Genomic DNA, 56,691 nt, shown 5'->3' on the forward strand with positions numbered 1-56,691 from the left:
CTCAGGAATTTCGCGGAACCGAGCCGCCATGCGTGCAGCGGGCGGTTCAGTGCCACGCCGATCGCATGGATCGCGTGATCGAGCAGCACGACGCCCGGCACGACCGGATGGCCGGGGAAATGGCCGGGCAGCGCCGGATGGTCGGCGGGAATCGTGAACGCGAGCGCGGGCGTGCCGGCCGTGTCGCGTGCGGGCGTCGGCGCGGTCGCGGCACGCGCGTGTCGTGCAACGAGCGCGGCGAGCACGTCGCGCGGCAGCTTGCCCGTTTCGTTGCGCGGCAGCGCATCGACGAACACGAGCGGGCGCGGCATGAACGCAGGATCGATCCGCTCGCGCAGCGCGCGCTGCAGATCGGCGGCCGCGAGCGTCGGCGCGACGACGAGCGCGACGAGGCGCGTGACCGGTTCGAGGCTCGCGTCGTCGTGCGCCGGCGCGGCTTCGTCGGGCATGAAGAACACGCCGTCGATTACATCCGGAATCGCGTTGAGCTGATGGTTCAGATACGCGAGCGACGTGCGCTTGCCGGCGATGTTGACGAGGTCGGCCTTGCGGCCGTGCAGCAGGAAGCGGCCGTCGCCGAGCAGTTCGAGTGCATCGCCCATCGGCACGGGCGCCTCGACGTGCCCGCCCGACACCCAGACGGTCGGCCCGCTGTCGTCGCCCGCGCCGTCGCTTGCCGGTTCGTCGCGCGCGTCGAGCCGGATGCCCGGGAACAGCACCCACGTCGCGCCCTGCGACGTGCGGCGGGTTGCGATCTGGCCGGTCTCGGTGCTGCCGTAGATCTCGACGAGCGGCGCGTCGAGCGCGGCCTCGGCTTCGCATGCGAGCTTTTCCGACAGCGGCGCGGTGGCCGACAGCACGAGCGCCGCGCACGGCAGCGCATGGCCGGCCGACAGCAGCGCGCGCAGGTGGATCGGCGACGTGACGAGCACGCGCGGCTGCGGGATCGCTTCGAGTTCGTCGCGAATGTCGACCGGGTAGAACGGCTGGCGGTTGCTGAACGCGAGGCCGCCGATCAGTGCGAGCAGCACCGTCGACTCGAAGCCGTACATGTGCTGCGCGGGCACCGTGCCGATCAGCGTGGCCGCGCGACCGTCGAGCAGCCCGAGGCGGTCGGCCGCCGCGCGCACGCAGCCGACCAGGAAGCCCCAGGTCTTGCGGTGCGGCACCGGCGCGCCGGTCGAGCCGGACGTGAACACATATGCCATGATCCGCGCCGCATCGATCTGCGGCACCGCGAACGGCGCATCGTCGGCGAGGTCGCCGGGGGCGGCGTCGGGATACGCGAAGCGCGGCAGGTCGATCGCGCAGTCGGGTGCGTCGTGCAGGCAGAACGCGTCCGGCGCGAACGACGCGAGCTGGCGGACCATTTCCGGCGTGTGCGTCGACGGCAACAGGCTGACCTTGCCGGCGACGAGCGCCGCGCACAGGCTGACCGCGAAACGGTAGCGGTCGCGGCACACGTTGAACACGTGGCCGCCGGCGGGCAGTGCGGCGGCGACGCGCGTGACGTCGGTGACGAACGCGCGCACGGTGACGGGCGCACCGTCGCGCCAGGCGATCGTCTGGTCCGGCGAAGAATGGAATACCAGCGGGTGAGTCGGCATAAATCGGTAAAAACGGGAGCGAAGGCCGGCGCGGCCGCGTTGCGGCGCCGCGCCGGCCGTGAATTCATCGTGACGCCTGCGACGCGTGGGTTGTCGCGCGATACGCGCGCACCGCGTCGACCATCCGCGGCCGCGGCTCGTGCGGCAGTGCGAAGCGCCGGCACGCATGCTCGGCGGCGAACATCACGGCAACGAGCGGCAGCGACAGGTAGTTCGCGAATGTCGACCACGTGACGATCGGCGCGGTCGCGAACAGCAGCGTCGACGCGGCGGCGATCGCGACGAAGAACAAAGTCCACGCGAGCGTGACCTGCCGCGTATAGCGCGTGACGGCCGGCGTGACCGTGCCGTGGATCATTGCCGCGAAACGCGTGCACAGCGGCACCTCGCCGGCCGCGAGCGTGCGGCCGAACAGCAGCGCCATCGCGACGTTGAAGCTCGCGTGTTCCAGATACAGGCCCCATTCGAAGTGCTGCGCGAGCGGCGCGCGCGCGGCCCACAGCGCGGCGGCGGCCAGCAGCCATGCCGGCACGAACCATGCGCGATGCGGCGAGCGCAGCGCCACGCCGAGCGCGAGCAGCAGCGGCGGCACGAGCGCCATCGCGAGGCCGAAGCCGTGCGCACCGGGCGTCGCGGCCGCGTAGTGCGCGCCGGCCTGGTAGGCCGCCACGGCGCCGACTGCAGCGATACCGCGCGCGACGGGCAGCAGCCGGCTCATCGGCGGCCTCCGCGCGCACGGCGCGGGCATCCGCGTCCGACTGACGCTGCGGTGCAGCGGCTGACGGGCGGACGAACCGGAACGGAGCGGAAGGACGGACGCGGCATGACTGGAGGCATCGGGCTGATCGTGGCCGGACGCGGTGGTCGGGCCGTCAAACATCATATGAATGGCGGCCGGGACGCGGGTCCGGGCCGGTGGTCGGGCACGCTCATTTTAGGGCCCCGGCACCGCGTGTTCGGGGCGGGCGCGGAGGGGTTTTGTAACCGATTGTATGGCACCGGACGAACGGTTTCGCGGGGTCGGTCCATTTCCATCCAAAGCGGCTCAAGCGTCTCGTGCATCCGGATCCCGAAACGGGCCGCGGCGCCGGCCCGCCAGTCTGTAACCATTCCCGGTATACGGCCCGATACCCTTCGTCTAGAATCCGCGTAACTTTTACCAACGATCCCCAAATAACGCAGGCGGGGAAGCCGGCAGACGCCGGAGGGACGGAGACTTGCACGCGCCGGGCGTGCACGACAGTTGCCGTTTCCGGGCATCTCCCGCTGCCATGGGCCGCCTGCTCGCACGCATGATGAACGCACTGGAACAAGAGCTCGCCACGCTGATCATCGGCGAACTGAATCTCGAAGACGTCCCGCTCGAAACAGTGACGGCCGAGACCGCGCTGTATGGCGAAGGTTTCGGGCTCGACTCCATCGACATCCTGGAAATCGCGCTGCTGATCTCGAAGAAATACGGCTTCGAACTGCGCTCGGACAATCCGGATAACCAGAAGATCTTTGCGACGCTCGGCGCGCTGGCCGCGTACGTCGCCGCGCATCGCACGAAGTGACGGCGGCGCGCAGTTGATGACGGTACGCAGCGGCGATCAAGGTGGAACGCGATGAACGGAGCAATTCGATGCGGGCGCTCGTGACGGGCGGCAGCGGCGCACTCGGGCAGGCGATCTGCCTGGCGCTCGCGCAGGCCGGCCATGAAGTGTGGGTCCATGCGAACCGCCAGCTCGCGCAGGCGGAGGCGGTCGCGCAGCAGATCGTCGCGGCCGGCGGCACCGCGCGCGCGATCGCATTCGACGTGACCGACGCCGACGCGACGCTTGCCGCGCTGGCGCCGCTCGCCGACGAGTCGCCGGTGCAGATCCTCGTCAACAACGCGGGCATTCACGACGACGCGCCGATGGCCGGCATGTCGCGCCAGCAGTGGCACAGCGTGATCGACGTGACGCTCAACGGCTTTTTCAACGTCACGCAGCCGCTGCTGCTGCCGATGATCCGCACGCGGCGCGGGCGGATCATCAACATCGCGTCGGTGGCCGGCGTGACCGGCAATCGCGGGCAGGTCAATTACGCGGCCGCGAAGGCGGGGCTGATCGGCGCGACGAAGTCGCTGTCGCTGGAGCTCGCGTCGCGCGGCATTACCGTGAACGCGGTCGCGCCCGGCATCATCGAATCGCCGATGGCCGAACAGGCGTTTCCCGCCGAACGGATCAAGCAGCTCGTGCCCGCGCAGCGCGCGGGCCGGCCCGACGAAGTCGCGGCGATGGTCGCGTATCTGGTGTCCGACGCCGCGGCCTACGTGACGGGGCAGGTGATGTCCGTCAACGGCGGGCTCGCATGACGAAACGCGCGGCGTCGGCCTGACGTCGCGCAACGCGATGCTGGCTGCGATGTCGCGCGGCCTGCGCCGCATAGTGAGGAAATCGAAGTGTCCGTGCATCCAGTCGACGCCGAACGGCGCCCGTGTTCCCTGTCGTCAGCCACCGCGCCGGTCGCGCGCGGGCAGGCGGCCAGCGGGCCGGACGCATCGCGATCGGGCGCGCCGCTCGCGCACGGCGGCGACCGCGCGCTGCGGCTCGTCCAGATGAGTCATGCGCGGCTCGCCGCGTCGCTGCACGATGCGCGCATCCGCGGCGACGGATTCGACCGCGCGTTTCCGGGCGCGTTGGGCGCGGTGTGCATCGGCGCGGCCGGGTTGCAGCGCGAATCGTATGCAGAATCACAGGCCGAATCGCACGCCGATGCGGCGGCGCGGATGCTGGCCGATGCCGCGCCCGATCTGCCGGTTGCGCCGGTGCAGATGGCGCTGCTCGGCGCCGGCGTCGCACCGGACGATGCCGTCTGCGAAATCTGGCAATGTAATGCGCGCGACCTGCGCAGCGAACGGCGCGGCGCGCTGCACTATCGCTACAGCGAAGCGGCGGGGCTCGTGTTCGGCAACATCATCGTGCAGGAAACGCCCGGCGCGGCGCGCGACGGCGGCACGCCGCTCGAACGCGCGACGCACGATGCGTACCGCGCGCTGTTCGACGTGCTCGATACACTCGGCATGCCGCATCCGCTGCGCATCTGGAATACCGTGCCGGCGATCAACGCCGTGCAGGTCGGAATCGAGCGCTATCGTCAGTTCAATATCGGTCGTCAGCACGCGTTCGACGCGTGCCGTCGCGCATTGACGGGCGGCGTGCCGGCCGCGTGCGCGCTCGGTTCGGTCGTACCGGTCGCGGGCGACGCATTGCCGGCCGCGCCGCTGGCGATTCATTTCCTCGCGAGCCGCACGCCGGCCGATCCGGTCGAGAACCCGCGCCAGGTCAGCGCGTATCACTATCCGGCGCAGTACGGCCCGCGCGCGCCGACGTTCGCGCGCGCAGCCGCCTGGTCCGATGGCGACGCCGCGCCGGTGCTGTTCGTATCGGGCACCGCGAGCATCGTCGGGCACCGCACCGTGCATCACGGCGACGTCGTCGCGCAGACGCGCGAGACAGTCGCGAACCTCGCGGCCGTGCTCGAGCAGGCCGCGCGGCAGGGGCATGGCCCGTTCTCGCTCGCCGACCTGAGCTATCGCGTCTACGTACGCGACGCCGGCGATGCCGCGGCGCTTGCCGAGATCGGGCGCGTGCTGCGCGATGCGGCCGGCCCCGGCGTGCGGCCGCTCTTCGTCCATGCGGACGTGTGCCGCGACGACCTGCTGGTCGAGATCGAAGCCAGCGCGGGGCACGCAGTGGAGTGGCTGTCATGAAGCGGGTAAACCTCACGATCCGGCAACCGGCGCCCGGCGTCGACGAAGCCTGCCGTCCGTCGCCGGCAAGTCATAAACTTTTGTCAGGATCCCTGTCTTCGCATTCGGCCGTCCCCATGTCCAAGCTGCACGCCTCATCCACCCATCTCGTGCTGATTCCGAGCTACAACCCGGGCGTCAAGGTCGACACGACCGTGCGCAATGCCCGCGCGCAGTGGAATCCGGTGTGGGTCGTCGTCGACGGCAGTACCGACGGCAGCGCCGAGCGGCTGCAGGCGATGGCCGAGCGCGATCCCGGGTTGCGCGTGATCGTGCTGCCGGAGAACCGCGGCAAGGGCGCCGCGGTGCTCGCGGGGCTCGACGCGGCTGCCGCGAGCGGCTTCACGCACGTGCTGACGATGGATTCCGACGGCCAGCATCCGGCCGACCTGATTCCCGCTTTCATGGCCGCGTCGCAGGCCGAGCCCGATGCGATGGTGCTCGGCGTGCCGAAGTTCGACGCGAGCGCGCCGCAGTTGCGCGTGCAGGGGCGCCGGCTGTCGAACGCATGGGCCGACCTCGAGACGCTGTGGGCCGGGATCGGCGATTCGCTGTACGGCTTTCGCGTGTATCCGGTCGCGCCGCTCGCCGCGATCATGCGGCGCCAGCCGTGGATGCGCGGCTTCGACTTCGATCCCGAGGCGGCCGTGCGGCTGTGCTGGGCCGGCGTGCGTCCGATCCGCATCGACGCGCCGGTGCGCTACTTCGGCCGGCACGAGGGCGGTGTCTCGCACTTCCACTACGGCCGCGACAACGCACTGCTCGCGTGGATGCACCTGCGGCTTTTCATCGGCTTCGCGGTGCGGCTGCCGATGCTGGTCGCGCGGCGGCTGACGAGGCGCCGCGATCAGGCCGCCTGAGCGGCGCACCCGTTTTCCGTCCCGATCGTCGCCCGCTCGCGGCGATTGAGCCGGTTTTTGTCGTCAATTCCGCTCAAAATCGCTGCTTGATTTCAATCCGCTGAGTAATTAAGGTGTCATCGGATGTAAACATCTGGTAATTTTCTGCCGGATTATGCAAAATCGCCGCTCCCAAATACAACTATCGAGGGATCCGGGATGCAACTCAAGAAAGCGGTGGCAGCGTGTGGCGTGGCGTTCCTGTTGAGCGCATGCGGCGGGGTACAGAGCCTTGACGCGAACAGCCTGACGTCGGCGGGGACGAACCTGTTCAAGGCAGCGACGCTGTCGGATGCGGACATCGCCGCGCTGTCGAACGACTCGTGCAAGTCCAGCGACGCCGAATCGAAGATCGCGCCGGCGAACAGCGCGTATTCGAAGCGCCTGACGAAGGTGATGAAGGGCTTCGGCGACATGACGCTGAACGGCCAGAAGATCAACTACAAGGTCTACATGACCAAGGACGTCAACGCGTGGGCGATGGGCAACGGCTGCGTGCGCGTGTACAGCGGCCTGATGGACATGATGAACGACGACGAACTGCGCGGCGTGATCGGCCATGAAATGGGCCACGTCGCACTGGGTCACTCGAAGAAGGCGATGCAGACGGCGTACGCGGTGAGCGCGGCGCGCAGCGCGGCCGGCGCGGCATCGCCGGGCGTGGCGGCACTGTCGAGTTCGCAGCTCGGCGACATCACCGAGAAGTTCATCAACGCGCAGTTCTCGCAGACGCAGGAAAGCGCGGCGGACGACTACTCGTTCGACCTGATGAAGCAGAAGGGCATGCCCCAGAAGGGCCTCGTCACCGCATTCCAGAAGCTCGCGAAGCTCGATGGCGGCCAGAGCTCGATGATGAGCTCGCACCCGTCGTCGTCGAGCCGTGCGCAGCATATCGAGGATCGCATCGCGAAGGGGAGCTGATTGCACGGCCGATCGCCGGCCGGCGTCGGCGATCGGCAGGCGGAAAGAAAAACCCCACGCTCTTCCGGGCGTGGGGTTTTTTTTCGGACCGTGCGCCGCTTACGGCACCATCCCCGGCAACACGTAAGCCTGCACGAGCGTGATCAACCCGACGATCACCGCGAACAGCAGGCTGTGCCGCACCGTGAAGCGGAACAGCTCCGATTCCTTGCCGACGAGGCCCGTCGCCGCGCACGCGACCGCGATCGACTGCGGCGAGATCATCTTCGCGGTCACGCCGCCTGTCGTGTTTGCGGCCACCGCGAGCGTTTCGGGCACGCCGAGCTGATGGGCCGTGGCCTGCTGCAGCGAACAGAAGAGGGCGTTCGACGACGTGTCCGAGCCGGTCAGGAACACGCCGAGCCAGCCGAGGAACGGCGAGAAGAACGGGAATGCGGCGCCGGTCGCGGCCAGCATCAGCGCGAGCGTCGACGACATCCCCGAGTAGTTCGCGACGAACGCGAACGCGAGCACGAGGCCGATCGACAGGATCGGGCGCGTCAGCTCCTTCAGCGTCTCGCCGAACGTGACGAGCGCGTCGCGCGGCTTCATCCGCAGCAGTGCCATCGAGATCAGCGCGGTCACGAGGATCGCGCTGCCCACCGCCGATACCAGATCGATCTTCAGCACGGCTTCGAGCGCCTTCGGCGTCGCTGCGATCGGCGCGGTCTTCACGACGAGCTGGTCGAGCCCGGCCACGTGGAACTTCAGTACGGTCGACGCGAGCGCGCCGTGCGCGGCGAACAGCGCCTTGAACGGCGCGATGCTCCACACGGTGACGACGGCCGTCAGGATCAGGAACGGCGACCACGCGCGCACGGTCTGCGCGAGCGTGTACGGCGACGCCTGCCGGCTCGTGCCCGTGCCGAAGCCGCCCACGCCGAACCCGGCCAGCGCCGCGCCGCCGCCGGACGCGACGATGCCGCCGGCCGGCAGCCGCGCGGTGCGCGGTTGCCAGACTTTCAGGAACGCCGCGAGCGCGACGAGGCTGACGAGCGACGACGTAATGTCCGGCAGTTCGGGCCCGATGTGGTTCGACGTGAAGTACTGCGTGACCGCAAAGCTGCCGCCCGCGACGAGCGCGGCGGGCCAGGTCTGCCGCACGCCGCGCAGCCCGTCCATCATGAACACGAGCCAGAATGGCACCGCGAGCGACAGCAGCGGCAACTGGCGGCCGGCCATCGCGCCGATATGGAACGGGTCGATGCCCGTCACCTGCCCGGCGACGATGATCGGGATGCCCATCGCGCCGAACGCGACCGGCGCCGTGTTCGCGATCAGGCACAGCCCGGCCGCGTGCAGCGGCTTGAAACCGAGGCCGACGAGCAGCGCGGCCGTGATCGCGACGGGCGCGCCGAAGCCGGCCGCGCCTTCCAGGAACGCGCCGAACGAGAAGCCGATCAGCAGCATCTGCAGGCGCTGGTCGTCGGTGATCGACAGCACGGACGCGCGGATGACGTCGAACTGGCCGGTCTTCACGACGATCTTGTACAGGAACACGGCCGCGACGATGATCCACGCGATCGGCCACAGGCCGTATGCGAAGCCGAAGCCGGCCGCCGCGAGCGCCTGCGGCACGGGCATCCCGTACGCGACGATCGCGACGCCGAGCGCCAGCAGCAGCGTGACCGCGGCTGCAACATGGCCCTTCATCCGCAGCGCGGCGAGCGCGACGAAAAAGAAGATGATCGGGATCGCGGCGACGAACGCCGACAGCCCGAGGCTGCCGAGCGGGGTGTAGATCTGATGCCAAACCTGCATGGGTGTCTCCTCCATCTGTGTCTGTATCTCTATGGGTACTGGCGGGTAAAGCGGGGTGCTATTCGGGCTGGCCTCGTGCGCGCAGCAGGTCGGACAGGCTGCGCGGCGCCGGTTCGAGCGGCGTGCGGTGCTGCGTCCAGCCCAACTGTTTCGGAGGCGTCAGCGCATGCAGGCGCGTCGCGGCCCAGCGGAACGCGCGGTACGCGCGCGGATGCGCGAATGCGCCGGACCAGAAGCGCCACACGAGGTCTTCCGCGCGGTTGTAGTTCGCGCCCTGGCCGCGCAGCGGATGCGCGACGGGTTCGTCGGGCTTGCGGTTCGCCTCGGTGCGCAGCCGCACGAGCAGTTGCGGGATCGGGATTCGGACCGGGCACACCTCGCCGCATGCGCCGCACAGCGTCGACGCGGTCGGCAGGTCGGCCGTCGCGTCGAGGCCGAGCAGGTGCGGCGAGATGATCTTGCCGATCGGTCCCGGGTAGGTGGTTCCGTATGCGTGGCCGCCGATGCGCGTATAGACGGGGCAGTGGTTCATGCACGCACCGCAGCGGATGCACTGCAGCGTCGCGCGCAACTGTTCGTCCGCGTAGGCCTGCGTGCGACCGTTGTCGAGCAGCACGAGATGCAGTTCGCGCGGGCCGTCGCGTTCGCCGTCGCGGCGCGGGCCCGTGATCAGGTTGAAGTAGGTCGTGATCGCCTGGCCGGTGGCCGAGCGTGTGAGCAGGCTCGACAGCGGCACGATGTGCTCGAGCTTCTCGACGACCTTCTCGATCCCCATGAGCGCGATGTGCGTGTCGGGCACCGTCGTCGACAGGCGGCCGTTGCCTTCGTTCTCGACGAGCCACAGCGTGCCAGTGTCGGCCGCCGCGAAGTTTACGCCCGACAGGCCGATGTCCGCGTCGGCGAATGCGCGGCGCAGCGCGCGCCGGCCGGTCTGGATCAGCTCGTCGACATCCTCCGTGTAGCGCGTGCCGGGGATGTGTTCCGCGAACAGTTCGGCGATGTCGCCGCGCGTCTTGTGGATTGCCGGCATCACGATGTGCGACGGTTTCTCGCCCGCGAGCTGCACGATGAACTCGCCCATGTCGGACTCGATGCAGTCGACGCCGTGATCCGCGAGGTAATGGTTCAGCTCGATTTCCTCGCTCGCCATCGATTTGCCCTTGATCACGCGGCGCGCCTTCTTCGCCTGCGCGATGCCGAGCACGATCGCGTTCGCGTCGGCGGCCGTCTCGGCCCAGTGCACGTGCACGCCGGCTTCGACGAGCTTCGCCTCCAGCCGTTCGAGCAGCGCGGGCAATTGCGCGAGCGCGTGCCGGCGCACGGCTTCGCCGAGATCGCGCAACTGCTGCAGCTCGGTGTCGTCGGGGAATTGCGTCGCGCGCTTGCCCTGCAGGAAATCCATCGCGCCGCGAAAGCTCTGGCGCAATGCGGGATCGTCGAGCGCGGCGCGCGCGCGGGCCCTGAAGTCGCCGGGGGCGACGAATTGCAGCGTGTGGTCGCTCATCGCGGCAACTCCTCGCAAGCGGTGGCGGCCGGCCGGGCGGCCGAGTCGATGACGATTACGACCCACAGGCGGCGCGGGCCGTGTGCGCCGTAGGCGAGCGTCTGCTGGATGTCGGACGTCTTCGACGGCCCCGACACCAGCACGAGGTTGGTCGGCATGCCGGCGTGCCAGCGCTCCGCGTGCACGGCCGCGTGCAGGTCCGCATGCAGCGTGTTGGCGTGGACGAGCGCGACATGCAGCGGCGGCACCAGCGACACCGTGCGCGGCGTGCCGGCATCGGGCGCGAGCACGACGGTGCCGGTTGCCGCGATGCCCGAACGTGCGACGGTGAAGCCCGCATCGATCGTGTCGAACAGTTCGGCCTTCCACGCGTCGATCGGCCGGTCGAACGGCACGGACGCGACCGCGTCGGGCAGCGCGCGGGCGAGCGCCGCGGATTCGGCGCGGGCCGGGTCGAGCAGCAGGCGGCGCACGCCGGCGTCGGCGAGACGCGCGGCAAGCCGAGCGGGCCATTCGTCGTCGGTTGCGCACCAGACCTCCGCGTGCGAGGCGGCGAGCGCGGCCTGCATCGCCGGTGCGAGCGCGTGCGGATCGCGCGCGGCCGACGCGCGGCGCGTGTCGTAATGCGTGTCGATGCGCGCATCGAGCGCGGGGGCGGCCGTCGCGGCGGCGCCCGGGGCGGCGGCGCGCAGGCGCGCGAGAATCGCGGCGCGCGCGCTCATTGCTTGTCTCCGCGCAGCGACGCGGCACCGGCCGTGCGCCGCCACAGGAAGCTCGCAAGATGTTCGACCGGCAGCGGCGCGCCAGACTTGTCGGCCGCGTGGCCGATGTTCAGCAGGCAGCCGCAGTCCGCGGACACGAGCCGGTCGCAGCCGGTCGCGCAGGCCGACGCGACCTTGTCGCGCACCATCGCGCCGGAGATGTCGGGATGCTTCAGCGAGAACGTGCCGCCGAAGCCGCAGCATTCGGATTCGCGTTCGTGTTCGATCCGTGTCACGCCCGGCAGCGCGTCGACGAGCGCGACGCCATGCACGCGCGTGCCCATTTCGCGGCGCGCCGCGCACGACGTGTGCAGGACGACGCGCTCGTCGGGCCCGGCGTTTGCCGCGATCGCGTCGAGTTGCACGTCGAGCACATGGACGAGGAATTCGGCGAGTTCGTAGGTCCGCTCCGCGATCGCGCGAGCCTTCGGGCCGTGGACGGGATCGTCGGCGAACAGCGCCGGCCAATGGTGACGGATCATGCCCGCGCACGAGCCGGACGGCACGATCACGGGCCACGGTTCGGCGAACAGGCCGAGCTGCGCGGCCGCGACGCGGCGCGCTTCGTCGGGATTGCCGCTGCTGTAGGCCGGCTGCCCGCAGCAGCTCTGGCCGCGCGGATAGTGGACGGTCAGGCCTTCGCGTTCCAGCAGGCGGACCGCGTCGAGCCCCGCTTCGGGGACGAACAGGTCGACCAGGCAGGTCGCGAACAGATAGACGTGCGCAGCGGCGGCGGGGTACTGCCTTTCGTTCATGTCTCGCTCCAGGGACGACGGCCCGGCATGCGGATGCGGGACGACGATTTCGCTGCATAATTCCCGCGACGGCGCCGCAGCTCAAATTGGTTGGGCCAATCGGCGCGATGGGCATTCCGGAGGGAGACGCGACGATGGCAGCGATGACGGCACGGGGCCGGACCGAAGTGGTGATGCGCAAGATCGAGACGGCGCTGCTCGACGGCACCTGGCCGGCCGGTGCGCGCCTGCCGGCCGAGCGCGTGCTCGCGCAGCAGTACGGCGTCGCGCGCAATACGGTGCGCGAGGCGACCCAGCGGCTCGTTGCGCGCGGGCTGCTGCAGAGCCGGCGCGGCGCGGGCGTCTACGTGACGGACCAGTTGCGCGCGGGTATCGCATCGCCGTGGGGCCAACTGGTGGCCGATCATCCGGCGCTGCGCGACGACATCCTCGAATTCCGCCGCGTGCTCGAAGGCGCGACCGCGTATTTCGCCGCGCTACGGGCCGACGCGAACGACCGGCGCCGGATCCGCGCGCTGCTGCGCGAACTCGAAACCGCGCATGCGAACGACGAAGCAGCCGTCGAAGCCGCGACCGACGCGAAGCTGCACGAGGCGATCGCGCTCGCGTCGCACAACACGATGTTCCTGCATCTGCATACGAGCGTGATCGGGATGCTGCGCGAGCACATCTCGATCAACGTCGCGGGCATGACGACGGAGGACGAGCAGGCGTCCGAGCTGCTGTTGCTGCAGCACCGCGTCGTGTGCGATGCGATTTGCGCGCGCCGGCCCGAAGAGGCGCGCACCGCGATGCAGACGCATATCGATTACGTGCGCAGCCATTTCGAGCGCAGCGGCGACGGGCAATGAGATTGGTCGGACCACTTCGGTGGGCGGTCCGTCCGGCGGGCGGGTTCGGGGCAGTCAGGCATCGGCGCCGGTCGTTCGTTCGCCGGCTACCCGCGCCGCGCGCCGCTGCAGCGTGGCGCCACCCGTGCCGCCCGTGCGATTGACCGGTTCATCGGGCGCCCACTAGAATCGGCCGGGACCGCCCGCCAGCCGCGCGCCGCGGCGAATGCGGACCCGTTGTTCCGCCAGCCAGTCGAGGAAGCTTCCGTGCTCACGTCTTTCATCCGGCGCGCGCCGGCCGCGCCGTCGTGGCGCGCCGCATGCCGACCGGCCCGCGCGCTGGCCGTCTGCGTGCTGCTGTCGCTCGTCGCCGCGTGCGCGACGCATCCGCCCGCCACCACGCTCGATCGCCCGGCCTCCCATGCATTGCCGCCCGATACCGCGACGCCGCTACGCGACGCGCTGGCCGCGCCCGAGGCCGTGCATCCGGGCCAGTCGGGCTTCCGGCTGCTGGCCGACGGGGCCCAGGCGCTGCAGATGCGCATCGCGCTCGCGCGCGCCGCGACGAAGACGCTCGACATGCAGTACTACATCGCGACCGAGGACACGACCGGCAAGCTGCTGCTCGCCGCGGCGCTGTACGCGGCCGATCGCGGCGTGCGCGTGCGGATGCTGGTCGACGACCTGAACTTCCGCGACATCGATCGCATCATGGCCGCGCTGAACACGCACCCGAACATCGAGATCCGCGTGTTCAACCCGTTCGGCGCGTCGCGGCAGCGCATGGTCGAGCGCACCACCGACTTCTTCACGCGCATCGACAGCTTTACGCGCCGGATGCACAACAAGGCGATGATCGCGGACAACCAGATGGCGATCGTCGGTGGCCGCAATCTCGGAGACGAATACTTCAGCGCGAGCCCGACGCTGCAGTTCCGCGACCTCGACGTGCTCGCCGCCGGCCCCGTGACGAACGACATCTCGGCGAGCTTCGACACTTACTGGGCGAGCGCGAGCAGCTATCCGCTGCGCGTGCTGAATCACCAGTCGTTCGATCCGAAGGATCTCGACGCGATGCGCGACGAACTGCGCAACCACTGGCGCCAGAACGCCGATCCGTACAACGCGAAGCCGCTGAACGCGACACCGCTCGCACAGCAGATCGCGCGCGACGAACTCGCGCTCGTGTGGGCGCCGGCCGAGTTCAAGGCCGACGCGCCCGACAAGGTCGCGCAGCCGACCGACGCGTACGTGAGCCCGCCGATGCAGCGCCTCGTCGAGCTGACACGCGGCGCGCAGCAGGAATTCCTCGCGTTCTCGCCGTATTTCGTGCCGCACGACGCGGGCGTGAAGATCCTCGGTGACACGACTGCGCGCGGCGTGCGCGTCGCGATCCTGACGAATTCGCTCGCCGCGACCGACGCGGTCGCCGTGCAGGCCGGCTACGGGCCGTGCCGCGTGCCGCTGCTGCAGCACGGCGTCGAGCTGTACGAGTTCAAGGCGCAGCCGGGCCGGCAGCGCGCACGCCTGTTCGGGTCGCGCTCGCGCGCGAGCCTGCACGCGAAGGCGTACGTGATCGACCGGAAGATCCTCGTGATCGGCTCGATGAACCTCGATCCGCGCTCCGCATACCTGAATACGGAACTGGCGCTCGTGATCCACAGCCCGGCGCTCGCGCAGCAGGCCGCGACGATCTTCGCGCGCGCGACGCAGCCGGACGAAAGCTATCGCGTGAGCCTCGCGACGCCGGCGGGCGGCGGTACGCCCGAACTCGAGTGGACGGGCACCGACGACGGCCGGCCGACCACCTATCACGTCGATCCGCACGCAGGGCTGCTGCGCAACCTGATGACCGGCATCTTCATGCTGCTGCCGGTCGACGACCAGCTTTAGGGCCAGCGCAAGCCCGCCATAAGCGGGAACAGGCCCCAAGAGGGCGGAAGCGCTCCGGCTAAACCCGCGTTACCGACGCGCGGGGAAAGATGATATGGTTGTGCGCGCAACTATCATGGCTGTGTGACGGTACCGCCGGACGGCTCCCGCCATGCGCACATCTGCAACCGGAGTTCCCCATGCAACGTGTACCGAACCAGCCGTTCACGCGTCCCGCCCGCTTCTCCGAAGCCGAATGGCAGGCGCGCGTGCAACTCGCGGCGGCCTACCGCATCTTCGATCATCTCGGCTGGACCGAGCTGATCTACAACCATATCTCGTTGCGCGTGCCGGGCGAGGACGGGCATTTCCTGATCAACCCGTTCGGGCTCCATTACCGCGAGGTGTGCGCGTCGAACCTTGTGAAGATCGACATCGACGGCAACGTGATCGGCCATTCCGACTGGCCGATCAATCCGGCCGGCTTCACGTTCCACAGTGCGATCCATGCGGCGCTGCCCGATGCGCACTGCGTGATGCACGTGCACACGACGCCCACGATGGCCGTGTGCTGTTCGCGCGACGGGCTGTCGTTCTCGAATTTCTATTCCGCGCAGTTGTACGGGAAGATCGCGTATCACGACTTCGAGGGCATCACCGTGCATCTGGAGGAGGGGCGGCGCATCGTCGAGAGCGCCGGCGGGCGGCCCGTGCTGCTGCTGCGCAACCACGGACCGGTGACGATCGGCGCGACGCTCGCGCAGACGTTCTCGCTGATGTGGCTGCTCAACCGCGCGTGCGAGGTGCAGGTCGCCACGCACGCGATCGGCAACGCACTGCCGATCGCGCCGCCCGTGCTCGAAGGGTGCGTGCGCGATTCGCTGAATTTCGATCCGAAGCATGGCGCGGGGCAGGACGCATTCGACGCGCTGCAGCGCATCGTCGATCGCATCGATCCCGGTTATCGCGCGTGACGCGAAGTGCCGTTGTGCCGCGAGCGGCGGCGCAATCGCTTCGTCATGCTTGTGACGACGCGAACCGGATTCGGCGGCGCAAAAAAAACGCGGCCGGGTGGCCGCGTGAATACTCGCAGACTCCTTCGGACGAAGGAAACAAGCAACTGTGAGACGAAGTGTAGCGAAAGGCCGCGCGCGGATTCAGCCGTCAGGCTGCAAAGGTCCGTTCCAGCCTGAAGCAGACTGACGCGATGAGCGCCGCCCGAGATGGCCGGCCTCGCACGGCGCGCCGACGGGCGGCGCGGCGATTCGCTGCATGGCCGTTCGGCGGGCTGCCGGATCGGCGGCGATCGACTACCATCACGAGTAGCGTCCCCGTTCGGGCGGCGTACAACGTCGTGCAAGGAGAGTCCATGTCCAAGCTGCGTTTGCTCCAGGTCGCGTTACTCGCGGGCGTGCTGGCCGCCGGCAGCGCCGCCGCCGAAACGGTGCGCCTGTCCGCCAATCTGCAGCCGTCGAGCGAAGTGCCGCCGACGGCGACCAAGGGCTCGGGCACCGTCGACGCCACCTACGACACGGCCTCGCACATGCTGCAGTGGGCGGTCACGTACGAACACCTCACGGGGCCGGCCACTGCCGCGCATTTCCATGGGCCCGCGCCGGTCGGCCAGAACGCCGGCGTGCAGGTGCCGATTCCGAAGGACGAGCTGGCGAGCCCGATCAAGGGCTCGAAGCAGCTCACCGACGCGCAGGTCACCGACCTGATGGGCGGCAAGTGGTACTTCAACGTCCATACGAAGGAGCACCCGTCCGGCGAGATCCGCGGCCAGGTGATGCCGGCGAACTGAGTGCCGGCGTTTGATGTAGAGGCACTTATCGAGCGGCGCGGGAACGATCGCACGTACCATCGTCACACTGCGATTACGGAGTGCGTCCGATGAGTTGGCAAAGCAAGTTCGCCTGCTGGCTGCTGCGCTGGCAGTTCCGTCCCGAGACCACGCGCGAGGTGCTCGATCCTGCCCGCGCGCGGCGCTTTACCGACCTGCGGATGGTCGTGCCGCGCCGCGCGCCGTCGGGCTATCGGCTGCGGCAGTGCTACGGCGCGGGCGACGCGCCGCTGCGCGGCGAATGGCTCGAACGCACCGACGCGGGCGCGGGTCGCGGGCCCGGCCGCACGCTGCTGTACTTCCACGGCGGCGGCTATTACTTCTGTTCGACGAGAACCCACCGGCCGCTCGTGTTCGGCCTGACGAAGCGCGCGGGCGCGCGCTCGTTCTCGCTCGACTACCGGCTCGCACCGGAAAACCGCTTCCCGGCCGCGCTCGACGATGCGCTGGCCGCGTACCGGCAACTGCTGGCGCTCGGCACGCCGCCCGAGTCGATCGTGCTCGGCGGCGATTCGGCGGGCGGCGGCCTCGCGCTCGCAACGCTCGTCGCGCTGCGCGACCGCGGCGAGCCGTTGCCGGCCGGCGCGATCCTGTTCTCGCCGTGGACCGATCTCGCGGCCACCGGCGATTCGTTGCGCACGAACGACGGTGCCGATCCGATGTTCGCCGGCGCGGCGCTGCCGAAGGCCGCGAAGCTGTACCTCGGCGACGCGCCGGCGACGGATCCGTACGCATCGCCGTTCTATGCGGATTTCGCGGGCCTGCCGCCGCTGTATATCCAGGTCGGCAGTACCGAGGTGCTGCTCGACGATTCGCGCCGCGTCGCCGAGAAGGCGAAGGCGGCCGGCGTGCCGGTGGAGATCGAGGTGTGGCCGGACGTGCCGCACGTGTGGCAGCTCTATGTGCCGATGGTGCCGGAAGCGCGCGATGCGCTCGACCGCGCGGCTGCGTTCCTGCGCCGCGTCGCGGTAGAACGCGCGGTTCAGCGCGTCGGCGAGGCGTCGATCGCCTGATAGGCGGCCTTGACGGCTACCGCGCCGTACTTGCGCTCGAGCCGGCGTACGGTGAAGTGGCCGTGCGCCATCTGCTGGAAGTGATCGATGAACAGCGTGTTGACGGTCGCGCCGAGCACGGCGCCGATCGCCGGGATCGACTTTGCGGCCATCTGCTCGGTCACCTGCACCGAGAAGCGCGATGCCACCGTCTGCACGAGCTTGAACACGGCCGCCGAGCTGTGCGCGGCGATGCCTTTCGTCGTGATGTCCGACGACGCCTTCGAGATCGCCTGTGCGAGCGCGCCGCGCAGCACGAAATAGCCGAGATCGGCGTCCTCTTCCTGCTTGTCCGGGTTGCCGCCCATGCCGAGCACGGCCAGGCATTGCAACTGCGTATCCACCGATGCCAGGTCCTCGCCCTCGCTGCGTGCGATGTCGCACACCGAGCGGAAGATCAGCGTGGTCGTGACCGGCAGCTCGACCGGCAGCGCGAGAAAGCCGAATGCGCCGCCCGCCGCGCCGGTCGTCGCGACCGCGAGCTTGTGCAGCAGGTTGCTGGGTTTCTCGGGTTCGGCGTCCGGCGCCTGCGGCTTGCCGAGCGTGCGCAGCGCGATGTTCAGGCACTTGCGCAGCGCGAGTTGCGTCGCATCGTTGATCTTGCCGGTCGCGAAATCGGGCAGCCGCGCGATCATCTTCTCGACCGGTGCGCCGAGCACGCCCGTCAGCTTCATCGTCAGCGACGGGCTTTCCAGCACCTGCTTCGCGCGCCGCAGCGCGTCCCGATCCTCCTGCGACAGCGTCGTCGCGGGGGTGATTGAAATCGGTTCCATCTTTCTCCTTGGTGGTCGGGAGCGGGTTGCCCGTCGGCAGCCTAGATTACTCCGGCATGCTAGAATTTTGAGATTGTTTGACTCGTCAAAAGTTGCATCAACAAAAAATGGCCGTCCATACTGCCGCCCACCATTCGAGCGGGCAAGTCTTGCCGTTCCGCGAATCGCTGCTCGCGATGATCGGGATCTCGTTCGTCACCATGCTCGTCGCGCTCGACCAGACCGTCGTCGGCACCGCGCTGCCGACCATCGTCGCCGAGCTCAGGGGTTTCGACCTGTACGCGTGGGTCGCGACCTCGTACCTGCTCAGTTCCGTGATCACGGTGCCGATCTTCGGCCGCCTCGGTGATTATTACGGCCGCAAGCCGTTCGTGATCGTGTCGATCGTCGTGTTTACCGGCGCGTCCGTGCTGTGCGGGATGGCCAACGACATGCTGAGCCTCGTGCTCGCGCGCGGGCTGCAGGGGATCGGCGGCGGGATGCTGGTCGGCACCGCGTTCGCGTGCATTCCCGACCTGTTCCCCGATTCCGTCGTGCGGCTGCGCTGGCAGGTGCTGATGAGCTCGGCCTTCGGCATCGCGAACGCGGTCGGTCCGTCGCTCGGCGGCGTGCTGACCCAGTCGTTCGGCTGGCGCTCGGTGTTCTACGTGAACCTGCCGGTCGGCCTGCTGTCGCTGCTGTTCGTGTGGCGCTACCTGCCGCACCTGCGCCACGTCGAGCACGATCGCAAGATGCGGCTCGACTGGCCGGGCGCGCTGCTGATCGCGCTGTCGCTCGGCGCGCTGCAATTGTTCGTCGAATGGCTGCCGAAGTACGGCGTCGCGAGCTGGGCGTCGCTGCTGCTCGTCGTCGCGGTCGGGGCCGGCGTCGGCCTGTGGCACTGGGAAAAGCGCTGCGCGCAGCCGATTCTGCCGTTCGACATGTTCGGCAACCGCGCGCTGTCGGCGCTGTTCGTGCTCGCGATCCTCGCCGGCTTCTCGATGTTCTCGCTGCTGTTCTACGCGCCGCTGCTGTTCCAGGGCGGCTTCGGGATGTCGCCGAAGGCGGCCGGGCTCGTGATCACGCCGCTCGTCGTGTTCATCACGATCGGCAGCATCATGAACGGCCGCGTCGTCACGCGCATCCGCAATCCGAACGCGATGCTGCACGTCGGCTTCGTGCTGTTCGCGATCGCGTGCGCGGGCATCGTCGTGTCGACGCACACGACGCCGACCTGGATGCTGATGGCGCTGATGGTTGCCGGCGGCATCGGTCTCGGCTTCGTGCTGCCGAACCTCACCGTGTTCGCGCAGCAGGCGGCCGGCCGCGAGCACCTCGGCATCGCGACGGCGCTGCTGCAGTCGCTGCGGATGGTCGGCGGGATGATCGGCACCGCGCTGACGGGCACGCTCGTCAACCAGATGTATTCGGGCGGCGTGCGCAATGCACTCGCGGCCGACCATGCGATGCAGTGGCATGCGCAGCTCGCCGATCCGCAGATCCTGATCGACCGCGCGGCGCAGGGCGGTCTCGTCGCGGAGCTGACGCGTGCCGGGCATAATGGCGCGCTGCTGCTGGAAGCGGCCCGCGAATCGCTCGTCAGCGCGATTCACCTGGGCGTCGCGATGGCGGCCGTCGTCGCCGTGGTGTCGGTGTGGCAGTGCCGCCGCGTGCCGCCGATTGCGCTGCGGCACAAGATCGAGCCGCACGTCGCGGCCGATTGAACGATTCAACGATTTACCGGAAACGAAATCAGCGCATGGAAGAACAGGACCGCGTCGCGATCTTGCAGCAATTCGGACGCACGTATCGCGCGTTCATGACCGCGTTCGAAGCGCACGTCGGGCAACCGATGCCGCGCTGGCGCATCATGGTCGCGTTGCACACGATGGGCGGGCATTCGTCGCAGAAGAAGCTGGTCGAAGTGCTGCGCATCGATCCGGGCGCGCTCACGCGCCAGTTGAAATCGCTCGACGCGCTCGGCTGGATCGAGCGCGAATCCGACGCACGCGACAACCGCGTGACCAATGTGACGCTGACGGACGATGGCCGTGCCGCGTTCGATGCATGCCTGCCGCGCCGCAAGGCGTTTCTCGAACAGACGATGGCGCAGTTGCCGGACGACGTGCTGAATTCGCTGTCGGGCGCGCTGGCGATGCTGGAATCGCGGATCGCGGACGTCGGTTCGACGCCGGTCGTGCGCTGAAGCACGGCGCGGGCAGGCGCGTGCGTCGCGCCCGCGATCGATCGCGACCGGCAAGCGGGCACGAATTCCCGCCGCCGGCCGGCGCTTCATTTCATCTCAATTCACTTCAGGTTCACAGCTCGATGCGCGTTCCCAGCAACGCGAGGAACTGCGCGAGCCATGCCGGATGCGCGGGCCACGCGGGCGCGGTGACGAACGGCGCGTCGGTCACGGCCGCATCGACCGGGATGTCCGCGTATTCGCCGCCCGCGAGCTTCACCTCGGGCGCGCAGGCCGGGTAGGCCGAGATGCGCTTGCCGCGGATCACGTCGGCGGCCGCGAGCAGTTGCGCCGCGTGGCAGATCGCGGCGATCGGCTTGCCGGCCGCGGCGAACTCGCGCACGAGCGAAATCACCTTCGGGTCGAGTCGCAGGTATTCGGGCGCACGGCCGCCCGCGATCGCGAGCGCGTCGTAGCGCGATGCGTCGACATCGTCGAACGCCGCGTTCAGCGTGAACTGGTGGCCGGGCTTCTCGGTGTAGGTCTGGTCGCCCTCGAAATCGTGGATCGCGGTCTTGATCTTGTCGCCCGCGCGCTTGCCCGGGCAGACTGCATCGACGTGGTGGCCGACGGCCTGCAGCGCCTGGAATGGCACCATCGTTTCGTAGTCTTCGGCGAAATCGCCGGTCAGGAACAGGATCTTCTTCGCGGCCATGGCTTTCTCCAGTGAAGCAGCGTTGAGGGCCCGTTCGCGCCGTGCGCAACGGCCTCGAGGGGCCCCGGGGACGAAAGCGCAGTGTACTCCGGCAGATTGAAGCGCGCGTGACGGCCGCCCCGCGCGAGCGGCGGGGCGCGCGCAACGTGCGTCAGAAGAACGTTTCGACCACTTCCGTCACGCGGAACTGCGGATCGAGCACGAGCACCTGGCGCCACTTGTCGAACGTCAGGCACGGGTGCGAGATGTCGAACGCGACCATGTCGCCGACCTTCACGTCCGCGCCCGGCGGGATCTGCAGGTACGCGTGCTGGTCCATCATCCCGGTCACGGCCCAGCCTTCGGTAGCGGCGACGTCGCGCGGCGCGGTGTCGCGGCCCGGGCGGAAGTGGCGCGCCGGCTCGGGCAGGCCCGCGTCGAACGCCGCGTCGCGCTTGCCGAGCGCGACGATCGCACGGTCGGCTTCCGGCACCGACTGCACGTAGGCCCACAGTTGCAGCGCGGGCAGTAGCCCTTCGCCCATCGTGCGTGCGATCGGGTTGCGCGCGAACACGTCGGTCTGCGCCTTCTTGTAGATGCCGACATCGTGCGTCAGGTAGCAGCCCGGGCGCAGCACGACTTCCGCGAAACCGGCTTCGGACGCCTTCGCGAATTCTTCCGCAACCACGTCGTACCACGCCGAACCGGCGCCGGACAGGATCGCCGGGGTGCGCGCGAAGCGGCCCGCGTCGGACAGCTCGCGCGTGAGCGCGACCGCGTCCTGCAGGAACGCGCGGATCTCGCCTTCCTCCTTCAGCACGCCTTCGTAGAGCTCGATGCCGGCCAGCTTCAGCGTGTCCGGATAGCGCGCGAGCGCGGCGAGCACGGCCTCGCGTTGCGCGGCATCGCGCACGCCCGCGCGGCCGCCCGGCACGCCGAGCTCGAGCAGCACGTTCAGCGTTTTCTTCGCGTCGCCGAAGAAGCGGCCGAGCTGGTCGACGCTCTCGGCGGAATCGACGAGGCAGAAGAATTCGAAGTCGGGATCGGACAGCAGCCCGGCGATGATCGTCATGTTCTGGCGGCCGACGAGCTGGTTCGCGAGCAGCACGCGCCGCACGCCGCCGTGATACGCGGCCTGCGTCTGGTGCGCGGTCGCGAGCGTGATGCCCCATGCGCCGGCGTCGAGCTGGCGGCGGAACAGTTGCGGCGCCATCGTCGTCTTGCCGTGCGGCGCAAACTTGACGCCATACTGCTGGACGAACGCCTGCATCCAGTTCAGGTTGTGTTCGATGCGGTCCTCGTAAAGCACGGCGGCCGGCAGGCTGACGTCTTCCGCGAGCAGGTTCCACTCGAGCCGGCCCGCGTCGCCGAGCGGCACGCTGGCGCTCGGCAAGTTGCCCAGGCCCTTGCCGAAAGGATCGATCGTCGCTTCCTGATAGTTTGTAACTTTCATGTCATCCCGCTCCATCATCACTATATATTGCACTGAAGTTGACATGCCGATGGTACAGAAAGTAGCATCGGCGCGGTGATGTTATTTAGTAACATCAAGCTTCGCAACCTTTCCCGCAGATGAATACGCCCGTCACCCCGTCCGCTCCGCTCGCGGCCGAGCTTCATCCGGCTCCGGTTGCCCCGCCGGTCCTCGACATCGTCGCGCGGATCGCCGAATGCGCGCCCGAGCTGCGCGAAGCCGAGCGCAAGGTCGCCGCGTTCATCCTCGCCGATCTCGCGCGCGCCGCGCATGCGAGCATCGGCGCGCTCGCGCGCGACGCGGAGGTCAGCGTCGCGACGGTCACGCGCTTCGCGAAGGCCGTCGGCTGCCGTGACGTGCGCGAACTGAAGGTGCTCGTCGCGCAGGCGGCGGCCGTCGGCCAGCGCTTTCTGGTGCCGTCCGACGGTGCGCCGGCCGACGACGCGAGCCCCGCGTCGGTCGTCTACGACGAGATCCGCGTGGCGCTCGCCCACAACCATCAACTGCTGCGCAACACGTCGTTCGACGCGGCGGCCGACCTGCTCGCCGGCGCAAAGATGATCTACGTGTACGGGCAGGGCGGCGGCTCGACCGCGCTGGCCGACGAGCTGCGCTTCCGGCTCGTGCGCTTCGGCCGGCCGGTCGCGAGTTACCAGGACAGCCTGCTGCAGCGGATGGTGTCCGCGACGCTGTCGCGCGACGCGGTCGTCGTCGCGTTGTCGGTGAGCGGGCGCGTGCCCGAGTTGCTCGAGAGCTGCCGGCTCGCGAAGCGCTACGGCGCGAAGCTGATCGCGATCACCGCGCCGGCTTCGCCGCTCGCGAAGCTCGCCGACCACCTGATCCCGGTCGTCGCGTTCGAAACCGATTTTATTTACAAGCCGTCGACGTCGCGCTACGCGATGATGATGGCGATCGACGTGCTCGTCACCGGAGTCGCGCTGCGGCTCGGCGATGCGGGCCGAGAATCGCTGCGCCGCATCAAGCATGCGCTCGATGCGCATCGCGGCGGCGGAGACCGTCAACCGGTAGGAGACTGACCATGCATTCGCATCCCGAAGCCGCCGATACGCTGATCGTCGGCGCGCAGCTTTACGACGGCACTGGCACACCGCCCGTCACGCGCGACGTCGCGATCCGTAACGGCGTGATCGCGGCGATCGGCAACCTGTCGAACTGGCTCGCCGAGACCGTCGTCGATGCGAACGGCCGCGCGCTCGCGCCGGGTTTCGTCGACGTGCATACGCACGACGACACGCACGTGATCCGCGCGCCGCAGATGCTGCCGAAGATCTCGCAGGGCGTGACGACCGTGATCGTCGGCAACTGCGGGATCAGCGCGTCGCCGGTGACGCTCGCTGGCGATCCGCCCGACCCGATGAACCTGCTCGGCGAGCGCGGCGCATTCCAGTACCCGACCTTCGCCGACTACGTCGCAGCCGTGAACGATGCGCGTCCGGCCGTGAACGTCGCGGCGCTCGTCGGCCACACGGCGCTGCGCAACAACCAGATGGACCGCCTCGACCGCGCGGCGACCGACGGCGAGATCGCGGGGATGCGCGCGCAGCTCGAGGAGGCGCTCGCGAACGGCGCACTCGGATTGTCGTCGGGCCTTGCGTACGGTTCCGCGTTCGCGGCGCCGACCGAGGAAGTGATGGCGCTCGCCGAGCCGCTCGCAAACGCGGGCGCGCTGTATACGACGCACATGCGCACCGAGTTCGACGCGATCCTCGATGCGATGGACGAGGCGTATCGCGTCGGCCGCCATGCGCAGGTGCCGGTCGTGATCTCGCACCTGAAGTGCGCGGGCCCGTCGAACTGGGGGCGCAGCACCGAGGTGCTCGCGTCGCTCGAAGGTGCGCGCCGCTACCAGCCGGTCGGCTGCGACTGCTATCCGTACAGCCGCAGCTCGTCGACGCTCGACCTGAAGCAGGTGACGGGCGACATCGACATCACGATCACGTGGTCCGAGCCGCACCCGGAAGTCGCGGGCAAGCTGCTGAAGGCGATCGCGGCCGACTGGGGCGTGACCGAGCAGGAAGCCGCGCAGCGCATCCGCCCGGCCGGCGCCGTGTACCACAACATGTCAGAGGACGACGTGCGCCGGATCCTGTCGCACCCCGCGACGATGGTCGGCTCGGACGGGCTGCCGAACGATCCGCTGCCGCACCCGCGGCTGTGGGGTGCATTTCCGCGCGTGCTCGGCCATTACGTGCGCGACACGAACCTGCTGCCGCTCGAGGAGGCGATCCGCAAGATGACATCGCTGTCCGCGCGCCGCTACGGGATTGCGCGGCGCGGCGAGGTGCATGTCGGCTACCACGCGGATCTCGTGCTGTTCGATCCGGCGCGCGTGATCGACGCCGCGACGTTCGAGAAGCCGCAGCAGCCCGCGCACGGGATCGATGCCGTGTGGGTGAACGGCGTGCTGACCTACGAGAACGGCCAGCCGACCGGCGAGCGCGCCGGCGGCTTCGTCGCACGCGGCGAACGCGTGCCGGCGGGCGCCGACGCCGCGTTCTGAGCGCGGCGGTTATTCCGGTCTTCCGCGTGTGCCGCTGCAGGCGCGCGCATCCGCAACCGTGCGTTGCATGGGATCCGGGTCAGTGCTGAAGCGCCTGCCCGGGTCGACAAAACAAGGAGTGAAACGATGAAGCGATATGGCGTAGGCGAAGCGAAGGGTACCGGCGGCCAGGTGATGCCGTTTGCACGCGCGGTCGAGGCCGACGGCTGGCTGTACGTGTCGGGCCAGACGCCGATGGTCAACGGCGAGGTCGTCGAAGGCGGGATCGTCACGCAGTCGAAGCAGACGATCGAGAACGTGATCGCGATCCTGAAGGAAGCCGGTTACGGCCTCGAGCACGTCGTGCGCTGCGGCGTGTGGCTCGACGACGCGCGCGATTTCGCGTCGTTCAACAAGGTGTTCGTCTCGTACTTCGGCGAGCATCCGCCGGCGCGCGCGTGCGTGCAGTCGAGCATGGTCATCGACTGCAAGGTCGAGGTGGACTGCATCGCGTACAAGGCGCCGGCGAAGTAACGTACGAGCGCGCATTGTTGGATGACGAGGCCGGTGCATTGGTGTGCGCCGGCCTCGTTGCGTTATGGCGCAATAGCTGTGTTGCCGGCGCTGGGCACCGTGGGGGCGGGCGTCCCGGCAATTGCGATAATTCGGTGGGAGGCCCGGTCACGATTGATGTGAGGGCCGCCGAATTTTTACGCTCTGAATGAAATCCTTGCGACGCGAGCGTGACGCGATGTGCCGCGTCTGGCGGCGGTGCCAGGGATGGCCGGACAATACGCCGACGGCGTCAATGAATCTCGATGGAGCAAATCAGCTGGACTGCCGTGTAGGGTCGTCATTCCGATCAACGATTTCGTGAAGTCGAATCATGACGAGCAATACATACCGCTACGGGGTTCATTCGGATCTCACGCCCGCCGAGCTTTTCTTTTTCGTTGCCGTGGAAGAGACGTGCGCACGGGTCGGGATCGACGATGTCGAAGCCGTGGTTCTTATTTTGGCCGGGTGGCCCGTTTTGCCGACCCGGCAAAAATTCGGCGGCGCGACGAAAGGGACGTCCGTCGCATCCGTGATGGCGCGTTCGATTTTTCGCTACCAGCTCAACAGGAAGGTTTTGCCAACCGTGACGCTTCAAAGTATCAAGTCGTTTCGAATCATCCTGACCAGGAAGCTCAGCGTGTTCGTCGGGCGTGCCGTTCCGGGCGTGGGCTGGGCGCTACTTGCACGCGACGTGTTCGGGATCGTTCACGGCACCGTCTCCAGATACAACGGCCTCGTCAAGCCGGAGGATAAGGTGTTCTGATGGAAAACGTGAGTTGGGACCAGATCGAAGCGTTTGTCCGGTCAGAGGTGGGGCTCGGTCCGTCGAAGCCGCTCTCCGCCGGCACGCGCCTGTGGGAGGATCTGGGGCAAACCGGCGACGAAGCCAATGACTTCATGGGGCGCTATTTTGAGCATTTCGCCGTCGACACCGGAGATTTCGATTTCCACCGGTACTTCTTGATGGAAGGCGAGGGTTTGCTCTATTCGCTATTCCAGCGGTGGGTGCTTCGAAAGCCGCACGACTTCAAGCGAGAATCGATTACGCTCGCGATGCTGCATCATGCGGCCGTCGAAGGAAAATGGGACGCCGCACGACTGGCCGCACTGCCGTGACAGGCTGGATCGATTGACGTCTTCAAGATGCTTTTTCCGCAAGCATTGGGTGTTGGCGGGCCGACGAATGCCCGCCCATTCCACTTCATCTACTGCCGCGCCGTACGCGCGTTGTCCGGCATCGGCTGGTTGTAGTTCGTGCGGAACGGGTTGATGTCGAGCCCGCCGCGACGCGTATAGCGCGCATACACCGCGAGCTTCACCGGTTTGCACGCATGCAGGATGTCGAGGAAGATCCGCTCGACGCACTGCTCGTGAAAGCCCGTGTGATTGCGGAACGAGATGATGTAGCGCAGCAGGCCGGCATGATCGATCTGCGGCCCGACATAGTGGATCTGCACGCTGCCCCAGTCGGGCTGGCCCGTGACCGGGCAGTTCGAGCGCAGCAGGTCGGACACGAGCGTTTCCTCGACCGGCGCTTCGTCCTCGGCGGCCGACAGCAGCGACGGATCGGGTTCGTACACGTCGGTGTCGAGGTCGAGCCGGTCGAGCGACAGCCCGTCGAGCTCTTCCATCTCGAGCTTGCCGAAATCGCGCGCCGACACGAGCTGCACGGCGACGCTCGCGCCGCACGCGGCCGATACGTCGCGCTTCAGCGTGTCGCGCACCGCATCGATCGAGTCGAACGTCGACTGCGCGAACGAGCCGAGATACAGCTTGAACGACTTCGATTCGACGATGTTCGGCGATTCGGCCGGCACGTAGAAGGTCGCGACCGCGACCTGCGGCTTGCCGCGCGCGTTGAGCCACGACAGTTCGTACGCGTTCCAGATGTCGGTGCCGAAGAACGGCAGCGCCGACGTGATGCCGAGCTGCGCGCGCGCACCGGCGCGCGGGATCGGGAACAGCAGCGACGCGTCGTACCGGGCCGCGTAGACGGTGGCCTTGCCGAGCGGGGAATGTTCGGGATTCATTGCGTGGCGCCTTTACGACAGGAAGAGGCGGTAAGCCGGGTTGGCGCTCTCTTCGACATACGGATAGCCGAGTGCCGCGAGGAAGCGCTCGAATTCGGCACGATCGGCCTGCGGCACCTGCAGCCCGACGAGGATCGAGCTGTAGTCGGCGCCCTGGTTGCGGTAGTGGAACAGGCTGATGTTCCAGTCCGGCGCCATCGACGACAGGAACTTCATCAGCGCGCCCGGCCGCTCCGGGAATTCGAAGCGGAACAGGCGCTCGTCGAGCGCGAGCGGCGAGCGGCCGCCGACCATGTAGCGGATATGTTCCTTCGACAGCTCGTCGTGCGTCAGGTCGACGGTGTTGAAGCCGTGCGACTCGAAGTTCGCGGCGATTTCCGCCGATTCGCCGCGGCGGCGGATCTGCACACCGACGAAGATGTGCGCGGATTGCGCATCGGCGATCCGGTAGTTGAACTCGGTGACGTTGCGGTCGCCGACGAGCGAGCAAAAGCGCTTGAAGCTGCCGCGCTCCTCGGGGATCGTGACCGCGAACACGGCTTCGCGCGCCTCGCCGACCTCCGCGCGCTCGGCGACGAAGCGCATCCGGTCGAAGTTCATGTTCGCGCCGGACGTGACCGCGACGAGCACCTGGTTTTCGATGCCTTCGCGTTCCGCGTACAGCTTCGCGCCCGCGACCGCGAGCGCGCCGGACGGCTCGAGCACGCTGCGGGTATCCTGGAACACGTCCTTGATCGCCGCGCACAGTGCGTCGGTGTCGACGGTCACGACGTCGTCCAGGTATTCGCGGCACAGCCGGAAGGTTTCCTCGCCGACGAGCTTCACCGCGGTGCCGTCCGCGAACAGGCCGACCTCGGTCAGCTCGACGCGTTCGCCGGCCTTCAGCGATTGCGCCATCGCGCACGAATCCTCGGCCTGCACGCCGATCACCTTGATCTCCGGGCGCACGGCCTTCACGTACGCGGCGACGCCGGACGCGAGACCGCCGCCGCCGATCGGCACGAAGATCGCGTGGATCGGGCCCTGGTGCTGGCGCAGGATCTCCATCGCGATGGTGCCCTGGCCGGCGATCACGTAAGGATCGTCGAACGGGTGGACGAACGTGAGGCCGCGCTCTTCCTGCACCTTGACCGCATGCGCGTACGCGTCGCTGTACGACTCGCCGGCCTGGATCACCTCGACGCCCGGGCCGCCGTGCGCACGCACCGCGTCCACTTTCACCTGCGGCGTCGTGACGGGTACGACGATCACCGCCTTGACGCCCATCCGGGCCGCCGAGAACGCGACGCCCTGCGCGTGGTTGCCGGCCGACGCGGTAATCACGCCGCGCGCAAGCGCGTCCGCCGGAATGTGCGCCATCTTGTTGTACGCGCCGCGCAGCTTGAACGAGAACACCGGCTGGTTGTCCTCGCGCTTCAGGTACACGGGGTTGTGCAGCCGGGCCGACAGGTTGCGGGCGGGTTCGAGTTCCGTCTCGATCGCGACGTCGTAGACGCGCGCGGTGAGGATTTTCTTCAGGTAATCGTGGGATGCCATGGGCGCTCGCGTGCAGTGCGGAAGCAGACGGTAAAACATCAATGATAGCGCCAAGGGTCCGCCCGCATGCAAGCGGCATGCCGAGCGCACGGTCGCGGGGCCGCGCGGGCGGCGCGTTCGCGACGCCGGGCGTCCCGTTTTTACCGGTTTAACCGCACGGTTACCGACCGGACGGACGGCGAATGATCGCACGAAACCGCGCCGAGCCAGGCCTGGCGCGGCTTGCGGCGATAGCCCCACGACCTGTCCGGCGTGTCACGCGTGGCCCGATCATGGGTTAGAATTCCGTTTTGAATCAAGGATCGGAAGATGCAGAGGCACCCTCGGATCGCCCCGTTGAAGCCGACGCCGCGCGCAGCCAGCCCCGCGGCGGAACGGCATGCGCGCAGCGCGCGATCGTGCTGATGGTTCCGAGTGCCGCCAGGCCCTGTCGCCGGCCAGGAGGGGTGAGTCAACACCCGCTCCGGCCCCATGAAGGACAGCCGCACGCCTGGTAACAGAACAGATTTCCCCAAGATTGCGCCCACGCGCTTGCCGACGCCCGTGCACGGTGTATCGGCCCTCCGAGTCGTCCGAACATGAACGCACCACAAGTTTTCGATCCGAATGGCGCGGCCGCCGCCGTCGCCGCCGATCCCGCGCCCCGGTTGCGCGAGATTCCCTACAACTACACGTCCTTCTCGGATCGCGAGATCGTGATCCGCCTGCTCGGCGAAGAGGCGTGGTCGGTGCTCGACGAATTGCGCGCCGAGCGCCGTACGGGCCGCTCGGCACGGATGCTGTATGAAGTGCTCGGCGACATCTGGGTCGTGCGCCGCAACCCGTACCTGCAGGACGACCTGCTCGACAACCCGAAGCGCAGCGCGCTGCTGATCGAGGCGCTGAACCACCGCCTGACCGAGATCGGCAAGCGCCGCAGCGCGGATCTCACCGCGCATCGCGACGACGCGGGCCGCGAGCGCGCGTTGCGCGTCGAGATGCTCGAAGCCGCCGCGCAGCGTGCGGTCAACGAGTTCGCCGACGAATTCGCGAAAATGGCCGACCTGCGCCGCCGCGCGACCAAGGCGCTCGGCCGCTGCACGCAGAAGGACAACATCCGCTTCGACGGGCTGTCGCGCGTGTCGCACGTCACCGACGCGACCGACTGGCGTGTCGAATACCCGTTCGTCGTGCTGACGCCCGACACCGAAGCGGAGATCGCGGCACTGATCAAGGCCTGCTTCGAGCTCGGCCTGACCGTGATCCCGCGCGGCGGCGGCACCGGCTACACGGGCGGCGCGGTGCCGCTCACGCCGTTCTCCGCGGTGATCAACACCGAGAAGCTCGAACAGCTCGGCGCGGTCGAGCTGACCGAGCTGCCGGGCGTCGCGCACAAGGTGCCGACGATCTTCTCCGGCGCGGGCGTCGTCACGCGCCGCGTGACCGAGGCGGCCGAGGCGGCCGGCTACGTGTTCGCGGTCGATCCGACGTCGCTCGACGCGTCGTGCATCGGTGGCAACGTCGCGATGAACGCGGGCGGCAAGAAGGCCGTGCTGTGGGGCACCGCGCTCGACAACCTGGCCTGGTGGCGGATGGTCGACCCGGACGGCAACTGGCTCGAAGTCACGCGCCACGAGCACAACCAGGGCAAGATCCACGACATCGCGGTCGCGCGCTTCGAGCTGAAGTGGTTCGACGGCGCATACGCGCCGGGCGAGAAGCTGCTGCGCACCGAGATGCTCGAGATCGAAGGCCGGCGCTTTCGCAAGGAAGGGCTCGGCAAGGACGTGACCGACAAGTTCCTCGCCGGCCTGCCGGGCGTGCAGAAGGAAGGCTGCGACGGGCTCATCACGTCCGCGCGCTGGGTGCTGCACAAGATGCCCGCGCACACGCGCACCGTCTGCCTCGAATTCTTCGGCCAGGCGCGCGAGGCGATCCCGAGCATCGTCGAAATCAAGGATTACCTGTTCGAGACGTCGAAGCAGGGCGGCGCGATCCTCGCGGGCCTCGAACACCTCGACGAGCGCTATCTGCGCGCGGTCGGCTACGCGACCAAGAGCAAGCGCAATTCATTCCCGAAGATGGTGCTGATCGGCGACATCGTCGGCGACGATGCCGATGCGGTCGCGCACGCGACGTCCGAAGTGATCCGGATGGCGAACGGCAAGAGCGGCGAGGGTTTCGTCGCGGTCAGCGCGGAGGCGCGCAAGCGCTTCTGGCTCGACCGCAGCCGCACGGCCGCGATCGCGAAGCACACGAACGCGTTCAAGATCAACGAGGACGTCGTCATCCCGCTGAACCGGATGGGCGAGTACACCGACGGCATCGAGCGGATCAACATCGAACTGTCGCTGAAGAACAAGCTGCAGCTCGTCGACGCGCTGGAAGCGTTCTTCCGCGGCGGCAACCTGCCGCTCGGCAAGACCGACGACGCGAACGAGATCCCGAGCGCCGAGCTGCTCGAAGACCGTGTCCAGCAGGCGCTGGAGCTGCTCAAGCGCGTGCGCGCGCGCTGGGAATTCGTGCGCGACCGGCTCGACCAGCCGCTGCGCGAGGCGCAGCACTACCTCGTGCAGCTCGGCTACGAGGCGCTGGCCGAGAAGTTCGCGGATCGTGCCGACGAGCAGCCGGGCGCGACCGTGTTCCACATCACGCAGGACCGCACGGTGCGCATCTCGTGGAAGCAGGAGATCCGCGCGGAGCTGCGCGCGATCTTCAACGGCGGCGCGTTCAAGCAGATCCTCGACGAAGCGCAGGCGATCCACAAGCAAGTGCTGCGCGGCCGCGTGTTCGTCGCGCTGCACATGCACGCCGGCGACGGCAACGTCCACACGAACATCCCGGTCAACTCCGACAACTACGAGATGCTGCAGGACGCGCACGCGTCGGTTGCACGCATCATGAAGCTCGCGCGCTCGCTCGACGGCGTGATCTCCGGCGAGCACGGGATCGGCATCACGAAGCTCGAGTTCCTGACCGACGACGAGATTGCCGAATTCCGCGCGTACAAGCAGCGCGTCGACCCGAACGGCCGCTTCAACAAGGGCAAGCTGCTCGACGGCGCCGATCTTCGCAACGCGTACACGCCGAGCTTCGGGCTGATGGGCTACGAGTCGCTGATCATGCAGCAGTCCGACATCGGCGCGATCGCCGATTCGGTGAAGGACTGCCTGCGCTGCGGCAAGTGCAAGCCGGTGTGCGCGACGCACGTGCCGCGCGCGAACCTGCTGTACAGCCCGCGCAACAAGATCCTTGCGACGTCGCTGCTGGTCGAGGCGTTCCTGTACGAGGAACAGACGCGCCGCGGCGTGTCGATCAAGCACTGGGACGAGTTCAACGACGTGGCCGACCACTGCACGGTGTGCCACAAGTGCGCGACGCCGTGCCCGGTGAAGATCGACTTCGGCGACGTCACGATGAACATGCGCAACCTGTTGCGCAAGATGGGCAAGAAGAAATTCAACGCCGGCAATGCGGCGGGCATGTTCTTCCTGAACGCGACCAATCCGCAGACGATCAACATCGCGCGCGGCGTGATGATGGGCGTCGGCTACAAGGTGCAGCGCTTCGCGAACGACATGCTGAAGAAGGTCGTGACGAAGCAGACGCAGCACCCGCCGGCGACCGTCGGCAAGCCGCCGGTCGTCGAGCAGGTGATCCACTTCGTCAACAAGAAGATGCCGGGCAACCTGCCGAAGAAGACGGCGCGCGCGTTGCTCGACATCGAGGACAACAAGATCGTGCCGATCATCCGCAACCCGAAGTCGACGACTGTCGATTCGGAAGCGGTGTTCTACTTCCCGGGCTGCGGCTCCGAGCGCCTGTTCTCGCAGGTCGGGCTGGCTACGCAGGCGATGCTGTGGGAAGCCGGCGTGCAGACCGTGCTGCCGCCGGGCTACCTGTGCTGCGGCTATCCGCAGCGCGGCGCGGGGCAGTACGACAAGGCCGAGAAGATCGTCACGGACAACCGCGTGCTGTTCCACCGGGTCGCGAACACGCTGAACTACCTCGACATCAAGACGGTCGTCGTGTCGTGCGGCACCTGCTACGACCAGCTCGCAGGCTACGAATTCGACAAGATCTTCCCCGGCTGCCGGATCATCGACATCCACGAGTTCCTGCTCGAGAAGGGGATGAAGCTCGACGGCGTGACGGGCACGCGCTACATGTATCACGACCCGTGCCATACGCCGATCAAGACGATGGATCCGATCAAGCTCGTCAACGAGCTGATGGGCTCGGAGAAGGACGGCTACAAGATCGAGAAGAACGACCGTTGCTGCGGCGAATCGGGCACGCTCGCGGTGACGCGCCCGGACGTGTCGACGCAGGTCCGCTTCCGCAAGGAAGAGGAGATCCGCAAGGGCGCGGCGAAGCTGCGCAGCATCCCGGTCGTGGCCGGCGGCGCGAGCGCACCGGCACCGGCCGCGAACGCCGGCCCGGACGTGAAGATTCTGACGAGCTGCCCGTCGTGCCTGCAGGGCCTGTCGCGCTACAACGAGGATGCGAACATCGAGGCCGACTACATCGTGGTCGAGATCGCGCGCCAGGTGCTCGGCGAGAACTGGATGGCCGATTATGTCGCACGTGCGAACCATGGCGGGATCGAGCGCGTGCTGGTCTAATGCGGGCGTGACGACCGCCCGACCGGGCTTGGGATGAGAGCGGGCGCCGGCGCTGATGCGCGGGCGCCCGTCCACATGGGAGCGACGATGGAATGCGTGTTTTGCCGTGAAGACGGCGGCGAGCTGCTCTGGCGGGACGATGCGCTGCGCGTCGTCCTCGCGACGGGCGAGCACGACTACCCGGGCTTCTGCCGGGTGATCTGGGGCGCGCACATGGCCGAGTTCTCCGATCTCGGCGAGCCCGAGCGGGCACACCTGATGCGCGTGGTCTACGCGGTCGAGCGGGCGGTGCGCCGCGTGATGCAGCCGAACAAGGTGAATCTCGCGAGCCTCGGCAACATGGTGCCGCACGTGCACTGGCACGTGATCCCGCGCTTCTCGAACGACGCCCATTTCCCGCAGCCCGTGTGGGCGCCGCGCCAGCGCAGCGTGTCCGAGGCGCTGCTGCGCACGCGCGCCGCGCAGGCCTCGCTGCTGCACAATGCGGTGCGCGAGGAAATTCAACGAACGACCGATTCGAGGCAGCCATGAGCGGTTTGACTTCCACGACGCCGATTCCGTCCGGCGTCGTCGTGCACGCGGTATCGCGCGTGCTCGAATTGCAGTACCCGAACGGCGACAGCTACCGGATTCCGTTCGAGCTGATGCGCGTCTATTCGCCGTCGGCCGAGGTGCGCGGCCACGGGCCCGGCCAGGAGACGCTGCAGACGGGCAAGCGCGAGGTGACGATCACCGCGCTCGAAGGCGTCGGCAACTATGCGCTGCAACCGACCTTCTCCGACGGCCATTCGACCGGCATCTACTCGTGGGACCTGCTGTACGAACTGGCGACGCAGCAGGACGCGCTGTGGCGCGACTATTTCGACAAACTGAAGGCGGCGGGCGTCGATCGCGACGCCCCGATGCAGGCGGCCACGGCGCCGCACGGCCACTGCCACTGAAATCGACGGCGCCCGCTCGGCGCCGTCTTGCCATTTACTGAGGATCAACGCGATGAGCAAAACCCACTTCGGCTTCGAAAGCGTCGAGGAAAACGAAAAAGCGAAGAAAGTGGCGGGTGTGTTCCATTCGGTCGCGAGCAACTACGATCTGATGAACGACCTGATGTCGGCGGGCATGCACCGCGCGTGGAAGGCGTTCACGATCGCGCAGGCGAACGTGCGCCCCGGCTACAAGGTGCTCGATATCGCGGCCGGCACCGGCGACCTGACCAAATCGTTCGCGAAGGCGGCCGGGCCGACGGGCGAGGTCTGGCACACGGACATCAACGAATCGATGCTGCGCGTCGGCCGCGACCGGCTGCTCGACAAGGGCATCGTGACGCCGTCGCTGCTGTGCGACGCCGAGAAAATTCCCTTTCCGGACAACTACTTCGATGTCGTCACGGTCGCGTTCGGGCTGCGCAACATGACGCACAAGGACGCCGCGCTGGCCGAGATGCGCCGCGTGACGAAGCCCGGCGGCCGCGTGATGGTGCTGGAATTCTCGAAAGTCTGGGACCCGCTGAAAAAAGCGTACGACCTGTATTCTTTCAAAGTATTACCGTGGCTTGGCGACAAATTCGCGAAAGATGCTGAAAGTTACCGGTATCTTGCCGAATCTATCCGGATGCACCCCGATCAGGACACGCTGAAGACGATGATGGAACAAGCGGGCCTCGATGCCGTCAAATATTACAATTTGTCAGGTGGCGTGGTAGCTTTACACATGGGAACCAAGTACTAAGGGGTTCTTTCCATACATTCGCCTTACATCTGGAGAAAGTGATGTCCGAATCGCGTTCGTTGTTCAACCGTAGCAAGCCGTCGAAGCCGTGGGCTCGACGGGTCGGCACGCTGCTGATGGTCGGCCTGCTCACGGCCGGCACGTTCGCATCGCTCGACGCCGAAGCCAAGCGCATGGGCGGCGGGCGCAGCATCGGCCGCCAGAACTCCACCGTCACGCAGCGCCAGGCCACGCCGCCCGCGCAGCAGCCGATGCAGCAGGCCGCGCCGTCGCAGGCGCAGCGTGCCAATCCGGCCGCGCCCGCGCCGGCCGCGCAGCCCAACCGCTCGCGCTGGCTCGGGCCGATCGCGGGCCTCGCGGCCGGTCTCGGCATCGCGGCGCTGCTGTCGCACTTCGGCCTCGGCGAGGCATTCGCCGGCATGATGTCGAACATCATCGTGATCGCGCTGCTCGCGATGGTCGGCATCTGGCTGGTGCGCAAGTTCATGAACCGCCGTCGCACGCAGGAGCCGTCGTATTCGGTCGGCGGCTCGGCATCGTCGTCGGGCGGCTACTCGCAAAGCCCGTCGTTCCAGCAGGGCAACACCGGCAGCAACTATGCGGGCAGCGGCAGCAGCTACGCGAACGAAGCGCAGGGCGTGTTCGGCGGCGGTGCCGCGGCTGCCGGCGCGGCAGCGGGTGCGACGGCTGCGGCCGCACCGCTCCAGGTGCCGGCCGGCTTCGACACCGAAGCGTTCCTGCGCAGCTCGAAGGTCTATTTCGTGCGCCTGCAGGCCGCGTGGGACCAGGGCAACCTGGCCGACATCCGCGAGTTCACGACGCCCGAAATGTTCGCGGAGATCAAGATCGACCTCGATTCGCGCGGCAACGAGTCGAACCAGACCGACGTCGTGCAACTCGACGCGGAACTGGTCGCGATCGAGGATCGCGGCATCGAGCAGTCGGCGAGCGTGCGCTTCCACGGCCTGATCCGCGAATCGGCGAATGCGTCGGCCGCGCCGTTCGACGAAGTGTGGAACCTGTCGAAGTCGGGCAGTCAGGGTTGGCTGCTCGCGGGCATCCAGCAACTCAACACGCACTGAGCGTGACCGGCGGCCCGTGCCGCCGGACGCCCGGGCGACGGCCGCCGCACTGCGACCGCTTGCCGCCCGGGTGTACGGTCGGGCACGGTCTGCCGACGATCCGACGTTACAATAGAAACCCGCGTGGGCGCCCGGCCTGCGCGGGTTTTTTCTTTCCCAGCCCGATGACCTTTGCCGCCAAGCCTTTTGCTGCTGCTGTCAATCACCTGCTCGCGCGCGAATCGTGGGCGCGCGACCGCCTGATTCCGTATGCGGGCAAGACTGCCCGGATCGACGTATCCCCCGTCACGCTCACGCTGCTGGTGCAGCCGGACGGCTATCTGTCGGCTGTCGACGCGCACGATGCGCAACAGGTCGACGTGTCGATCGCACTCGCGGGCGACACGGTCGCCGCGTTCCTGCAGGGCGGCCAGGCGGCCGTGATGAAGCACGTGAAGATCGAGGGCGATGCAGAGTTCGCGACGCAGATCGCGAAGCTGGCCGAGCACCTGCGCTGGGAACCGGAAGAAGATCTTGCGAAGCTGGTCGGCGACGCGGCGGCGTACCGGATCGCGACGGTCGTGCGCGATGCCGGCGCTCGCGCGCGACGCACGGGCCGCAACGTGCTCGATTCCGTCGCCGAATACTGGCTCGACGAGAACCCGCAAGTCGTCCGGCGCACGGCGCTCGGAGGCTTCGACGCCGAACTGGCGCGCGCACGCGATGCGCTCGCGCGGGTCGAAAAGCGGGTCGAGCGACTCGAACAAAAAATCGGCACGCGCACGGGTTCCGGCCCGCGCGGCGCGCACTGAGGGCCGCAGGGCATGCGCATTTTCCGTTTCATCAAGATTGTCTACACCGTCATCCGCTTTGGTCTCGACGAAGTGATGCTGTCCCGGATCGACGACCGGCGCGTGAAGCTGCTGCTGCGGATCACGACGATCGGCCGCCGCTATTCCGATCCGCCCGCCGTGCGGCTGCGTCGTGCGCTCGAAAGCCTCGGCCCGATCTTCGTGAAGTTCGGCCAGGTGCTGTCGACGCGTCGCGACCTGCTGTCGGTCGATTTCGCGAACGAACTCGCGAAGCTGCAGGACCAGGTGCCGCCGTTCGATTCGGCGGTCGCGATCGCGATCATCGAGAAGTCGCTCGGTGCGCCGGTCGACGAGTTGTTCGACGAATTCGAGCGCGAGCCCGTGGCGAGCGCGTCGATCGCGCAGGTGCATTTCGCGAAGCTCAAGCAGGGCGTGCACGCGGGCAAGGCCGTCGCCGTGAAGGTGCTGCGCCCGAACATGCTGTCGGTGATCGATTCGGATCTCGCGCTGATGCGCGACATCGCGATCTGGACCGAGCGGATGTGGGCCGACGGCCGGCGCCTGAAGCCGCGCGAGGTTGTCGCCGAATTCGACAAGTACCTGCACGACGAGCTCGACCTGATGCGCGAAGCCGCGAACGGCAGCCAGTTGCGCCGCAATTTCGCGGGCCTCGACCTGCTGCTCGTGCCCGAGATGTTCTGGGATTTCTCGACGTCGCAGGTGCTCGTGATGGAGCGCATGACCGGCGTGCCGATCAGCCAGGTCGAGACGCTGCGCTCGGCGGGCGTCGACATCAAGAAGCTCGCGCGCGAAGGCGTCGAGATCTTCTTCACGCAGGTGTTCCGCGACGGCTTCTTCCATGCGGACATGCACCCCGGCAACATCCAGGTGAGCCTCGACCCGAACACGTTCGGTCGCTACGTCGCGCTCGATTTCGGGATCGTCGGCGCGCTGTCCGATTTCGACAAGAACTACCTCGCGCAGAACTTCCTCGCGTTCTTCAAGCGCGACTACCACCGCGTCGCGACGCTGCACCTCGAATCGGGCTGGGTGCCGCCCGAGACGCGCGTCGAGGAGCTCGAAAGCGCGATCCGCGCGGTGTGCGAACCGTATTTCGACCGTGCACTGAAGGATATCTCGCTCGGCCAGGTGCTGATGCGCCTGTTCTCGACGTCGCGCCGCTTCAACGTCGAGATCCAGCCGCAACTCGTGCTGCTGCAGAAGACGATGCTGAACGTCGAAGGGCTCGGCCGCTCGCTCGACCCCGAACTCGACCTGTGGAAGACCGCGAAGCCGTACCTCGAGCGCTGGATGACCGAGCAGATCGGCCTGCGCGGCTGGTACGAGCGCTTCAAGGTCGAGGCGCCGCAGTGGAGCAAGACGCTGCCGCAACTGCCGCGCCTGATCCACCACGCGATGGCGGCGCGCCATGACGCGCCGCGCGCCGCGAGCGAGGACCTGATGCGCCAGGTCCTCGTCGAACAGAAACGTACCAACCGGCTGCTGCAGGCGCTGCTGATCTTCGGTCTTGCCGTCGGCGTCGGGGCGCTCGTCGCGCGCGTGCTGCTCGCGCTCGCGTACGGCGCATGACCGAAAGGAGCGGCGCGATGTCCGATCCGAAGCAACCGGCCGCGCCGACGGCCGCCGATTTCGCGACGCGAGACCCCGGCAACGCGTCGTTCTGGGACGAGCGTTTCGCGCGCGGCGTGACGCCGTGGGAATTCGGCGGCGTACCGGACGGCTTTCGCGTGTTCGCGCATCGGCTCGAGTCGTGCGCGGTGCTGATCCCCGGCTGCGGCAGCGCGCAGGAGGCCGGCTGGCTTGCCCAGGCCGGCTGGCCCGTGCGTGCGATCGATTTCGCCGCGCAGGCGGTGGCCACCGCGAAGGCGCAGCTCGGTGCGCATGCGGACGTCGTCGAGCAGGCCGATTTCTTCGCATACCGGCCGCCGTTCGACGTGCAGTGGGTGTACGAGCGCGCGTTCCTGTGCGCGCTGCCGCCGAGCCTGCGCGCCGACTATGCGGCGCGGATGGCCGAACTGCTGCCGGCGGACGGGTTGCTGGCCGGCTATTTCTTCCTGATGGCGAAACCGAAGGGCCCGCCGTTCGGGATCGAGCGTGCCGAACTCGACGCGCTGCTCGCGCCGCACTTCGAACTGATCGAGGATTTGCCCGTCGCGGACTCGCTGCCGGTGTTCGAAGGGCACGAGCGCTGGCTCACGTGGCGCCGCCGCTGATGCCCGGGCGTCGCGGTCGATACCGGGGCGCGCCAGGGTTTCGGCTATAATTCAAGGTTTTGCAAGCCGTTTCCAGTTTCCGCGGGAAAAATATCATGCCGATCTACGCCTATCGATGCGAAGCGTGTGGTTTCGCGAAGGACGTGCTCCAGAAGATGAGCGACGCGCCGCTGTCGCAGTGTCCGGAATGCGGGAAGGATGCGTTTCGCAAGCAGGTGACTGCCGCGGGCTTCCAGCTGAAGGGCTCGGGTTGGTATGTCACCGATTTCCGCGGTGGCGCGGGCGGCGCCAGCGCGCCGGCGACCGCGTCGGGCGATGCGGCTGCGGCGGCGCCCGCGGCGGCGGCACCGGCAGCGGCCGCGTCGGCCGCGGCGAGTTCCGAAAGCACGACGACGACGAGCGCCGCGCCGGCACCGGCTGCAGCGCCCGCCGCCGCCAGCAGTTGAACGTCGCGGCCCGGCCGGGTCGCGACCACCCCGCGCCGCCGGCGCGGTTCATTGACGGCAGATGATGAAAAAGACGACCCTGAAATCGGTGTTTCTGACCGGCCTGCTGGTTCTCGTCCCGCTCGCGATCACGCTGTGGGTGCTCGGACTCATCATCGGCACGATGGACCAGACGCTGCTCCTGCTGCCCGAATCGTGGCAGCCCGAGCGGATGCTCGGTTTCCATCTGCCGGGGATCGGCGCGGTGCTGACGCTCGCGTTCATCTTCGTCGTCGGGCTGGCCACTCGGAACTTCATCGGCCAGAAGCTCGTCACGTGGTGGAACGCGGTCGTGCGTCACATCCCGGTGGTCGGGCCGATCTACACGAGCGTCAAGCAGGTGTCGGACACGCTGCTGTCGAGCAGCGGCAACGCGTTCCGCAAGGCGCTGCTGATCGAATACCCGCGCCGCGGCTCGTATACGATCGCGTTTCTGACCGGCACGCCCGGCGGCGACGTGCTGAATCATCTGACGGAAGAATACGTGAGCGTGTACATCCCGACGACGCCGAACCCGACGTCCGGCTTCTTCCTGATGCTGCCGAAGAGCGAAGTCATCGAACTCGACATGTCGGTCGATGCCGCGCTCAAGTACATCGTCTCGATGGGCGTGGTGGCGCCCCCGGCGCCGGCCCCGGCGCCCGCCCGCCGCCCCGTCGAGCCGCCGCTGTAAGTAAAGAATCATCGCCCGGGCCGCGCGTTGCGGCGCCCGTTGATCAAACCGAACGAAAGCAAACATCATGTCGATGCGTACTGAATACTGCGGTCTCGTGACCGAACACCTGCTGGGCCAAACCGTGTCGCTGTGCGGCTGGGTGCAGCGCCGCCGCGATCACGGCGGTGTGATCTTCATCGACCTGCGCGATCGTGAAGGCCTCGTGCAGGTGGTGTGCGACCCGGATCGCGCGGAGATGTTCGCGACCGCCGAAGGCGTGCGCAACGAGTTCTGCGTGCAGATCAAGGGCCTCGTGCGCAACCGTCCGGAAGGCACGGTCAACGCCGGCCTGAAGAGCGGCAAGATCGAAGTGCTGTGCCACGAGCTGAACGTGCTGAACGCGTCGGTCACGCCGCCGTTCCAGCTCGACGACGACAACCTGTCGGAAACGACGCGTCTCACGCACCGCGTGCTCGACCTGCGCCGTCCGCAGATGCAGCACAACCTGCGCCTGCGCTACCGCGTCGCGATCGAGGCGCGCAAGTACCTCGACGAACAGGGCTTCATCGACATCGAAACGCCGATGCTGACGAAGAGCACGCCGGAAGGCGCGCGCGACTACCTCGTGCCGTCGCGCGTGAACGCGGGCCAGTTCTTCGCGCTGCCGCAGTCGCCGCAGTTGTTCAAGCAGTTGCTGATGGTCGCGAACTTCGACCGTTACTACCAGATCACCAAGTGCTTCCGCGACGAAGATCTCCGTGCCGACCGTCAGCCGGAATTCACGCAGATCGACTGCGAGACGTCGTTCCTCGGCGAGCAGGAAATCCGTGACCTGTTCGAAGACATGATCCGTCACATCTTCAAGACGACGATCGACGTCGAGCTCGACGCGACGTTCCCGGTGATGCCGTACTCGGAAGCGATGGCGCGTTTCGGTTCGGACAAGCCCGATCTGCGCGTGCAGCTCGAATTCACCGAGCTGACCGACGCGATGAAGGACGTCGACTTCAAGGTGTTCAGCACGCCGGCCAACGCGAAGGACGGCCGTGTCGCGGCGCTGCGCGTGCCGAAGGGCGGCGAACTGTCGCGCGGCGACATCGACGGCTACACGGAATTCGTGCGCATCTACGGCGCGAAGGGCCTCGCATGGATCAAGGTCAACGAGAAGGCAAAGGGCCGCGACGGCCTGCAGAGCCCGATCGTCAAGAACCTGCATGACGCATCGATCGCGGCGATCCTCGAGCGCACCGGCGCTGAAGACGGCGACATCATCTTCTTCGCGGCAGATCGCGCGAAGGTCGTCAACGACAGCCTCGGCGCGCTGCGCCTGAAGATCGGCCATTCGGAATTCGGCAAGGCGAACGGCCTCGTCCAGGCCGGCTGGAAGCCGCTGTGGGTCGTCGACTTCCCGATGTTCGAATACGACGACGAAGATGCGCGCTACGTCGCCGCGCACCACCCGTTCACGAGCCCGAAGGACGAACACCTCGAGTACCTCGAGACCGACCCGGGCCGTTGCCTCGCGAAGGCATACGACATGGTGCTGAACGGCTGGGAAATCGGCGGTGGCTCGGTGCGTATCCACCGCGAGGAAGTGCAGAGCAAGGTGTTCCGCGCGCTGAAGATCGGCGCGGAAGAGGCGCAGCTGAAGTTCGGCTTCCTGCTGGACGCACTGCAGTACGGCGCGCCGCCGCACGGCGGTATCGCGTTCGGCCTCGACCGCATCGTCACGATGATGGCCGGCGCCGACTCGATCCGCGACGTGATCGCGTTTCCGAAGACGCAGCGTGCGCAGGATCTGCTCACGCAGGCACCGAGCCCGGTCGACGAGCGTCAACTGCGCGAACTGCACATCCGTCTGCGTCAGCCGGAACAGCCGAAGGCGTAACGCGCTTGTCGCAGGTCGTGTGCGCGGCGACGCGCATACGACGCAACTGGAAAAGGCGCAGCGATGCGCCTTTTTCATTTTTTGCGGTACAGTCGCAGCACTTGCCGCACGTTCGGAGCACATGCCCGGCGCGCGGCCCTGTGCCGCATGAAACAAAGATGACGAAGCCGCCGAAAATCCCCGAATCCGTTCTCGTCGTGATCTACACGCCCGACCTCGATGTGCTGGTGATCAAGCGTGCCGACCAGCCCGATTTCTGGCAATCGGTGACCGGATCGAAGGACACGCTCGACGAGCCGCTCGCGGTCACCGCCGCTCGCGAAGTGGCCGAGGAAACCGGCATCTCGGTCGGCACGCCGGACGTGCCGGCCGCCGCGCTCGTCGACTGGCGCCACCGGATCGAATACACGATCTATCCGCAATATCTGCACCGCTACGCACCGGGCGTCACACGCAATACCGAGCACTGGTTCGGCCTGTGCGTGCCGCATCGTGTCGGCGTGACGCTGTCGCCGCGCGAGCATGTCGATCACGCATGGCTGCCGTTCCGTGAGGCGGCCGCGCGCTGCTTCTCGCCGTCGAACGCCGAGGCGATCCTGCAATTGCCCGCGCGCGTGGCACTCGCGCGTGCGCCGCACGGCTCGTCCGCATGAATGCGGAGACCCGCAAGCGCTTCGCGCAATTGCGGCAGATGTTCCTGCAGGAACGCGGCTCCGCGTCGCGGCTCGCGTTCACGGCGGGCAACACGGTGCGGCTGTGCGAGAGCGGCGGCGAATTCTTCCGGGCCCTGATCGAACGGATCGATGCCGCGCGCGAACAGGTGATGCTCGAAACCTATATCTTCTGCGACGACGCGGCCGGCCGGCCGGTGTCGGACGCGCTGATCCGCGCGGCGCAGCGCGGCGTGCGCGTGCGCGTGATCACCGACGGCATCGGCACCGCGCGCCTGCCGCTGTTCGACACGTGGGCGCAATCCGGCGTCGAGCACTGCATCTACAACCGCTTCCTGTTCGGCCGCTTCGGTTTCTCGCGCACGCACCGCAAGCTCGCGGTGATCGATCGCGCGGCCGCGTTCTGCGGCGGCATCAACATCATCGACGACTACGCGCAAAACGGCACGACGCTGCCGTTTCCGCGCTGGGATTTCGCGGTCGAGATGGCGGGGCCCGCGGTGTCCGACGTGCGCGCCGCGTTCGAGTTGCAGTGGCACCGGATCCAGTTCGGCCACAAGCCGTATGCGCAGTACGCGGCCGGGCTGAATGGCGGCGAAGCGTTCCCCGACATGTTCCGGCGCTGGATGCGCAGCCACCGGTGGATCAAGGCCGGCGCGCTGCGGGTCGTGACGGAGCCGAGCGTCGCGTTCGTCGCGCGCGACAACGTCGTGAACCGCCGTGCGATCGAGAAGGCCTATCTCGCGGCGATCGGCCAGGCGCGCCAGCGGATCCTGCTCGCGAATCCGTACTTCATGCCGGGCCGCAAGCTGCGCCGCGCGCTGACGGGCGCCGCGCGGCGCGGCGTCGACGTGCGGATCCTGATCGGCCGCAAGGAGTTCGCGGCGCTCGATACGGCCGTGCCGTTCCTCTATCACACGCTGCTGCGCGCGGGCGTGCGCGTCGCCGAATACGACAAGACGATGCTGCACGGCAAGGTGGCCGTGATCGACGACAACTGGGCGACGGTCGGCTCGTCGAATCTGGACGCGCTGAGCCTGATGCTGAACAATGAAGCGAACGTCGTGCTGGTGCGCTACGATGCGGTCACGAACGAACTGCGCGACGCGATCGCGGCCGCGTTCGCCGATGGCCGGGAGATCGACCCCGCGCGCTTCGCCGCGCGCCCGCGCATCGAGCGTATGCTGAACTGGCTCGCCTATACGGCGTATCGCGTCGTGATGAAGGCGCTGACGGTCGGTAGTTACGACTGACGCAGACTAAGCATTCGCTTCAAAAAATCTGTCCGCACGTTCGTGCGGAAAAGCCGCTCCGGTCCCGCCGGAATCGCGCAAAATAGCGGCTCGGTTAGACACCGGTTTCTAATAATTTCCTTGTTTCGCGAGCGGCCGCACTCAATAATAGTACGGCCGTTCGATTTTATTCGAACCCCCGAACGGTTACAGAAATAGCTATGCGAAAAGGCGAACAGACGCGTGCCGCGATACTTGAAGCTGCTTTGGACCTCGCCAGCCGTGACGGGCTGGAGGGGCTGACGATCGGCCTGCTGGCCGAGCGCATGCAGATGAGCAAGAGCGGCGTGTTCGCGCACTTCGGATCGCGCGAGGACCTGCAGGTCGAGGTCGTCCGCGAGTATCACCATCGTTTCGAAAACGAGGTGTTCTTTCCGAGCCTGCGCGAAGCGCGCGGTCTACCGCGTTTGCGGGCGATGCTGGCGCGCTGGATCGAGAAGCGCATCCAGGAGGTGACGACCGGGTGCATCTACATCAGCGGCGCAGTGGAGTACGACGATCGGCCGGACAGCCCCGTGCGCGAGCAGTTGATCGCGAGCGTGACGGCCTGGCGTGCCGCGTTGCTGCGCGCCATTTCGCAGGCGATGGAGGAGGGGCATCTGCGCCCGGATACCGATCCGGACCTGATGCTCTTCGAGTTGTACAGCTTCACGCTCGGCCTGCATCACGACGCACGTTTCCTGCATTCGCCGGACGCCGTGCGCCTCACGTGGGCCGCGCTGGAAAAGACGATTGTTTCGTATCAGAGCGAGAGCCGTTAGCGGCGCGTGACACGCCCGCCAGGAGCTCGAGCCGTTTTGCCCACCTTTGGAGAGAGTCATGGGACAGTACGCCGCGCCGCTGCGCGACATGCAATTCGTGTTGCACGAGCTTCTGAACGTCGAAGCCGAAGTCAAGCAAATGCCCAAGCATGCGGACCTCGACGCCGACACGATCAACCAGGTCCTCGAAGAAGCGGGCAAGTTCTGCTCCGAGGTGCTGTTCCCGTTGAACCAGGTCGGCGACCGCGAAGGCTGCACGTATGAAGGCGACGGCGTCGTGAAGACCCCGACCGGCTTCAAGGAGGCGTACCGGCAATACGTCGAGGCCGGCTGGCCGGCACTCGGCTGCGATCCGGACTACGGCGGCCAGGGCCTGCCCGCGTTCGTGAACAACGCGCTCTACGAAATGATGAACTCGGCGAACCAGGCATGGACGATGTATCCGGGCCTGTCGCACGGCGCGTACGAATGCCTGCACGCGCACGGCGCGCCGGAACTGCAGAAGGCCTACCTGCCGAAGCTCGTGACGGGCGAATGGACCGGCACGATGTGCCTGACCGAGCCGCACTGCGGCACCGACCTCGGCATCCTGCGCACCAAGGCCGAACCGAACGGCGACGGCTCCTACTCGATCAGCGGCACGAAGATCTTCATCTCGAGCGGCGAACACGACATGGCGGAGAACATCGTCCACCTGGTGCTCGCGCGCCTGCCGGACGCGCCGCAGGGCACGAAGGGCATCTCGCTGTTCATCGTGCCGAAATTCATTCCCGACGCGTCGGGTGCGCCGGGCGAGCGCAACGGCATCAAGTGCGGCTCGATCGAGCACAAGATGGGCATCCACGGCAACTCGACCTGCGTGATGAACCTCGACAACGCGAAGGGCTGGATGGTCGGCGAGCCGAACAAGGGCTTGAACGCGATGTTCGTGATGATGAACGCGGCCCGTCTCGGCGTTGGCGCGCAGGGCCTCGGCCTCACGGAAGTCGCGTACCAGAACTCGCTCACGTATGCGAAGGAGCGCCTGCAGATGCGCTCGCTGACGGGCCCGAAGGCACCGGACAAGCCGGCCGACCCGATCATCGTGCACCCGGACGTGCGCCGCATGCTGCTCACGCAGAAGGCGTACGCGGAAGGCGCGCGCGCGTTCACGTACTGGTCCGCGCTGCAGATCGACAAGGAACTGTCGCACGCCGATGAAGCGGTGCGCAAGGAAGCGGCCGACCTCGTCGCGCTGCTCACGCCGATCATCAAGGCGTTCCTGACCGACAACGCGTTCGAGTGCACGAACCACGCGATGCAGATCTACGGCGGCCACGGCTTCATCTCCGAGTGGGGCATGGAGCAGTATGTGCGCGACGCGCGGATCAACATGATCTACGAAGGCACGAACTCGATCCAGTCGCTCGACCTGCTGGGCCGCAAGGTGCTCGGCGACATGGGCGCGAAGCTGAAGAAGTTCGGCAAGCTCGTGACGGAATTCGCGGAAGCCGAAGGCGTGAAGCCGGAAATGGCCGAGTTCATCAACCCGCTCGCCGACATCGGCGACAAGGTGCAGAAGCTGACGATGGAAATCGGCATGAAGGCGATGCAGAACCCGGACGAAGTCGGCGCTGCCGCCGTGCCGTACCTGCGCACTGTCGGCCACCTGGTGTTCTCGTACTTCTGGGCGCGGATGGCGCGCCTCGCACTCGACAACGAAGCGTCGGGCGATCCGTTCTACAAGTCGAAGCTCGCGACGGCCCGCTTCTACTTCGCGCGCCTGCTGCCCGAGACGGCGTCGACGATCCGCGCCGCGCGCGCCGGCTCGAAGACGCTGATGGAAGTCGACGAATCGCTGTTCTGACGCGAGTCCGGGCGGTGCGCCGAGCGCGCCGCCCGGACGCAACGGTTCCTGGTACTCACTTCGCCGTGCAGCCCTCACATCCCGCGCTGCACGACACTATCCGGAGACATCCCGTGAGCAATTTCCTGATTCGCAAGGTCGCCGTGCTGGGCGCCGGCGTGATGGGCGCGCAGATCGCCGCGCACCTCATCAACGCGCGCGTGCCGGTGCTGCTGTTCGACCTGCCGGCCAAGGAAGGCCCGAAAAACGCGATCGCGCTGAAGGCGATCGAGAACCTGAAGAAGCTGTCGCCCGCGCCGTTCGGCGTGAAGGACGACGCGAAGTACCTCGAAGCGGCGAACTACGAAGACGACATCGCGAAGCTGGCCGAATGCGACGTCGTGATCGAGGCGATCGCCGAACGGATGGACTGGAAGCACGACCTGTACAAGAAGGTCGCGCCGCACATCGCACCGAACGCGATCTTCGCGACCAACACGTCGGGCCTGTCGATCACGAAGCTGTCCGAAGGGTTCTCGGACGAGCTGAAGTCGCGCTTCTGCGGCGTGCACTTCTTCAACCCGCCGCGCTACATGCACCTCGTCGAGCTGATCCCGACCGCGCATACGCGCCCGGAAATCCTCGACCAGCTCGAGACGTTCCTGACGAGCATCGTCGGCAAGGGCGTCGTGCGCGCGAAGGACACGCCGAACTTTATCGCGAACCGCGTCGGCATCTTCTCGATCCTCGCGGTGATCACCGAGGCCGCGAAGTTCGGCCTGCGCTTCGACGAAGTCGACGACCTGACGGGCAGCCGTCTCGGCCGCGCGAAGTCGGCGACGTTCCGCACCGCGGACGTGGTCGGCCTCGACACGATGGCGCACGTGATCAAGACGATGCAGGACAACCTCGCCGACGATCCGTTCTTCCCGGTCTACCAGACGCCCGCCGTGCTCGCCGAACTGGTGAAGCAGGGCGCGCTCGGCCAGAAAACGGGCGGCGGTTTCTACAAGAAGGAAGGCAAGGCGATCAAGGTGCTCGACGCGAAGACGGGCACCTATGTCGACTCGGGCGCGAAGGCTGACGAAACTGTCGGCCGCATCCTGAAGCGTCCGCCGGCCGAGCGCCTGAAGCTGCTGCGCGAGACGGACCATCCGCATGCGCAGTTCCTGTGGTCGATCTTCCGCGACGTGTTCCACTACATCGGCGTGCATCTCGAGTCGATCGCCGACAACGCGCGCGACGTCGACCTCGCGATCCGCTGGGGCTTCGGCTGGAACGAAGGCCCGTTCGAGGGCTGGCAGGCCGCCGGCTGGAAGCAGGTCGCCGAGTGGGTGCAGGAAGACATCGCGGCCGGCAAGGCGCTCGCGAACGTGCCGCTGCCGTCGTGGGTGCTCGAAGGCCCGGTTGCCGAGCAGGGCGGCGTGCACACGGCCGAAGGCTCGTGGGCACCGGCGGCGCAGCGCTTCGTGCCGCGTTCGGACCTCGCGGTCTACGGCAAGCAGGTCTTCCGTGCGCCGCTGCTCGGCGAAGCGGGTGCCGATCCGAAGTCGTACGGCAAGACGCTGTTCGAGACCGACGCGGTGCGCGCCTGGGTCGACGACCGTGCGGGCGAGGACGACGTCGTGATCGTGTCGTTCAAGTCGAAGATGAACACGATCGGACCGAGCGTGATCGACGGGCTCGTGCAGGCGATCGAACTCGCGGAGAAGGACTACAAGGGCGTGGTGATCTGGCAGCCGACGTCGCTGAAGCTCGGCACGCCGGGCGGCCCGTTCTCGGCCGGCGCGAACCTCGAAGAGGCGATGCCCGCGTTCATGATGGGCGGCGCGAAGGGCATCGAGCCGTTCGTGAAGAAGTTCCAGGAAGGCATGCTGCGCGTGAAATACGCGAACGTGCCGGTCGTCGCGGCCGTGTCGGGCATTGCGCTCGGCGGCGGGTGCGAGCTGATGCTGCACAGCGCGAAGCGCGTCGTGCACGTCGAGAGCTACATCGGTCTCGTCGAAGTGGGCGTCGGCCTGGTGCCGGCGGGCGGCGGTCTGAAGGAAGCGGCACTGCGCGCGGCGGAAGCGGCAACGGCCGCGAACGCGACCACCGACATCCTGAAGTTCGTCACGAAGTCGTTCGAGAACGCGGCAATGGCGAAGGTGTCGGCGTCCGCGCACGACGCACGTGCGATGGGCTACCTGAAGCCGTCCGACACGATCGTCTTCAACGTGTTCGAACTGCTCGACACCGCGAAGAAGGAAGCGCGCGCACTGGCCGCCACCGGCTATCGCGCACCGCTTCGGGCGAAGGACGTGCCGGTCGCGGGCCGCTCGGCGATCGCGACGATCAAGGCATCGCTCGTCAACATGCGTGACGGCCGCTTCATCAGCGACCACGACTACCTGATCGCGAGCCGCATCGCCGAAGCCGTGTGCGGCGGCGACGTCGAAGCCGGCAGCCTCGTCGACGAGCAGTGGCTGCTCGCGCTCGAGCGCCGCGCGTTCGTCGAGCTGCTCGGCACGCAGAAGACGCAGGAACGGATCATGGGCATGTTGCAGACCGGCAAGCCGGTGCGTAACTGAGCGAGCGCATAACTTTGTATGGGATCGGAGTAAGCGCTGAAGCGCCGACTCCGATCGACAGGAGTCTCAAATGAGCAAACAATTGCAAGACGCATACATCGTCGCCGCCAGCCGCACCCCGATCGGCAAGGCCCCGCGCGGCATGTTCAAGAACACGCGCCCGGACGAGCTGCTGGTCCACGCGATCAAGTCGGCGGTCGCGCAGGTGCCGGGCTTCGACACGAAGCTGATCGAGGACGCGATCATCGGCTGCGCGATTCCGGAAGCCGAGCAGGGCCTGAACGTCGCGCGGATGGGTGCGCTGCTCGCGGGCCTGCCGCAGACGGTCGGCGGCGTGACGGTCAACCGCTTCTGCGCGTCGGGCATCACGGCGCTCGCGATGGCGGCCGACCGCATCCGCGTCGGCGAGTCGGACGCGCTGCTCGCGGGCGGCTGCGAATCGATGAGCATGGTGCCGATGATGGGCAACAAGCCGTCGATGTCGCCGCACATCTTCGATCGCAACGAAGACTTCGGCATCGCGTACGGGATGGGCCTGACGGCCGAGCGCGTCGCCGACCAGTGGAAGGTGAGCCGCGAAGACCAGGACGCGTTCTCGGTCGAGTCGCACCGGAAGGCGCTCGCCGCGCAGCAGGCCGGCGAGTTCAACGACGAGATCGCCGCGTACACGCTCACCGAGCGTTTCCCGAACCTCGCGACCGGCGAAGTCGACGTCAAGACGCGCGAGATCGCGCTCGACGAAGGTCCGCGCGCGGATACGTCGATCGAAGGCCTCGCGAAGCTGCGCGCGGTGTTCGCGAACAAGGGTTCGGTCACGGCCGGCAACAGCTCGCAGACGTCGGACGGCGCGGGCGCGCTGCTCGTCGTGTCGGAGAAGGTGCTCAAGGCGTTCAACCTGACGCCGCTCGCGCGCTTCGTGAGCTTCGCGGTGCGTGGCGTGCCGCCGGAAATCATGGGCATCGGTCCGAAGGAAGCGATTCCGGCTGCGCTGAAGGCCGCGGGCCTGAAGCAGGACGATCTCGACTGGATCGAGCTGAACGAGGCGTTCGCCGCGCAATCGCTGGCGGTGATCCGCGATCTCGGCCTCGACCCGTCGAAGGTCAACCCGCTGGGCGGCGCGATCGCGCTCGGCCACCCGCTCGGCGCGACCGGCGCGATCCGCGCGGCGACCGTCGTGCACGGCCTGCGCCGCCGCAACCTGAAGTACGGGATGGTCACGATGTGCGTCGGCACCGGCATGGGCGCCGCGGGCATCATCGAACGCCTGTAAGCGGGACGCGACGAAAAGCGACGACGGTGTGCGGGCCACGAGCTCGCGCACCGTTTTTTCATTCCGATAGAGGAAAGTCAAAGGAGACGGTTGTGGCCGAAATTCAAGTGGAACGCGCCGACGGCGTAATGACGATCACGATTGCGCGCCCGGCGAAGAAGAACGCGCTGACGGCAGCGATGTACCAGACGATGGCCGATGCGCTCGCCGACGCGCAGGAAGACAAGGCGATCCGCGTGATCCTGCTGCGCGGCAGCGACGGCAATTTCAGCGCGGGGAACGATCTCGAGGATTTCCTGAAGGCGCCGCCGAAGGACGATAACGCGTCGGTGTTCCAGTTTCTCGCACGGATCAGCGGTGCGCAGAAACCGATCGTCGCCGCGGTGCCGGGCATCGCGGTCGGCGTCGGCGTGACGATGCTGCTGCACTGCGATCTGGTCTATGCGGCCGACACCGCGACGTTCTCGCTGCCGTTCGCGCAACTCGGGCTGTGCCCGGAAGCCGCATCGAGCGTGTTGCTGCCGCGCCTGGCCGGCCATCAGGTCGCCGCCGAGAAGCTGCTGCTCGGCGAGGCGTTCGACGCGCTGGAAGCGCACCGGATCGGCATCGTCAATCGCGTGCTGCCGGCCGCCGAGCTCGACGCGTTCGCGGCGAAGCAGGCGGCGAAGCTTGCGGCGCTGCCGGCGTCGTCGCTGCGCGTGACGAAGGCGCTGTTGAAGGATACGGGTGGCGTGGCTACCGCCGCGCGGATGACCGAGGAGGCAGGCCACTTCTCCACGATGCTGCGCGCGCCGGAAGCGCGCGAGGCGATGACGGCGTTCTTCGAGAAGCGCAAGCCGGATTTCCGTCAGTTCGACTGACGGAGCAGGCCGCGCCGGCGGCGGTCGGCCGGCGTGATCCCGCGATCGCGATCAGGCCGTGCCGTAGTCGACGTGGCCGGTTTCGCGGCAGAAGCTGACGAGCCGCAGGCCGGCCGCCTTCGCGATCTCGATCGCGAGCGACGAAGGCGCGGAGATTGTCGCGACCATCGGGATGCCGACCCGTGCGGCCTTGCGCACGAGCTCGTAGCTGGCGCGGCTCGACAGGAACACGAAACCGTCGGTCGTGTCGACGCGCGACAGCACGAGCGAGCCGATCAGCTTGTCCAGCGCGTTGTGGCGGCCGACGTCCTCGAACGCGATCCGGATCGCGCCTGTTGCGTCGCACCACGCGGCCGCATGCAGGCCGCCCGTGAGCTGCGTGAGCGCCTGGTGGGCCGGCAGCGCATGTGCCGCGCGCGCCAGCGCGTCGGGTGCGAGGCGCGCGAGAAAGCCCGTGTCGGGCACGCGTTCGGGCGCGAGGTCGAGCAGATCGATGCTTTCGATCCCGCATACGCCGCAGCCGGTGCGCCCCGCCAGCGCGCGGCGCCGGTCCTTCAGTGCGGCGAACGCCTGCTGGACGACTTCCAGGTGCACTTCCGCGTGCGGCAGCGGCGCGTCGGCGTGCAGGATCACCTCGATGTCCTTGATGTCGCTGCCGCGCGCGACGATCCCTTCCGAGATCGCGAAGCCGACCGCGAACGCTTCGAGGTCGCACGGCGTACACATCATCACCGCGTGCGAGATGCCGTTGAAGACGAGTGCGACGGGCCATTCCTGGCCTACATGGTCGTGCGCGGTTTCGACGGTGCCGCCGCGCGTGCGGCTCACGGACAGTTCGATCGCGCCGCGCGGCTCGGCGCGCAGTTCGTCTGTTTCGGTCGGATTCACGAGCACTCCCGTTGATTCGAAGCACGGCCGGCGGACAATCGTGTCCGCCGGCCGCGCGTAGAGGTTCTAAAATACCTCAGGCAGGCCGGCCGCGCCGGCATCCGCCACGTCAGGTAACGACCATGGGACTCAGCGACGCTCCGTTGCTATTCAACTTCGAACACGATTCGTCGGAAAACTTCACGTACATCCCGATGATCGTGCGTTTCAACCTCGACCGTTTCGGTCTGCGGATCTCGCTCGAGCAATGGCAGTTGCTGCCGCTCGAGGACCGCAAGCTGCTCGCGCGCTTTCCGGCCGACGACGACACCGCGATCGAGCCCAACTTCGATCACGCGCTGTTCGAAATGCTGCGCACGCATGCCGATCTGGAACCGTCGTGGTTCCAGCCCGACGAGCGGCCGACCTGGCGCGCGATCGACACGGTGCCGGAGTCGCTCGTACAGCAGAGCGCGCTGGCCGGGCTGTCGGCGCCCGCGCTCGCGCAGTGGCAGCGGCTCGCGCCGTTCCAGCGCTATGTGTTGGTGAAGCTGTCGCGCAAGCCGAAGCTGAATCACGATTTCCTGCCCGCGATGCGCGAGTTCGGGCTGACGGCCACGCACTGACGGGCCGCGTGCCGCGCCGCGGCGCTCGCCCGTCAGAGCGGCGGCAGTTGCCGCGGCTTGCGATCCGGGCCGGTTGCAACGTACGTGAGCGTCGCTTCGGTGACCTTCACGATTTCGCCCATCAGGCGCATGCGCTGCGCGTACACCTCGACGTCGACCGTGATCGACGTGTTGCCGGTGCGCGTGATGGTCGCGTAGAAGCTCAAAAGATCGCCGACGAACACCGGCTGCTTGAACACGAACGAGTTGACCGCGACCGTCGCGACGCGGCCGTTCGCGCGCTGGCTCGCGGGGATCGAGCCGGCGATGTCGACCTGCGACATGATCCAGCCGCCGAACACGTCGCCGTGGACGTTCGCGTCGTGCGGTTGCGGGACGACGCGCAGCGCGGGCTGCTTTTGCGGGAGTTCGAGGGTCGAATCGGTCATGGCGGGGGCTTTCATCCTGTAATAAATGCGCCGCCGCGCGCAGGCTGGCCGGCAAGACCGCCGGCAGCGGCGCGAAGCGGCTTCTGCGACAATACAACGTTCGCAAATTGTACGAGAAAGCGGGCGAGCCGGCCGCCGATGAGAGCATCCGGCACCGCCGCCGATCCTTCCCCCATGCGCCGATTTCCTGCTTCCGGCGAGCCCGCGCCGGCTCCGACCGGGCCCCGCAACGACTGGCAGACCATCCGGTCGCTGCTGCCGTACCTGACCACCTACAAATGGCGCGTCGCGCTCGCGCTCGCGTGCCTGATCGGCGCGAAGGTCGCGAACCTCGGCGTGCCGGTCGTGATGAAGCGCATCGTCGACCACCTGTCCTACGTGCAGCAGATCACCGCGCTCGGCCGCGCCGAACAGTCGGCCGGCATCGTGCTTGCAGGCGGCGTCGGCCTGCTGGTCGTCGCGTATGCGTTCGTGCGGCTGTCGACGTCGCTGTTTACCGAACTGCGCGAGATCCTGTTCTCGAAGGTGACCGAGAGCGCGGTGCGCCAGCTCGCGCTGCAGGTGTTCCGGCACCTGCACGGGCTGTCGCTGCGGTTTCACCTGGAGCGCCAGACGGGCGGCATGTCGCGCGACATCGAGCGCGGCACGCGCGGCATCCAGCAACTGATTTCGTATTCGCTGTACAGCATCCTGCCGACGCTCGTCGAGGTCGGGCTCGTGCTCGGCTTCTTCGTGGTCAAGTACGAGGCCTATTACGCGTACGTGACGTTCGCGGCGCTGGTCACGTACATCGTGTTCACCGTGAAGGTCACCAACTGGCGCACGCACTTCCGCCGCACGATGAACGAGCTCGATTCGCGCGCGAACTCGCGGGCGATCGATTCGCTGATCAATTACGAGACGGTGAAGTACTTCGGCAACGAGGAGTGGGAAGCGCAGCGCTACGACGAGAACCTGAAGCGCTACCGGAAGGCCGCGATCCGCTCGCAGAACTCGCTGTCGGTGCTGAACTTCGGCCAGCAGGCGATCATCGGCACGGGGCTCGTGTTCATCCTGTGGCGCGCGACGCAGGGCGTGCTCGCGGGCAAGCTGACGCTCGGCGATCTCGTGCTGATCAACACGTTCATGCTGCAGCTCTATATTCCGCTGAACTTTCTCGGCGTCGTCTACCGCGAGCTGAAGCAGAGCCTCACCGACATGGACCGGATGTTCGGGCTGCTGTCGTCCGCGAAGGAAGTCGCGGACCTGCCCGATGCACGGCCGCTCGCGGTGGCCGGCGCGCAGGTGCGCTTCGAGCACGTGAACTTCGCGTACGAGCCGGCGCGGCCGATCCTGCACGACGTGACGTTCACGATCGACGCGGGCACGACGACCGCGGTGGTCGGTCACAGCGGTTCCGGGAAGTCGACGCTGTCGCGCCTGCTGTTCCGCTTCTACGATCTCGATCGGCAGGCGGGCGGCGCGATCCGGATCGACGGCCAGGACATCCGCGACGTCACGCAGGATTCGCTGCGCGCATCGATCGGGATCGTGCCGCAGGACACCGTGCTGTTCAACGACTCGATCTACTACAACATCGCGTACGGCCGGCCGACCGCGACCCGCGACGAAGTGGTCGCGGCCGCGCGGGCCGCGCACATCCACGATTTCATCGAAAGCTTGCCGAAGGGCTATGACACGCCGGTCGGCGAGCGCGGGCTGAAGCTGTCGGGCGGCGAGAAGCAGCGCGTCGCGATCGCGCGCACGCTGCTGAAGGATCCGCCGGTCCTGCTGTTCGACGAAGCGACGTCGGCGCTCGATTCGCGCTCGGAACGCGCGATCCAGCACGAGCTCGACCAGATCGCGCGACATCGCACGACGCTCGTGATCGCGCACCGGCTGTCGACGGTCGTGCACGCGCAGCAGATCCTGGTGATGGATCACGGGCGGATCGTCGAGCGCGGCACGCACGACGAACTCGTGCGCGCGGACGGGCTGTATGCGCAGATGTGGGCGCTGCAGCAGCAGCGCGCGGCGGCCGGCGGGGAAGAGGCCGAGGCCGTGTGAGCGGCGACGTGGCGAGCAGGCGGCGGTCTGCCGGAAGGGCGGCCCGACGTGGTGCCGTCCGTCGTCCGGTCAGCCCGCGGCGCGCAGTCGCGCGTCGAGCTCGCCGAGCTGCGCGGGCGTGCCGACGTTCTCCCAGATGCCTTCGTACAGTTCGCCGCTCGCGCGGCCGGCTTCGATCGTCGCGCGGAAGTACGGCGTCAGTGCGCGTCGCGTGCCGGGCGCGAGATTGCGGAACATCCGCGTGTCGTACAGGCCGATGCTGCCGAACGTGACGCGCTCGCCGCCGTCGAGCGACAGGCGCCCGTCGCCACCGAGCACGAAGTCGCCGGACGGATGGAACGGCGGGTTCGGCACCATCACGAGATGCATCGCGGGCGCGTCGAGCGCCGACATGCGCGCCGCCGGGGCGGCGAGCTTCCGGTAATCGAACTCGGCGAACACGTCGCCGGCCACCGCGACGAACACCGTCGACCGCCCGTCGCGCTCGAGCAGCGGCAGCGCCTGCGCAATACCGCCGGCGGTTTCCAGCGCTTCACCTTCGGCCGAATACGCGAGCCGCACGCCCCAGCGCGAACCGTCGCCGAGCGCGGCCTCGATCCGTTCGCCGAGCCACGCGTGGTTGATCACGATCGTCTCGATGCCCGCGCGCGCGAGCGCTTC

51 protein-coding genes (2 of these 51 only partly in view) are annotated in these 56,691 nt (G+C 67.6%); 37 read left to right on the top strand and 14 right to left on the bottom strand.

What is annotated here, in order from left to right; genetic code table 11:
• Both JYG32_RS16735 and JYG32_RS16740 read right to left on the bottom strand, forming a co-directional pair.
• Positions 1–1,607 carry the 5' portion of an AMP-binding protein gene (locus JYG32_RS16735; protein WP_213264140.1) on the bottom strand. The gene continues 148 nt to the left of window position 1, outside the view, so the window shows 1,607 of its 1,755 coding nt (coding positions 1–1,607); the start codon lies at positions 1,605–1,607; its stop codon lies beyond the left edge, outside the window.
• A 64-nt stretch (positions 1,608–1,671) separates the two neighbouring features.
• Complete coding sequence (locus JYG32_RS16740) at positions 1,672–2,325, bottom strand: hypothetical protein (protein WP_213264141.1); 654 nt, start codon at positions 2,323–2,325, stop codon at positions 1,672–1,674.
• 553 nt (positions 2,326–2,878) lie between these two features.
• Here JYG32_RS16740 and JYG32_RS16745 point away from each other — a divergent pair.
• The 5 genes from JYG32_RS16745 (at position 2,879) to JYG32_RS16765 (ending at position 7,205) form a co-directional block, all read left to right on the top strand.
• Complete coding sequence (locus JYG32_RS16745) at positions 2,879–3,163, top strand: phosphopantetheine-binding protein (RefSeq protein WP_174384108.1); 285 nt, start codon at positions 2,879–2,881, stop codon at positions 3,161–3,163.
• Between the two features lie 68 nt (positions 3,164–3,231).
• The gene (fabG, locus tag JYG32_RS16750) at positions 3,232–3,948 is read left to right on the top strand and encodes a 3-oxoacyl-ACP reductase FabG (RefSeq protein WP_213264142.1); all 717 of its coding nucleotides are present in this window, start codon (positions 3,232–3,234) and stop codon (positions 3,946–3,948) included.
• A gap of 87 nt (positions 3,949–4,035) precedes the next feature.
• Positions 4,036–5,346 (top strand): endoribonuclease L-PSP, encoded by a 1,311-nt coding sequence (locus JYG32_RS16755; RefSeq protein ID WP_213264143.1) that lies wholly within the window; start codon positions 4,036–4,038, stop codon positions 5,344–5,346.
• A gap of 116 nt (positions 5,347–5,462) precedes the next feature.
• The gene (locus tag JYG32_RS16760; protein ID WP_174384111.1) at positions 5,463–6,245 is read left to right on the top strand and encodes a glycosyltransferase family 2 protein; all 783 of its coding nucleotides are present in this window, start codon (positions 5,463–5,465) and stop codon (positions 6,243–6,245) included.
• A 198-nt stretch (positions 6,246–6,443) separates the two neighbouring features.
• Positions 6,444–7,205 (top strand): M48 family metalloprotease, encoded by a 762-nt coding sequence (locus tag JYG32_RS16765; protein WP_174384112.1) that lies wholly within the window; start codon positions 6,444–6,446, stop codon positions 7,203–7,205.
• 99 nt (positions 7,206–7,304) lie between these two features.
• Here the strand turns inward: JYG32_RS16765 and JYG32_RS16770 are convergent, their stop codons facing one another.
• The 4 genes from JYG32_RS16770 to JYG32_RS16785 are packed head-to-tail and all read right to left on the bottom strand — an operon-like array spanning position 7,305 to position 12,025.
• Complete coding sequence (locus JYG32_RS16770; protein ID WP_213264144.1) at positions 7,305–9,005, bottom strand: lactate permease LctP family transporter; 1,701 nt, start codon at positions 9,003–9,005, stop codon at positions 7,305–7,307.
• A 58-nt stretch (positions 9,006–9,063) separates the two neighbouring features.
• The gene (locus JYG32_RS16775) at positions 9,064–10,509 is read right to left on the bottom strand and encodes a LutB/LldF family L-lactate oxidation iron-sulfur protein (protein ID WP_213264145.1); all 1,446 of its coding nucleotides are present in this window, start codon (positions 10,507–10,509) and stop codon (positions 9,064–9,066) included.
• On the bottom strand, positions 10,506–11,231 hold the full coding sequence (locus JYG32_RS16780) for a LutC/YkgG family protein (protein ID WP_213264146.1): 726 nt from the start codon (positions 11,229–11,231) through the stop codon (positions 10,506–10,508). Before JYG32_RS16780 ends, JYG32_RS16775 begins: the two co-directional genes overlap by 4 nt.
• Positions 11,228–12,025: a (Fe-S)-binding protein gene (locus JYG32_RS16785; protein WP_213264147.1), complete on the bottom strand. Its 798-nt coding sequence runs from the start codon at positions 12,023–12,025 to the stop codon at positions 11,228–11,230. Before JYG32_RS16785 ends, JYG32_RS16780 begins: the two co-directional genes overlap by 4 nt.
• Before the next feature lie 134 nt (positions 12,026–12,159).
• Between JYG32_RS16785 and JYG32_RS16790 the strand changes: the two genes are divergently transcribed.
• The 5 genes from JYG32_RS16790 to JYG32_RS16810 all read left to right on the top strand — a co-directional run bounded on the left by JYG32_RS16790 (position 12,160) and on the right by JYG32_RS16810 (position 17,583).
• Entirely contained in the window at positions 12,160–12,876 is a 717-nt protein-coding gene (locus JYG32_RS16790; RefSeq protein ID WP_174383290.1) for a FadR/GntR family transcriptional regulator, read from the top strand.
• Between the two features lie 246 nt (positions 12,877–13,122).
• Entirely contained in the window at positions 13,123–14,748 is a 1,626-nt protein-coding gene (locus JYG32_RS16795) for a phospholipase D family protein (protein ID WP_213264148.1), read from the top strand.
• Between the two features lie 179 nt (positions 14,749–14,927).
• On the top strand, positions 14,928–15,701 hold the full coding sequence (locus JYG32_RS16800) for a class II aldolase/adducin family protein (RefSeq protein WP_213264149.1): 774 nt from the start codon (positions 14,928–14,930) through the stop codon (positions 15,699–15,701).
• Between the two features lie 395 nt (positions 15,702–16,096).
• The gene (locus tag JYG32_RS16805; protein WP_213264150.1) at positions 16,097–16,531 is read left to right on the top strand and encodes a CHRD domain-containing protein; all 435 of its coding nucleotides are present in this window, start codon (positions 16,097–16,099) and stop codon (positions 16,529–16,531) included.
• A gap of 89 nt (positions 16,532–16,620) precedes the next feature.
• A complete protein-coding gene (locus tag JYG32_RS16810) occupies positions 16,621–17,583 on the top strand; it encodes an alpha/beta hydrolase (protein WP_213264151.1) in 963 nt (320 codons plus the stop codon).
• On the opposite strand, the gene JYG32_RS16815 is transcribed toward JYG32_RS16810, so the two are convergent.
• A complete protein-coding gene (locus JYG32_RS16815) occupies positions 17,553–18,395 on the bottom strand; it encodes an EcsC family protein (RefSeq protein WP_174383285.1) in 843 nt (280 codons plus the stop codon). The two genes, JYG32_RS16810 and JYG32_RS16815, sit on opposite strands and share 31 nt — an antisense overlap.
• 107 nt (positions 18,396–18,502) lie before the next feature.
• Between JYG32_RS16815 and JYG32_RS16820 the strand changes: the two genes are divergently transcribed.
• Both JYG32_RS16820 and JYG32_RS16825 read left to right on the top strand, forming a co-directional pair.
• Positions 18,503–20,098, top strand: a complete 1,596-nt coding sequence (locus tag JYG32_RS16820; RefSeq protein WP_213264152.1) for an MDR family MFS transporter — start codon at positions 18,503–18,505, stop codon at positions 20,096–20,098.
• 35 nt (positions 20,099–20,133) lie between these two features.
• Positions 20,134–20,580: a MarR family winged helix-turn-helix transcriptional regulator gene (locus JYG32_RS16825; protein WP_213264153.1), complete on the top strand. Its 447-nt coding sequence runs from the start codon at positions 20,134–20,136 to the stop codon at positions 20,578–20,580.
• 112 nt (positions 20,581–20,692) lie between these two features.
• On the opposite strand, the gene JYG32_RS16830 is transcribed toward JYG32_RS16825, so the two are convergent.
• Positions 20,693–21,274 (bottom strand): DJ-1/PfpI family protein, encoded by a 582-nt coding sequence (locus tag JYG32_RS16830; protein ID WP_034179017.1) that lies wholly within the window; start codon positions 21,272–21,274, stop codon positions 20,693–20,695.
• 151 nt (positions 21,275–21,425) lie between these two features.
• Positions 21,426–22,706, bottom strand: coding sequence for an amino acid deaminase (locus JYG32_RS16835; RefSeq protein ID WP_213264154.1), 1,281 nt, complete (start codon positions 22,704–22,706; stop codon positions 21,426–21,428).
• A gap of 119 nt (positions 22,707–22,825) precedes the next feature.
• On the opposite strand from JYG32_RS16835, the gene JYG32_RS16840 reads away from it, so the two are divergent.
• The 5 genes from JYG32_RS16840 (at position 22,826) to JYG32_RS16860 (ending at position 26,901) form a co-directional block, all read left to right on the top strand.
• The gene (locus tag JYG32_RS16840) at positions 22,826–23,764 is read left to right on the top strand and encodes a MurR/RpiR family transcriptional regulator (RefSeq protein WP_213264155.1); all 939 of its coding nucleotides are present in this window, start codon (positions 22,826–22,828) and stop codon (positions 23,762–23,764) included.
• Positions 23,765–23,766: 2 nt separating this feature from the next.
• Positions 23,767–25,248 carry an N-acyl-D-amino-acid deacylase family protein gene (locus JYG32_RS16845; RefSeq protein ID WP_213264156.1) on the top strand — a complete coding sequence of 494 codons (1,482 nt, stop codon included), beginning with the start codon at positions 23,767–23,769 and terminating at the stop codon, positions 25,246–25,248.
• 126 nt (positions 25,249–25,374) lie between these two features.
• Positions 25,375–25,761 carry a RidA family protein gene (locus JYG32_RS16850; RefSeq protein WP_006751946.1) on the top strand — a complete coding sequence of 129 codons (387 nt, stop codon included), beginning with the start codon at positions 25,375–25,377 and terminating at the stop codon, positions 25,759–25,761.
• Between the two features lie 352 nt (positions 25,762–26,113).
• The gene (locus JYG32_RS16855; protein ID WP_213264157.1) at positions 26,114–26,548 is read left to right on the top strand and encodes an STM2901 family protein; all 435 of its coding nucleotides are present in this window, start codon (positions 26,114–26,116) and stop codon (positions 26,546–26,548) included.
• On the top strand, positions 26,548–26,901 hold the full coding sequence (locus JYG32_RS16860; RefSeq protein WP_213264158.1) for a DUF1493 family protein: 354 nt from the start codon (positions 26,548–26,550) through the stop codon (positions 26,899–26,901). The genes JYG32_RS16855 and JYG32_RS16860 overlap by 1 nt, the downstream gene beginning before the upstream one ends.
• An 89-nt stretch (positions 26,902–26,990) precedes the next feature.
• Here JYG32_RS16860 and queF read toward each other — a convergent pair whose 3' ends face one another.
• Positions 26,991–27,815 carry an NADPH-dependent 7-cyano-7-deazaguanine reductase QueF gene (gene queF, locus JYG32_RS16865; protein WP_174383278.1) on the bottom strand — a complete coding sequence of 275 codons (825 nt, stop codon included), beginning with the start codon at positions 27,813–27,815 and terminating at the stop codon, positions 26,991–26,993.
• A 12-nt stretch (positions 27,816–27,827) separates the two neighbouring features.
• The gene (gene ilvA, locus JYG32_RS16870) at positions 27,828–29,351 is read right to left on the bottom strand and encodes a threonine ammonia-lyase, biosynthetic (RefSeq protein WP_174383277.1); all 1,524 of its coding nucleotides are present in this window, start codon (positions 29,349–29,351) and stop codon (positions 27,828–27,830) included.
• Positions 29,352–29,929: 578 nt separating this feature from the next.
• Between ilvA and JYG32_RS16875 the strand changes: the two genes are divergently transcribed.
• The 18 genes from JYG32_RS16875 to JYG32_RS16960 all read left to right on the top strand — a co-directional run bounded on the left by JYG32_RS16875 (position 29,930) and on the right by JYG32_RS16960 (position 52,064).
• Positions 29,930–33,955 carry a DUF3683 domain-containing protein gene (locus tag JYG32_RS16875; protein WP_213264159.1) on the top strand — a complete coding sequence of 1,342 codons (4,026 nt, stop codon included), beginning with the start codon at positions 29,930–29,932 and terminating at the stop codon, positions 33,953–33,955.
• An 87-nt stretch (positions 33,956–34,042) separates the two neighbouring features.
• Entirely contained in the window at positions 34,043–34,486 is a 444-nt protein-coding gene (locus JYG32_RS16880; RefSeq protein ID WP_174381542.1) for an HIT family protein, read from the top strand.
• The gene (locus JYG32_RS16885; RefSeq protein ID WP_174381543.1) at positions 34,483–34,896 is read left to right on the top strand and encodes a gamma-butyrobetaine hydroxylase-like domain-containing protein; all 414 of its coding nucleotides are present in this window, start codon (positions 34,483–34,485) and stop codon (positions 34,894–34,896) included. The genes JYG32_RS16880 and JYG32_RS16885 overlap by 4 nt, the downstream gene beginning before the upstream one ends.
• A gap of 52 nt (positions 34,897–34,948) precedes the next feature.
• Positions 34,949–35,680, top strand: coding sequence for a bifunctional demethylmenaquinone methyltransferase/2-methoxy-6-polyprenyl-1,4-benzoquinol methylase UbiE (ubiE, locus tag JYG32_RS16890; protein ID WP_174381544.1), 732 nt, complete (start codon positions 34,949–34,951; stop codon positions 35,678–35,680).
• A gap of 41 nt (positions 35,681–35,721) precedes the next feature.
• On the top strand, positions 35,722–36,762 hold the full coding sequence (locus JYG32_RS16895; RefSeq protein ID WP_174381545.1) for a Tim44 domain-containing protein: 1,041 nt from the start codon (positions 35,722–35,724) through the stop codon (positions 36,760–36,762).
• Positions 36,763–36,926: 164 nt separating this feature from the next.
• Positions 36,927–37,553, top strand: a complete 627-nt coding sequence (locus JYG32_RS16900; protein ID WP_174381546.1) for a ubiquinone biosynthesis accessory factor UbiJ — start codon at positions 36,927–36,929, stop codon at positions 37,551–37,553.
• A 12-nt stretch (positions 37,554–37,565) separates the two neighbouring features.
• Positions 37,566–39,143 carry a ubiquinone biosynthesis regulatory protein kinase UbiB gene (gene ubiB, locus JYG32_RS16905; protein WP_174381547.1) on the top strand — a complete coding sequence of 526 codons (1,578 nt, stop codon included), beginning with the start codon at positions 37,566–37,568 and terminating at the stop codon, positions 39,141–39,143.
• Positions 39,144–39,160: 17 nt separating this feature from the next.
• Positions 39,161–39,787, top strand: a complete 627-nt coding sequence (locus JYG32_RS16910) for an SAM-dependent methyltransferase (RefSeq protein WP_213264160.1) — start codon at positions 39,161–39,163, stop codon at positions 39,785–39,787.
• 95 nt (positions 39,788–39,882) lie between these two features.
• Positions 39,883–40,233, top strand: coding sequence for an FmdB family zinc ribbon protein (locus JYG32_RS16915; RefSeq protein ID WP_213264161.1), 351 nt, complete (start codon positions 39,883–39,885; stop codon positions 40,231–40,233).
• A 61-nt stretch (positions 40,234–40,294) separates the two neighbouring features.
• Positions 40,295–40,945: a DUF502 domain-containing protein gene (locus JYG32_RS16920; RefSeq protein WP_011353157.1), complete on the top strand. Its 651-nt coding sequence runs from the start codon at positions 40,295–40,297 to the stop codon at positions 40,943–40,945.
• Between the two features lie 67 nt (positions 40,946–41,012).
• Complete coding sequence (gene aspS, locus JYG32_RS16925) at positions 41,013–42,815, top strand: aspartate--tRNA ligase (protein ID WP_011657896.1); 1,803 nt, start codon at positions 41,013–41,015, stop codon at positions 42,813–42,815.
• A 158-nt stretch (positions 42,816–42,973) separates the two neighbouring features.
• The gene (gene nudB / locus JYG32_RS16930) at positions 42,974–43,468 is read left to right on the top strand and encodes a dihydroneopterin triphosphate diphosphatase (protein WP_213264162.1); all 495 of its coding nucleotides are present in this window, start codon (positions 42,974–42,976) and stop codon (positions 43,466–43,468) included.
• A complete protein-coding gene (clsB, locus tag JYG32_RS16935; RefSeq protein ID WP_174381551.1) occupies positions 43,465–44,739 on the top strand; it encodes a cardiolipin synthase ClsB in 1,275 nt (424 codons plus the stop codon). Before nudB ends, clsB begins: the two co-directional genes overlap by 4 nt.
• A 200-nt stretch (positions 44,740–44,939) precedes the next feature.
• On the top strand, positions 44,940–45,539 hold the full coding sequence (locus JYG32_RS16940; protein ID WP_174381552.1) for a TetR/AcrR family transcriptional regulator: 600 nt from the start codon (positions 44,940–44,942) through the stop codon (positions 45,537–45,539).
• 58 nt (positions 45,540–45,597) lie between these two features.
• Positions 45,598–47,385 carry an acyl-CoA dehydrogenase C-terminal domain-containing protein gene (locus JYG32_RS16945; protein ID WP_065499204.1) on the top strand — a complete coding sequence of 596 codons (1,788 nt, stop codon included), beginning with the start codon at positions 45,598–45,600 and terminating at the stop codon, positions 47,383–47,385.
• A gap of 113 nt (positions 47,386–47,498) precedes the next feature.
• Positions 47,499–49,934: a 3-hydroxyacyl-CoA dehydrogenase/enoyl-CoA hydratase family protein gene (locus JYG32_RS16950; RefSeq protein ID WP_174381554.1), complete on the top strand. Its 2,436-nt coding sequence runs from the start codon at positions 47,499–47,501 to the stop codon at positions 49,932–49,934.
• Between the two features lie 70 nt (positions 49,935–50,004).
• The gene (locus JYG32_RS16955) at positions 50,005–51,204 is read left to right on the top strand and encodes an acetyl-CoA C-acyltransferase (RefSeq protein ID WP_174381555.1); all 1,200 of its coding nucleotides are present in this window, start codon (positions 50,005–50,007) and stop codon (positions 51,202–51,204) included.
• A 92-nt stretch (positions 51,205–51,296) separates the two neighbouring features.
• On the top strand, positions 51,297–52,064 hold the full coding sequence (locus JYG32_RS16960; protein WP_213264163.1) for an enoyl-CoA hydratase: 768 nt from the start codon (positions 51,297–51,299) through the stop codon (positions 52,062–52,064).
• A gap of 51 nt (positions 52,065–52,115) precedes the next feature.
• Here JYG32_RS16960 and fdhD read toward each other — a convergent pair whose 3' ends face one another.
• Entirely contained in the window at positions 52,116–52,958 is an 843-nt protein-coding gene (gene fdhD / locus JYG32_RS16965; RefSeq protein ID WP_433960831.1) for a formate dehydrogenase accessory sulfurtransferase FdhD, read from the bottom strand.
• A gap of 116 nt (positions 52,959–53,074) precedes the next feature.
• Between fdhD and JYG32_RS16970 the strand changes: the two genes are divergently transcribed.
• Complete coding sequence (locus JYG32_RS16970) at positions 53,075–53,557, top strand: nitrate reductase associated protein (RefSeq protein ID WP_174381558.1); 483 nt, start codon at positions 53,075–53,077, stop codon at positions 53,555–53,557.
• 32 nt (positions 53,558–53,589) lie between these two features.
• Here the strand turns inward: JYG32_RS16970 and JYG32_RS16975 are convergent, their stop codons facing one another.
• Positions 53,590–53,985, bottom strand: a complete 396-nt coding sequence (locus tag JYG32_RS16975) for an acyl-CoA thioesterase (RefSeq protein WP_034208354.1) — start codon at positions 53,983–53,985, stop codon at positions 53,590–53,592.
• A gap of 174 nt (positions 53,986–54,159) precedes the next feature.
• On the opposite strand from JYG32_RS16975, the gene JYG32_RS16980 reads away from it, so the two are divergent.
• Positions 54,160–56,031, top strand: coding sequence for an ABCB family ABC transporter ATP-binding protein/permease (locus JYG32_RS16980; RefSeq protein ID WP_174381559.1), 1,872 nt, complete (start codon positions 54,160–54,162; stop codon positions 56,029–56,031).
• A gap of 69 nt (positions 56,032–56,100) precedes the next feature.
• On the opposite strand, the gene murU is transcribed toward JYG32_RS16980, so the two are convergent.
• Positions 56,101–56,691, bottom strand: the 3' portion of a protein-coding gene (gene murU / locus JYG32_RS16985) for an N-acetylmuramate alpha-1-phosphate uridylyltransferase MurU (protein WP_213264165.1). Its footprint extends 129 nt past the window's final position; the window shows 591 of its 720 coding nt (coding positions 130–720); its start codon lies off the right edge, out of view; its stop codon occupies positions 56,101–56,103.

The sequence above is a fragment of the Burkholderia pyrrocinia genome, assembly GCF_018417535.1.
Taxonomy (GTDB): Bacteria; Pseudomonadota; Gammaproteobacteria; order Burkholderiales; family Burkholderiaceae; genus Burkholderia; species Burkholderia pyrrocinia_E.

What these genes read in the sequence shown, in the direction of transcription:
- JYG32_RS16740 (WP_213264141.1), bottom strand. Translation starts at nt 2,325, where the DNA reads ATGAGCCGGCTGCTGCCCGTCGCGCGCGGTATCGCTGCAGTCGGCGCC.
- JYG32_RS16745 (WP_174384108.1), top strand. Translation starts at nt 2,879, where the DNA reads ATGGGCCGCCTGCTCGCACGCATGATGAACGCACTGGAACAAGAGCTC.
- fabG (WP_213264142.1), top strand. Translation starts at nt 3,232, where the DNA reads ATGCGGGCGCTCGTGACGGGCGGCAGCGGCGCACTCGGGCAGGCGATC.
- JYG32_RS16760 (WP_174384111.1), top strand. Translation starts at nt 5,463, where the DNA reads ATGTCCAAGCTGCACGCCTCATCCACCCATCTCGTGCTGATTCCGAGC.
- JYG32_RS16765 (WP_174384112.1), top strand. Translation starts at nt 6,444, where the DNA reads ATGCAACTCAAGAAAGCGGTGGCAGCGTGTGGCGTGGCGTTCCTGTTG.
- JYG32_RS16770 (WP_213264144.1), bottom strand. Translation starts at nt 9,005, where the DNA reads ATGCAGGTTTGGCATCAGATCTACACCCCGCTCGGCAGCCTCGGGCTG.
- JYG32_RS16775 (WP_213264145.1), bottom strand. Translation starts at nt 10,509, where the DNA reads ATGAGCGACCACACGCTGCAATTCGTCGCCCCCGGCGACTTCAGGGCC.
- JYG32_RS16780 (WP_213264146.1), bottom strand. Translation starts at nt 11,231, where the DNA reads ATGAGCGCGCGCGCCGCGATTCTCGCGCGCCTGCGCGCCGCCGCCCCG.
- JYG32_RS16785 (WP_213264147.1), bottom strand. Translation starts at nt 12,025, where the DNA reads ATGAACGAAAGGCAGTACCCCGCCGCCGCTGCGCACGTCTATCTGTTC.
- JYG32_RS16790 (WP_174383290.1), top strand. Translation starts at nt 12,160, where the DNA reads ATGGCAGCGATGACGGCACGGGGCCGGACCGAAGTGGTGATGCGCAAG.
- JYG32_RS16800 (WP_213264149.1), top strand. Translation starts at nt 14,928, where the DNA reads ATGCAACGTGTACCGAACCAGCCGTTCACGCGTCCCGCCCGCTTCTCC.
- JYG32_RS16805 (WP_213264150.1), top strand. Translation starts at nt 16,097, where the DNA reads ATGTCCAAGCTGCGTTTGCTCCAGGTCGCGTTACTCGCGGGCGTGCTG.
- JYG32_RS16810 (WP_213264151.1), top strand. Translation starts at nt 16,621, where the DNA reads ATGAGTTGGCAAAGCAAGTTCGCCTGCTGGCTGCTGCGCTGGCAGTTC.
- JYG32_RS16815 (WP_174383285.1), bottom strand. Translation starts at nt 18,395, where the DNA reads ATGGAACCGATTTCAATCACCCCCGCGACGACGCTGTCGCAGGAGGAT.
- JYG32_RS16820 (WP_213264152.1), top strand. Translation starts at nt 18,503, where the DNA reads ATGGCCGTCCATACTGCCGCCCACCATTCGAGCGGGCAAGTCTTGCCG.
- JYG32_RS16825 (WP_213264153.1), top strand. Translation starts at nt 20,134, where the DNA reads ATGGAAGAACAGGACCGCGTCGCGATCTTGCAGCAATTCGGACGCACG.
- JYG32_RS16830 (WP_034179017.1), bottom strand. Translation starts at nt 21,274, where the DNA reads ATGGCCGCGAAGAAGATCCTGTTCCTGACCGGCGATTTCGCCGAAGAC.
- JYG32_RS16835 (WP_213264154.1), bottom strand. Translation starts at nt 22,706, where the DNA reads ATGAAAGTTACAAACTATCAGGAAGCGACGATCGATCCTTTCGGCAAG.
- JYG32_RS16840 (WP_213264155.1), top strand. Translation starts at nt 22,826, where the DNA reads ATGAATACGCCCGTCACCCCGTCCGCTCCGCTCGCGGCCGAGCTTCAT.
- JYG32_RS16845 (WP_213264156.1), top strand. Translation starts at nt 23,767, where the DNA reads ATGCATTCGCATCCCGAAGCCGCCGATACGCTGATCGTCGGCGCGCAG.
- JYG32_RS16850 (WP_006751946.1), top strand. Translation starts at nt 25,375, where the DNA reads ATGAAGCGATATGGCGTAGGCGAAGCGAAGGGTACCGGCGGCCAGGTG.
- JYG32_RS16855 (WP_213264157.1), top strand. Translation starts at nt 26,114, where the DNA reads ATGACGAGCAATACATACCGCTACGGGGTTCATTCGGATCTCACGCCC.
- JYG32_RS16860 (WP_213264158.1), top strand. Translation starts at nt 26,548, where the DNA reads ATGGAAAACGTGAGTTGGGACCAGATCGAAGCGTTTGTCCGGTCAGAG.
- queF (WP_174383278.1), bottom strand. Translation starts at nt 27,815, where the DNA reads ATGAATCCCGAACATTCCCCGCTCGGCAAGGCCACCGTCTACGCGGCC.
- ilvA (WP_174383277.1), bottom strand. Translation starts at nt 29,351, where the DNA reads ATGGCATCCCACGATTACCTGAAGAAAATCCTCACCGCGCGCGTCTAC.
- JYG32_RS16875 (WP_213264159.1), top strand. Translation starts at nt 29,930, where the DNA reads ATGAACGCACCACAAGTTTTCGATCCGAATGGCGCGGCCGCCGCCGTC.
- JYG32_RS16880 (WP_174381542.1), top strand. Translation starts at nt 34,043, where the DNA reads ATGGAATGCGTGTTTTGCCGTGAAGACGGCGGCGAGCTGCTCTGGCGG.
- JYG32_RS16885 (WP_174381543.1), top strand. Translation starts at nt 34,483, where the DNA reads ATGAGCGGTTTGACTTCCACGACGCCGATTCCGTCCGGCGTCGTCGTG.
- ubiE (WP_174381544.1), top strand. Translation starts at nt 34,949, where the DNA reads ATGAGCAAAACCCACTTCGGCTTCGAAAGCGTCGAGGAAAACGAAAAA.
- JYG32_RS16895 (WP_174381545.1), top strand. Translation starts at nt 35,722, where the DNA reads ATGTCCGAATCGCGTTCGTTGTTCAACCGTAGCAAGCCGTCGAAGCCG.
- JYG32_RS16900 (WP_174381546.1), top strand. Translation starts at nt 36,927, where the DNA reads ATGACCTTTGCCGCCAAGCCTTTTGCTGCTGCTGTCAATCACCTGCTC.
- ubiB (WP_174381547.1), top strand. Translation starts at nt 37,566, where the DNA reads ATGCGCATTTTCCGTTTCATCAAGATTGTCTACACCGTCATCCGCTTT.
- JYG32_RS16910 (WP_213264160.1), top strand. Translation starts at nt 39,161, where the DNA reads ATGTCCGATCCGAAGCAACCGGCCGCGCCGACGGCCGCCGATTTCGCG.
- JYG32_RS16915 (WP_213264161.1), top strand. Translation starts at nt 39,883, where the DNA reads ATGCCGATCTACGCCTATCGATGCGAAGCGTGTGGTTTCGCGAAGGAC.
- JYG32_RS16920 (WP_011353157.1), top strand. Translation starts at nt 40,295, where the DNA reads ATGATGAAAAAGACGACCCTGAAATCGGTGTTTCTGACCGGCCTGCTG.
- aspS (WP_011657896.1), top strand. Translation starts at nt 41,013, where the DNA reads ATGTCGATGCGTACTGAATACTGCGGTCTCGTGACCGAACACCTGCTG.
- nudB (WP_213264162.1), top strand. Translation starts at nt 42,974, where the DNA reads ATGACGAAGCCGCCGAAAATCCCCGAATCCGTTCTCGTCGTGATCTAC.
- clsB (WP_174381551.1), top strand. Translation starts at nt 43,465, where the DNA reads ATGAATGCGGAGACCCGCAAGCGCTTCGCGCAATTGCGGCAGATGTTC.
- JYG32_RS16940 (WP_174381552.1), top strand. Translation starts at nt 44,940, where the DNA reads ATGCGAAAAGGCGAACAGACGCGTGCCGCGATACTTGAAGCTGCTTTG.
- JYG32_RS16945 (WP_065499204.1), top strand. Translation starts at nt 45,598, where the DNA reads ATGGGACAGTACGCCGCGCCGCTGCGCGACATGCAATTCGTGTTGCAC.
- JYG32_RS16955 (WP_174381555.1), top strand. Translation starts at nt 50,005, where the DNA reads ATGAGCAAACAATTGCAAGACGCATACATCGTCGCCGCCAGCCGCACC.
- JYG32_RS16970 (WP_174381558.1), top strand. Translation starts at nt 53,075, where the DNA reads ATGGGACTCAGCGACGCTCCGTTGCTATTCAACTTCGAACACGATTCG.
- JYG32_RS16975 (WP_034208354.1), bottom strand. Translation starts at nt 53,985, where the DNA reads ATGACCGATTCGACCCTCGAACTCCCGCAAAAGCAGCCCGCGCTGCGC.
- JYG32_RS16980 (WP_174381559.1), top strand. Translation starts at nt 54,160, where the DNA reads ATGCGCCGATTTCCTGCTTCCGGCGAGCCCGCGCCGGCTCCGACCGGG.